This window comes from Actinosynnema pretiosum (assembly GCF_024171695.1).
GTDB lineage: Bacteria > Actinomycetota > Actinomycetes > Mycobacteriales > Pseudonocardiaceae > Actinosynnema > Actinosynnema pretiosum.
Window position 1 is genome coordinate 56,338 of sequence record NZ_JAMTCF010000028.1, and the last position, 46,641, is coordinate 102,978.

Consider the following 46,641-nt stretch of genomic DNA (forward strand, 5'->3'; position numbering starts at 1 on the left):
CCCGGCAGGCCTCTCGATCACCGCCACCGCGCCGGACGGCACTCCCGTCCAGGGCGCGGTGACCTGCGAAGCGGACCGGGTCTCGGCGAGGTGCGCCCCGACCGGGCGGCACGTCGCGGGCACGACGTACGAGGTCACCGCGTTGGTGAACGGCCCGGCTGGCAACCCGGCGCCCACGCGGACGTGGAGCTTCACCACCGGCCTGCCCCGGCCCGCCACCTGCCCCTGCACGCTGTGGGACGACTTCTCCCGACCGGCCGACACGGACTGGAGCGACGTCATCTACCGGCCGGGTTCCCCCGCCTCCGGGCATGTCTTCAAATGATCGTTGCTGGTGGATCATGGTGTTGTGATACGTCGCCATGAACTGTCGGACGCCGAGTGGGAGTTCGTCCGGCCTTTGCTGCCCGAGTCGTCGCGGGGACGTAGAAGGCTGGACGACCGCAGGGTCCTGAATGGCATCGTGTGGAAGTTCCGGACCGGGACGGCCTGGCGGGACGTGCCCGAGCGCTATGGCCCGTGGGCGACGCTGCACACCCGTTTCCGCAGGTGGGCGGCGGATGGCACGTTCGACCGGATGCTGCGGGCCGCCCAGGCGCAAGCGGACGCGGCGGGTGACGTCGACTGGCTGGTGTCCCTCGACTCCACCGTCGTCCGGGCCCACCAGCACGCGGCCGGGGCCCGAAAAGGGGGCTCCGCGACCCGGCCCTCGGCCGGTCCAGAGGTGGCCTGACCAGCAAAATCCATCTCGCCTGCGACGGCCGGGGCCGTCCGCTCGCGTTCGTCGTCACGGGCGGCAACATCAACGACTGCACCAGGTTCACCACCGTCATGGAAGCGATCCGGGTACCACGGACCGGCCGGGGGCGGCCCAGGGTCCGGCCCGATCACGTCCTGGGCGACAAGGGCTACAGCTCGAAGGCGATCCGCGCCTGGCTTCGCCGCCGAGGCATCGCCCACACGATTCCCGAGCGGGCCGACCAGGTCCGCAACCGGGCCCGGCGGGGCAGCCGCGGAGGCCGCCCGCCGGGCTTCGACCGCGAGATCTACAAGCAGCGCAACGTAGTGGAACGATGCTTCAACCGCCTCAAGCAGTGGCGCGGCATCGCCACCCGCTACGACAAGACCGCCGAGTCCTACACAGCAGCCGTCACCCTCGCGTCACTCCTGATGTGGGCGTGACATTTGACGACAGAACCCCGGGGCGCGGTAGCCGCGCCGCCGGTGGGCCCTAGTCGCTCTCGATGATCCGCCACTGCGGCTTGCCCACCCACATCGCCTCCAGCTTCGAGGTGTGCCCGTTGCCGGTGAACACCACGACCACCGCGTCGGCGGGCTGCTCCACGACCGCCGCGTAGCCCTGCCTCGGGGTCGCGGACACCGGCTGGATGTCGCGCTCGGCGAAGCTCACCGTGGCCACCCCGCCCTGCAGGCGGAAGCTCTTGATGAACACCTGCTTCCCGTCCCGCTCGACCCACGCGCCCTCCTCGGACGGCGCGGGCGGCTGGGAGGTGGGCTGCTGCGCGGGCGGCTCCTGCGCCGGGGCGGTGGTGGTCGTGGTGGGCGCGGCCGTCGGGGCGCTCGGCTCCGGCGACGAGGACGAGGACGGGGGCGGGCTCAGCGAGGTGGACGTAGGGGTCGGCTCCGCGAGCGTCGTCTCACCGGTCGGCCCGGCGACCACCCTCGGCCGCTCGGGCGCGCCGGCGTCCAGGACGAAGCGGATGCCGAGCCACGACACCCCGATCGCCGCCGCGGTGGTCAGCGTCCACACCGCGAAGTACTGCAAGCCCCGGATCACGGCGCGTCCTCCCGTAAGGGGCTCCCTCTGGAGCACGGTTCGGGAGTCTAGCCACCCGATAGGGTTAGGGGTTCGGGTTGGCCGCGGTTAGGGGGTCGTTGGTGGCCCCAACGCTGCGGGCGTCCGGGCGGTCACCCCGCGTGGTCGTGCCCGCCGCCGCCTGACCGCCCGTCACGACCGCGCCCGGCCGCCGCGCGCACGCCGGGAGCCCGCAGTGCCCGGCCGCGCGCCCGGAGCCGCTTTCCCGGCCGTCCGACAATCCGATTATCCCGTTCTTCGGGAAACGGATCTTTCCTGATCAACGAGGCATTGGCGGGGGTGCTCCTCAGGGGTGGGACGGCACCCGTCCGACCTCCCTTTCGCCCGATCGGGCAATGATCGTCCGGCCACTCACGGACGGGTGATACGGGTAGGTTGCAGAATGTGCACGGGCACGCGTTACCGTTCGCGCATGGTTTCGGTGTTGTTGGTGGAGGACGACCCGGTGGTGCGCTCGGCGGTCACGCGCGCGCTGACCGGTATGGGCCACGCCGTGCTGGCCGTCGGCGCCGCCCTCGAAGCGCTGCGCGAGATCGCCGACCACGACTTCGACCTCGTGGTGCTGGACCTCGGCCTCCCCGACATGGACGGCGGGGACGCGCTCAAGATGATGCGCGGGGTGTGCGACACACCCGTCATCGTCGCCACCGCCCGCGACGACGAGGCCGAGATCGTCCGCCTGCTCAACGCGGGCGCCGACGACTACCTGGTCAAACCGTTCTCCAGCGAGCACCTGGCCGCCCGGCTCTCCGCGGTGCTGCGGCGCACCCGCAAGGCCGCGCCCGAACCCGGCCCGATGCGCGTGGGCCCGCACCTGCTGATCGACCTGGACCGGCGCGAGGCGCGGCTGTCCGGCCGCGAGCTCAACCTCACCCGCAAGGAGTTCGACCTGCTCGCCTACCTCGCCGCCCGCGAGGGCAAGGTGGTGCCGCGCGCCGAGCTGCTGGCGAACCTGTGGAACCTGCCGGGCAGGCACGACGACCAGACGCTCGACGTGCACCTGTCCTGGCTGCGCCGCAAGCTCGGCGAGCGCGCCGCGCAGCCCCGCTACCTGCACACCGTGCGCGGCGTCGGCTTCAAGCTCACGGCCGTAGGGTGAGGCGGTCGCTGGCCGTCGTCGCGCTCGCCGTCACCTCGATGGTCGCGCTGGCCTTCCTCATCCCGCTCGGCCTGGTGGTGCGCCAGCTCGCCGAGGACAAGGCGCTCGCCGACGCCGAGCGGCAGGCCGTCGCGCTCACCCCGGTGCTCGCCATCACCGCCGACCCGGTCATGGTCGAACAGGCCCTGACCAGCGTGAACGGTCACGTCGCGGTGCACATGGCGGGCGGCGGGGTGATCGGCGAGGTCAAGGCCACCCCGAGTCAGCTGCGCACCGCGCAGCGCGAGGGCAGGGCGTTCACCGCGACCGTGCCGGACGGGCGCGTGCACCTGCAGCCGGTCGTGCTGGCCGACGGGGTCGCCGTGGTCGAGGCGTTCGTGCCGGAGGCGCAGCTCAGCCAGGGCGTCGGCCAGGCCTGGCTCGCGCTGTTCGGCGTCGCGGTCACCCTCGTGCTCGGGTCGGTGCTGGTCGCGGACCGGCTGGGCGCGCGCGTGGTCAAGGCCTCCCGCGAGCTGGCCGACGGCGCCAGACGCATGGGCCAGGGCGACCTGGAGGCCCGCGTCGAACCGTCCGGACCGCCCGAGCTGGTGGCCGCCGGCGGCGCGTTCAACCGCATGGCCGACCGCATCGGCAAGCTCGTGACCAGCGAGCGGGAGATCCTCGCCGACCTCTCGCACCGGCTGCGCACCCCGCTCACCGCGCTGCGCCTCGACTCCGAGACGCTCGGCCCCGACCCCGGCGCGAACCGGGTCAGGCAGGCCGTGCACGCGCTGGAGCGCGAGGTCAACGAGCTGATCAGGGCCGCCCGCAGGGAGCTGGACGACCCGGACGGCAAGCGCTGCGACGCCGCCCGCGTGGTGCACGACCGGCTGGTGTTCTGGTCCGCGCTGGCCGACGACCAGCAGCGGCTGTGGAACCTGCGCGGCACCGAGCGCACCGCGTTCGTGCCGATCAACCGCAGCGACCTGGCCGCCGCGATGGACGTGCTGCTCGGCAACATCTTCCGGCACACCCCGGAGGGCACCGGGTTCGTCGTGGCCCTGTTCCACCAGCGCGACCGCGTGGTCATCGTCATCGAGGACGCGGGACCGGGCGTCGACGACCCGGAGGCGGCGCTCAAGCGGGGCAGCAGCGGTGCCGGGTCGACCGGGCTCGGGCTGGACATCGCCCGCCGCGCCGCCGAGTCCGCGGGCGGGGAGCTGGTGCTCGACCGGGGGCCGCTGGGCGGACTGCGCGTCCAGCTGCGGATGCGCAGGCTGTCGGACGCGTCAGCCTGACCGACCGGTCCTTTCCGCTTCCTGATACCAACCTTAAAACTTCCATAAATAATTGCGAGTTGACAATTCGTTTTGACTCGTTAGAGTGATTACAGGAATTGCGGCGGGCCGCCAGCGTTCTCCCAAAACTCGACCGGCCCGCTTCGATTCCCCCTGCCGGTGCGGTGACCGCGCGCGCTTCCCTGCACAAGCGCTGCTGCGGTCACCGCGCCCGACAATGTCCCCGAGCAGATGAGGAATACCGTGCCGCGTCCCAGGACCGCACTGCCCGCAGCCGCTCTGGCCCTCGTCGCCCTCGCGGGCTGCGGTGGGCCCGCTGCGCCGGGGCCGGTCAACGCGGGGAACATCGCCAACGCGGCAGCCGCTTTCGGCGCCCCTGCGGCGACCAGCACCACGGCCGCCTCCGACCCCGCCTCCCCGTCGTCCGCGAGCGGGGCGGCCGACGCGACGACCACGACCGAGACGACGCCCTCCTCCCCGGCGCCGTCCTCCTCCGAGGCCCCCGCGACCACGACGACGACGCAACCCCCTGTCGCGCCGCCGTCCACCCCCGCGCAGCCCCCCAAGCAGGAGACCCCCGCGCAGCCGCCGAAGACGACGCAGGCCCCCGCGCCGCAGAAGTCGGACGTGGACATCGCGGAGGAGAAGGTCATCGCGCTGACCAACGAGCAGCGCAAGGCCAACAACTGCCCGGCCGTCACCGCCGACGCGCGGCTCGGCAAGGCGGCCAGGGCGCACAGCGCCGACATGGCCGCGCAGAACTACTTCTCGCACGTGTCCAAGGACGGGCGCAGCTTCGTCGACCGGATCAAGGCCGCCGGTCACCCCTCGCCGGGCGCGGAGAACATCGCCGCCGGGCAGCGCACGCCCGAGGACGTCATGAAGAGCTGGATGGACTCGGAGGGCCACCGGGCCAACATCCTCAACTGCGGCCTGAAGACGCTCGGCGTCGGCATGGCCAAGGGCGGCTCGTACGGGATCTACTGGACGCAGAACTTCGGCTGGTAGAGCACCGTCCCGGCCCCGCCACCCTGCGGCGGGGGGAGGGCTGCCAAAAGGGGGAGCAGCCCACACCCGCCGAGCCTCACCGGTGACCTGAGGTGCGGCGGGTGCGGGGTCTCGCACTGCTGCGCAGTGCGGGGATGGGTGACCCGCCGCGCGGAGACCGATCCGCGCCGTGCCGGAGAACCGGACCGCGACGACCCTGTCCCGCCGCGGCGCGGTTCCCGGCACGGCGCCCCGGTCCCGGCGCGGAGCCAATCCCTTAATCGGTGGTGTCCTCCGGCGCGACGACGCAGGATGGGGCGCCCGGCGGCAACCCTGAGCCGCTCGGGAACCCGTTCAAGCGCGTCCCGCGCCGGAGGGCCGAACCGTGAAGCACACCAACGCCGAGCACGCCGCGATCGCCGAGCGCGCGACCGTCCTGCGCACCCAGGTCGGCTCCGGGGTGCACGGCCTGGCCATCGAGGGAACCGACGACCGCGACGAGATGGGCCTGTGCGTCGAGCCGCCCGAGTCCGTGATCGGCTTGCGGCCCTTCGAGCAGTACGTCTTCCGCACCGCCGCCGAGCGCACCGGCGACCCCGACGCCCGCTCGCGTCCGGGCGACCTGGACCTCGTCGTCTACTCGCTGCGCAAGTGGATGCGGCTCGCCCTCCAGGGCAACCCCACGGTCATCACGCCGCTGTTCGCGCCCGACCACGACGTCGTCGTCAACACCGACCTCGGCCGCGAGCTGCGCGCCGACCCCGGGATGGTCATCTCCCGCGAGGCGGGCAAGCGGTTCATCGGCTACCTGCGCGGGCAGCGCGAGCGGATGGTCGGCGGCGCGGTCGGCAAGCGGGTCAACCGGCCGGAGCTGGTCGAGCGCCACGGGTTCGACGTCAAGTTCGCCGGGCACATGGTGCGGCTGGGCGTGCAGGGCGTGGAACTGCTGGAGACCGGCCGGATCACGCTGCCTATGCCCGACCCGTGGCGCACCTTCGTCCGCGACCTGCGGCAGGGGCGGCGCACCGCGCAGGAGGCGATCGACGCGGCGGCCGAGCTGGAGGCCCGGCTGCTCGCGCTGCTGGGCTCCTCCGACCTGCCGCCCCGGCCGGACACCGCCCGCGCGAACGCCTGGCTGGTGAACGCCTACGAGTCCACCTGGGCCGGTTGGCGGGACGCGGCCTGAGCCGGGGGACGGCCTGAGCCGGGGGCGTGGCGCGGCCCGGCTTCGCGCCACGGCCCCCGGCGCGTCACAGCTCCGGTTCGCGCCCCGGCGACGGCAGCTCGTCCAGGATCAGCACGGTGTGGCTGGACGTCACGTCCGGCATCGTCTGCAACCGGTTCAGCACCAGGTCCCGCAGGCTCTGCGCGTCCGGCGTGCGCACCAGCAGCACCAGGTCGTAGTCGCCGGACACCAGCGACCCCTGCCACACCTCCGGGATCTCCAGCACCCGCCGCCGCACCGCCTTCCACGAGTGCTGGCTGATCTTCAGGTACACGTACGCGGAGATCCCCATCCCGCACCGCTCCGGGTCCACCACCGCCGCGTAGCCGGTGATCACCCCGTCCCGGTGCAGCCGCTCCACCCGCGAGTACGCGCTCGCCCGCGAGATGTGCAGCCGCTCGGCCAGCGACCGCATCGACAGCCTGCCGTCCGCGCGCAGCTCGGCCACGATCCGGCGGTCCGTCGCGTCGAGCGGGGCCGTTCGTCCAGCGCTGGGCGTCATGCGGTCGAACATAACCCCGGCACGGGGCCGTTCGTCCAGATCGGGACCCGCGAGCTGGACGCCCGATCGGTGTGACCTGGACCATTCCCGGCATCCCCGCCGACGTCGCGCAGGAGGTGCCGAATGGCCACAGCCACCCCGGACCGGACCCTGCTCCCCACCGAGGAACCGCTGGCGCTGCTGCGCGCTGACGGGTCCCCGGTCGAGGGCTCACCGCTTCGGATGCCCGACGACGAGGTGCTGCTGGAGCTGCACCGCCGCATGGTCGTCGGCCGCCGCTTCGACACCCAGGCCACCGCCCTCACCCGCCAGGGCCGCCTCGCCGTCTACCCGTCCTCGCGAGGCCAGGAGGCGTGCCAGGTCGGCGCGGTGCTGGCGATGCGCGAGCGCGACTGGTTGTTCCCCACCTACCGCGACAGCGTCGCCCTGGTCACCAGGGGCGTGCCCGCAGCGGGCGCGCTGACCCTGCTGCGCGGCGACTGGCACCTCGGCTACGACCCGCGCGAGCACCGCGTCGGACCGCAGTGCACGCCGCTGGCGACCAACACCCCGCACGCCGTGGGCTTCGCGCACGCCGCCCGCTACAAGGGCGAGGACACCGCCGCGCTGGTGCTGCTCGGCGACGGCGCGACCAGCGAGGGCGACACGCACGAGGCGCTGAACTTCGCCGGGGTGTGGAAGGCGCCGGTGGTGTTCCTGGTGCAGAACAACGGCTACGCGATCAGCGTGCCGCTGAGCAAGCAGACCGCCGCGCCCACGTTGGCGCACAAGGGGATCGGGTACGGCATCCGGTCGGTCCTGGTGGACGGCAACGACGCGGCGGCGGTCTACGCGGTGGTGTCGGAGGCGCTGGCGTCGGGTGAGCCGGTGCTCGTGGAAGCGCTTACCTACCGGATCGAGGCGCACACCAACGCCGACGACGCGTCCCGCTACCGGGACTCCGCCGAGGTCGCGCACTGGTTGGCCCGCGACCCCGTCGACCGGCTCGCCTCGCACCTTGCCTCGCGCGGGCTGCTCGACCCGGCGCGCCGCGACTCGGTGGACGCCGAGGCGGAGGAGTTCGCGGCGGCGCTGCGGACCGAGCTGAACGCGGACGCGCGCGTGGACCCGGCGGACCTGTTCCGGCACGTGTACGCAGAGCCGACCGCGCAGCTGCGCGAGCAGGCCGCGATGCTGGCCCGCGAGCTGGACGCCGAGAAGCTGGGCGCGGAGAAGCTGGACGGGGGACGGGCATGACCGAGGTCGTTGCGGCGCAAGGGGGTCCGGCTGCCGCCGGGCTGCCGTCCGGTGAGGTGTCGATGGCCGCCGCGCTCAACCGGGCGCTGGCCGACGCGCTGTCCGCCGACGAGCGCGTGCTGGTGTTCGGCGAGGACGTCGGCCCGCTGGGCGGGGTGTTCCGGGTGACCGACGGGCTGGCCGAGCGGTTCGGCGAGCGCCGCGTGTTCGACACCCCGCTCGCCGAGGCGGGCATCCTCGGCACCGCCATCGGCATGGCCATGAACGGGCTGCGGCCGGTGGTGGAGATGCAGTTCGACGCGTTCGCCTACCCGGCGTTCGAGCAGATCACCAGCCACCTGGCGAAGCTGCGCAACCGCACGGCGGGCGCGCTGTCGCTGCCCGTGGTGGTGCGCATCCCGTACGGCGGCGGCATCGGCGGCGTCGAGCACCACTGCGACTCGTCCGAGGCCTACTACACGCACACGCCCGGACTGCGCGTGGTCACGCCGGGCACGCCCGACGACGCGTACCGGCTGCTGCGCGACGCGATCGACAGCCCGGACCCGGTGGTGTTCCTGGAGCCCAAGCGCCGCTACTGGGCCAAGGGCGAGCTGGCGGCGGGCGGGCCGGCGTTCGACCGGGCGCTCGTGCGGCGGTCCGGCCGGGACGTGACCCTGATCGCGTACGGTCCGATGGTGCTGACCGCGCTGGAGACCGCCGAGGCCGCCGAGGCCGAGGGCTGGGACGTGGAGGTCGTCGACCTGCGCACGCTGGCGCCGTTCGACGACGAGACGGTGTGCGCGTCGGTGCGCCGCACCGGGCGGGCCGTGGTGGTGCACGAGGCGGCCGGGTTCGGCGGGTACGGCGCGGAGGTCGTGGCGCGGGTGACCGAGCGGTGCTTCCACCACCTGCACGCGCCGGTGCTGCGGGTGACCGGCTTCGACATCCCGTACCCGCCGCCGATGCTGGAGGAGCACCACCTGCCCGGAGTGGACCGCATCCTGGACACCATCGGCGCGCTGCAGTGGGACGACCGGGTGGAGGTGCGCGGTGCCTGACTTCCGGCTGCCCGACCTGGGCGAGGGGCTCACGGACGGGGAGATCGTGTCCTGGCTGGTCGCGGTCGGCGACCCGGTCGTGGTGGACCAGCCCGTGGTGGAGGTGGAGACCGCCAAGGCCGTGGTGGAGGTGCCCTGCCCGTACGGGGGCGTGGTGACCGCGCGGCACGGCGAGCCGGGGCAGCGGCTGGCGGTCGGCTCGGTGCTGCTGAGCGTGGCCGGTGACGGGGCAGGAGGCGCTGCGGCGCAAGGGGAACCGGTCGCCGCCGAGGCCGCTGCGGCGCAGCCCGATTCTGCCGAGTACAGCGGGAACGTGCTCGTCGGTTACGGCACCTCGCAGCAGAACCGCCGCCGTCGCCGGGTGGCTCACGGAGCCGCGCCCGTCGCCCCCGTCGCCGAGAAGCCCTCTCCCGCAGCGGAGTCCGCCAAGCTCGCGCCCGCCGTGATCTCACCGCTGGTGCGCAGGTTGGCCCGCGACAACGGGGTGGCCCTGGACGCGGTCGAGGGCAGCGGTCCCGGCGGGGTGATCCGGCGCGCCGACGTGGAGCGCGAGATCGCCGCCCGCGCGCCCCGACCCGCGCGCGCCGCAGGCCCGTGGACCGATCCCGCCCACGCTTCCCCCGAGCGGGGCAAGCGCATTCCGCTCACCGGCGTCCGGGGCGTCGCGGCGCGCAAGTTCGCCACCTCCCGCAGGGAGATCCCCGAGGCGACGGTGTGGGTCGACGTGGACGCCACCGAGCTGGTGCGGGTGCGCGCCGCGCTGCCGACGGTGTCCCTGCTCGGCCTGCTGGCCAGGTTCACCGCGCTGGGCCTGCGCCGCTTCCCCGAGCTGAACTCGCGCGTCGAGGGCGACGAGGTCGTGCTGCTGGACGAGGTGAACCTCGGCTTCGCCGCCCAGACCGACCGGGGCCTGGTGGTCCCCGTGGTGCGCGGGGCGCACGCGCTGACCGCGACCGGGCTGACCGAGCGGCTGCGCGACCTGACCGCGTCCGCGCGCGAGGGCAGGCTGTCCGCGTCCGACCTGACCGGGGGCACCTTCACCCTCAACAACTACGGGGTGTTCGGCGTCGACGGCTCGGCCGCGATCATCAACCACCCGGAGGTCGCGATCCTGGGCATCGGCCGCATCGCCGACCGGCCGTGGGCGCACGAGGGGCAGCTCGCGCTGCGCGAGGTGGCGCAGCTGACGCTCAGCTTCGACCACCGGGTGTGCGACGGCGGGGTGGCGGGCGGGTTCCTGCGGTACGTCGCGGACCTGGTGGAGAACCCGGTGGGGCTGCTCGCCGACGTCTAACGTGGAGGACGTGAGACCCGACTACCCGATCAGGACCGAACGCCTGCTGCTGCGCCCGTTCACCGGCGCCGACCTGGACGCGCTGCACTCGTGGCAGTCGCGCGAGGACGTCGTGCGCTACCTGTACGGCGGGGTGCGCACGCTGGAGGAGAGCGCGGACCAGCTGATGAGCCGGGCCGCCGTGACGTGGCCGTCGAAGGCGGCCGAGGAGCTGTCGCTGGCGGTCGAGCTGGACGGCGAGGTCGTCGGCGAGGCGGTGCTCAAGTGGCTGAGCGAGGAGCACCGGCAGGGCGAGATCGGGTACGTCCTGCACCCCGACCACCACGGTCGGGGGATCGCCGTGGAGGCCTCGGAAGCGTTGCTGCGCCTGGCTTTCGAGGGGCTGGGGCTGCACCGGGTGATCGCGCAGTGCGACCCGAGGAACACGGCGTCGTGGCGGGTGATGGAGAAGCTCGGGATGCGGCGCGAGGCGCACCTGCGGCACTGCGAGGTGTTCAAGGGCGAGTGGGGCGACGTGTACACCTACGCGCTGCTGGAGGACGAGTGGTCGGCCTCGTCTGGTACGTGAGCTACGGGTCGAACCTGCACGCGGGCAGGTTCGACTGCTACCTGTCCGGCGGGACCCCGCCCGGCGCGACGCGCTGCTACCCCGGCTGCCGCGACAGGACACCCCCGCGCGCCGTCCGCCCGTGGGAGCTGCCGGGCGGGGTGTACTTCACCACCCACTCGCCGGTGTGGGACGGGGGGAGGGCCTTCTACGACCCGTCGCTGCCGGGCGTGGCGGTGGGCCGGGCGTACCTGGTGACGACGGGCCAGTTCTCGGACGTCGCGGCGCAGGAGATGTACCGCGCGCCGGGGGAGGACCTGGACCTGTCGGGCGTGCTGGCGACCGGGCGGGCGGAGCTGGGACCGGGCCGGTACGAGACCCTGGTGAAGGTCGGCGAGGCGGACGGTCGCCCGGCGCTGACGTTCACCGCGCCCTGGCGGGCCGACGAGGTCCGGCACACCAGGCCGAGCGCGGCGTACCTGCGGATGCTGGCGGGTGGTCTGCGGGAAACCCTTGCCTGGCAACCGGAGCAGGCAGCCGCGCACCTGGCGTCGACCACGCCGTTCTGGACGGCGGGGGAGATCCTGGGGTTGTTGTGACCCCCTAACCTGGTCCCCTCTGCGGCGATGGGGGAGCGGTGGGCCTGCGGTTCACGTGGTTGTGGGCCGCGTACGGGTCGAGCGTCGCCGGGACCTGGCTCGCGTTCGACGCGTTCCCGCTCATCGCCGTCCTCGTCCTCGGCGCCGGGCCCGCCCAGGTGTCGCTGCTCGCCGCCGCGGGCCTCGCCGTCGGCGCGCTCATCGCCGTGCCGCTCGGGCCCCGCGTCGAGTTCCGCCGCAAGCTGCCGGTCATGGTCGGCGCGGACCTGCTGCGGTTCGCGGCGCTGCTCACCATCCCCCTCGCGCACTGGCTCGGGGTGCTCGGCTTCTGGCACCTGCTCGCCGTCGCCGTCCTGGTCGCCACCGCCGACATCACCTTCCAGGCCGCGTCCGGCGCCTACCTCAAGGGCCTCCTGCCCGCCGCCGACCTGCTCCCCGCGTCCGCCCGCCTCGAATCCACGGCCTGGACCGCCACGATCGTCGGACCACCGGCGGGCGGCGCGCTCGTCGGCGTGTTCGGCCCCCTCGTCACCGTCCTGCTCAACGCGGCCAGCTTCCTCGCGTCCGCCCTGTGCCTGCGCGGCGCGCGCGGCCCGGAACCGGTGCCCGTCCGCGTCACCGCCCCGCGCGCGGCGGACCTGGTCGCCGGGTGGCGGCACCTCCTGGGCGACCCGGTGCTGCGCCCCCTCCTGCTCAACACCGCCCTGGTCAACGGCCTCGTCCTGGCCACCTCCCCGCTCATGGCCGTGCTCCTGCTCGGCGACCTCGGCTTCCCGGCCTGGCAGCACGGCCTCGTGTTCGGCCTGCCCTGCCTCGGCGGCCTGATCGGCTCGCGCTGCTCGGCGCCGCTGGCCGGGAGGTTCGGCGAGCGCCGGGTGCTGCGGGCGTCCGGCGCCGCGCGCGCCTGCTGGCCGGTGCTGCTCCCCCTCGTCCACCCCGGTCCGACCGGTCTGCTCCTGGTGCTGGTGGCGCAGTCCGGGCTGCTGCTGTCGATCGGCGTGTTCACCCCGCTCCTGGCCGCGCACCGGCTGCGCCTGATCCCCGCCGACCGCACCGCGCGCGCCCTGACCGCGTGGACGATCACCGTCCGCGCCACCACCGCCGCCGCGACCGCGCTGGGCGGGGTGCTGGCGGGGGTGGTCGGGACGCGGGCCGGGTTGCTGGTGATCGGCGGGGCGCTGCTGCTCACGCCGGTGCTGCTGCCCAGGCGGGAGGAGGGCTAGCCGGGGTTGGTCGGGTCGAACGGCACCTCCGGTTCGACGGGGATCTGGATGACGATCGGCGGCAGGCCCGCGTTCGGGTCGGGCGGCAGGGGCGCGGGGACCAGGTCGGGGCGAGGGACCGGGTTCATCGCGTTGCGCTCGGCGATCGAGTCGGACGACGCCCGGCCACCGGGGTTCGGCTGCGCCTGCTGGACGGGTGCCTGCTGCACCGGGGCCTGCTGCACGGGCGCCTGCTGAACCGGCGGCTGGACCGGCGGCTGGACCGGTTCGGGGGCCGGTTCCGGCGTGCTCTCCTCGGACGGCGCGGGCTTCACCACGATCGTCGCCTGCGCGGGAACGGCCGGTTCCTCGGGAGCGGCCTCGACCACCGACGTCGGGGCCGCGACCACCACCGCCGACGGGACCACCCCGACCAGCCCCACCAGCACCAACGCGCCCACGACCCGACCTGCCGCCACCCCAACACCCTCCCCCGAACGGACTAACGGGACGATCCTCCGCCACGCGGACATCAACAACAAGAGCTCCCTCCGCACCCCCCGGCGCGGAGGGAGCTCAGCGGCGGCACTCCGGCAGCCCGTCCAGGACGTCCACGATCCGCCGGAACTCCTCCTCGGTCGCCTGGTGCCCCGCCCGCACGGTCCGCACGTCGAACCGGTTGCGCGGGGTCAGCCGGTCGGCCTCGGCGATCATCCGGTCCTGCAGCGCGAGCGGGATCATCCGGTCCTCGGTGTGCCGGATGAACGTGCGCGGGACGCGCCCCCAGGTGTCCGCCCGCACCCGCGAGTCCTCCCGCCCCACCGTCAGCGACTCGTCGGGGTGCAGGTGCGCGAGCGCCCCGTGGAACTCCGCGTCGTCCGCGCCCGCCATCAGCAGCTCCTTCAGCCCGGCCAGCGCCTCGCGGTCGGCGGTGCGGTAGTTCACCCGCACCGCGCCGATCACCGCCGGGTCGGCTGCCACCAGGTCGGCCAGCGCGCCCGCCAGGCTCGTCGACCCCTCCGGGGTGGCCAGGTAGTCCTCCGGGCACGCCAGGTCCACGCAGCAGAACGCGGTGTCGTAGACCATCCGGTCGACCAGGTGCGGCACGGCGCCGCCGACCCGGTTCAGCACCGCGCCGCCCATGCTGCCGCCGTAGAGCACCACCGGGCCGAACCCCGCGACCGCGCGGACCACCCGGATCGCGGCCTCGGCGTAGTCGTCCAGCCCGATCCCGGCCAGCGGCGACGGCCGGGTCGCCAGCGACGCCGGGTCCTGCGGGCACTGGTAGTCGAGCGCGAACTGGGCGTCGGTGGCGCGGTGCCCCGGCAGCGGCACCCCGACCGTGCGGTGCCCGCGCAGCGACAGCGCGTCGATCCCGCCTGGCGCGCCGCTCGCGCCGGTGACCACCACGAACGTCGTCACCCCACCCCGACCCCGTCCGCCCCCGGCCGCCGCCACCCCGCTGCCCCCGGCCAGCGCCGCGCCACCCGCAGCCGCTCCCGCTCGCAACGCGGTCCTCCTGGAGATCCCCGTTCTCACCATGCCCCAAGTGCACCGCGCCGCGCACCGCCCGGTAAGCGGAGGAGGTGGACACCCCGATCCACCAAAGTTGCGCGCGACCCGGAACCGACCCGATCGGCTATACCGTGACCGGGGTGAGGGCGAACCGGAGCGACCTGCCGTGGCTGGTGCTCGCGGTCGTGCTCTTCGGAGCGATCGACTTGGCCGTCCACGGCGCGGGCCCGCCGACCACCGGGTGGGCCGGACCGCGCGCCGGGCTGCTCCTGCAGCTGTCGGTGGACGTGTCACTGCTGCTCCTGGCCCGCCACCCGGTGCCGGTCGCGTCCTGGGCGCTGACCGTCGCGGCGCTCACGCTCGGCTCGGCCGAGCTCGCCCCCGGCCTGCTCACCCCGGTGGACCCCGCGACGCACGCGGTGCTGCCGCACGCCACGCCCGCGATCGTGGTCAACCTGGTCCGGCTGACCGACCGGCGCCGCGCGTTCGCGCTGATCGGGGCGTTCGCCGTGCTCGGCGCCAAGCCGTGGGACCCGAGCTGGGAGAGCACCCCGCTCGGCGTCGTCAACACGGTGCTGCCCGCGCTGGCCGCGCTCTACCTGCGGGCCCGCCGGGAGCTGGTGGACTCGCTGCGGGAGCGGGCCGAGCGGGCCGAGCGCGAGCGGCTGCTGCTCGCCGAGCGGGCCGCGGCGCAGGAGCGGCGGCGGCTCGCCGAGGAGATGCACGACGTGGTCACCCACCGGCTCACGCTGATGGTGCTGCACGCGGGCGCGCTGGGCGTCGGGTCGTCCGACCCCGCCGCGCGCGCCGCCGCCGAGGACATCCGGGTCGAGGGCGTCGGCGCGCTGGCCGAGCTGCGGGACCTGCTCGGGGTGCTCCGGGGCGCGGACGGCCCGCCGGTGGGCGGCCCCGCGCGGCCCACCGGGACCGAGCGCCCGCCGGCGCCCGACCCGAGGCGGCTGGTCGCCGAGGCGCGCGCGGTCGGCGAGTCGGTCTCGTGCCAGGTCGACGGCGACCCCGACCGGATCGACCCGACCGTCCTGCGCACCGCGTACCGGGTGGTGCAGGAGTCGTTGACGAACGCGCGCAAGCACGCCCCCGGCGCCGAGGTGGCCGTGACCGTCTCCTACCGGCCCGACGGGGTCGACGTGCGCGTCGCCAACGGCGCGCCGGACCGGCCGCCCGACCGCGCGCTGGCGGGCAGCGGGTCGGGAACCGGGCTGCTCGGGCTCGCGCAGCGGGTCGAGCTGAGCGGCGGCGCCCTGCGCGCGGGACCGGAGCCCGGCGGCGGCTACCTGGTCGGTGCGACACTGCCCGCGCACGTGCCGACGCGGGGGGACGCCGGATGATCAGGGTGGTCGTCGTGGACGACGAGCCGATGGTGTGCGCGCACCTGCGGGTGATCCTCGGCGGCGCGGACGACGTCGAGGTGGTCGCCGAGGCGCAGGACGGCGCGGAGGCGGTGGAGGCGGTCGTCCGGCACCGCCCCGACCTCGTGCTGATGGACCTGCGGATGCCGGGGGTCGACGGGCTCGCCGCCACCGAGCGGATCGGCGCCCTGCCCGACCCGCCCCCGGTCGTCGTGCTCACCACCTTCGACACCGACGCCCACGTGCTCGCGGCGCTGCGCGCGGGCGCGGCGGGGTTCCTGCTCAAGACCACCGCGCCCCGCGACCTGGTCGAGCTGGTCAGGGTGGCGGCGGCCGGGCACACCGTGCTGTCCCCGGCGGCCACCGCCCGGCTGGTCGCCGCCTCCTCGGCGGGCAGGCGGCGCGACGAGGGCGCCAGGGCCAGGCTGAGCGCGTTGAGCGAGCGGGACCTGGAGGTGCTGACCTGCCTCGGCCGGGGGCTGTCCAACGCGGACATCGCGCGCGAGCTGTTCCTGTCCGAGGCGACGGTGAAGAGCTACGTGTCCCGGATGCTCGTGAAGATCGACTGCCGCAACCGCACCCAGGCCGGGGTGCTCGCCCACGAGGCAGGACTGGTCGACGGATCGGGGTGAGCCCCCCGGCGCGGTGTTCGGCGGGGGAACGGGATGATGGCTCGGTGGTGGCGCGCGTGTTCTCGGCCGGGCACCGGTGGCGGCTGGTCCTGATCGTGGTGGGTGCGGCCCTGGCGGTGCTCCCGTGGGACGGCCCGCCGGTCGGGCTGTTCGGCGTGGTGCCGCTGCTGCTGTGGTGCGGCTCGTGGACCGGGACCCGGCGCGTCGGGGTGGTCGTCGCACTGGTGCTGCTGGGGTTGCTGGTGTGGTTCGTGGTGGCGCCCGGCCTGGGGTTCTCCGGGCGCTGGGCGCCGTCGACGGCCGAGGTGCTCTGGCTCCACCCGCTGCTCGCGGGCGCGGTGTGCGCGGTCGGCGCGCGGGCGGGGCGGCTGCCTGTCCACGGGTGGCGGCTGACGGGCGTGGCGGCGCTCGGGTTCCTGCTCCTCGGGTTCCTGGGGCTCACCGGGCTGGAGGCACCGCCCGGCGACGAGGGCGTGGCGCCCGCACTGGCCGTGCTGCGGGTGGAGGAGGGGGAGCCGCTGTGCGGTTCCGGCGGCTGCGCCCGGCAAGCGCGGGCGACCGGCGACCGCGCCCCCGAGGTGGCCCGCGAACGCCTCGCGGCACGGGGCTTCGCGCACCGGGAGCCGCTCGACGCCGACGACCGGCTCTGCCGCGCGACCGGGCTCGTGGTGGAGCACGAGGTGTGCGCGGAACTGCGCGACGTCGCCCCGGACGCGGTCCGGGTCGTCTGGTACGCCAACTGACCGCCTGACTCGCCGTGTGCCGGTAGGCTGAACGGACCAGTGGAACGAGGAGGTGGCCGTGCTCCCCTACGCCTACCAGGTCACCAAGTACGACCCCGCCGACCGCAACGAGCACCGCCACTACCAGGGCGCCGTGGACAGCATCAGCGACCACGGCCCCCTGGAGGCCGCCTACCTCGAAGCCGTGGCCGCGTTCGCCGAGGACTCGGGCGTCACCGAGCTGGAGATCCGCGAACCCGGAGTCGCGGGAAGGATCACCTTCGGCCGGGAGGCGCCGATCGAGGGCGATGGTCTGATCGGCCTGTTCCCGGACCGCGCCGACTTCCACGACGGCGCGGTGGTCCCGGTTCCCGTCGGGGTCGCCCTCGTGCGCGCCATGCTCCGCGACCACGGCGCGTGGTGCAGGCTCGAGGTCGAGGGCAGGTTCTTCGCCCACGTCGGCTACGACCAGTACCTGTTCGTCGGCAGCACCACGCCCTGCGAGCGCGCCATCGCGCGCGTCACCGCGCTGGGCCTGTTCGTCGAGCCGATCGACCACTCCCCGTACGACATCGCCTTCGACGAGGTCGAACCGCAGCGCCCGGCCGACGACGCGTTCTGGGCGGAGGTCGCCGCGCTCTGCCCGGTGACGCTCGAGGAGGGCTACCTCACCAACGCCTCCCGTTGGCACCGCGTGGGTCCCGCCGACGTCGACGACGTGCGCGCCCGCCTCGCGCCCAGGTCGTGGCTGATGGTGTGGCCCGAGCTGGCGCCCGTGGACTCCGCGTTGGCATCCCTGCCCGAGGGCTGCGCTTTGGTCGTCCGTGAGGACGCTGACGGCTCGATCACCTGCGTCCCCGTCGAGGAGGAGGACTACGCCGAGCTGCCCGCCTACCTCTCCGGTGCTCGGGCGGCGCTCGTCCACTCCGGGTACGCGGAAGTGGAGGTCCCGCTGCTCACCGCGGTCCTGCCCGACGCCGATGGTGTGGTGCGCGCCCGCTGGGCCGCCTCTTTCTGAGCCCGCGCACGGTCCCGCTGACGCCATGCGCGCCCACCTGACGACAGCGGTCCTAGTCCTGCTCCAGCACCAGGTCCAGCCCGCCGTCGTCGTTCGGCTCGCACGCCCCGTACCGCGCGTTCGCGCCCAGGAACTCCGCCATGCACCCGCCGAACGCCGCGTGCCCACGAGCGTTGGGGTGGAACGACTCCTGCAGCGCGTGCCGCGCCCGCGCCTCGTCGCGCAGCCCGTCGAAGTCCACCACGAGCCGGGTGAACCACTCGTCGTCGCTGGAGTCGCCGCCCGAGCACGCCTCGTGACCGCGACCGGCCCGCGACAGGTCGAGGAAGCGCGCGCCCGACGACGTCGCCACCCTGCGCACCGCGTCCGACAGCTCGCCCACCGCCACGTCCCGCACCCACCGCATGTCACCGCTGCGCAGCGGGCAGCCGGACAGGTTCTGCAGCGACGGCGACATGTCCGGGGTCACCGGCGACGCGTAGGACTGCATCACCAGCGCGTACGACCCCACCGAGTACCCGGCCTCGTCCAGCACCCGGCGGACGTCCCGCACCGCCTTCTCGACCTTCGGCACCATCCGCTCCACGCGCCCCCGCCAGTCCTCGGTGAGCAGCCGCGAGCAGTCGTCGCGGCGCTCGAACCAGGCGCGCAGGCACTGGCCGAGCACGTCGGAGAAGCGCGGGTCGTCGTTCGCGCCCACGGCCAGCACGATCGTGGTCACCCGGTGCGTGCGGGCGATCCGGCTCAGCTGGAGCGCCTGCGAGCCCTCGGTGTTGCCGATCTGGTCGGTGATGCCCACGCGCGCGGCGTTCGCGCCCGAGCAGGCCAGGTTGAACACCTCGTCCACGGCCACCGACGGCATCTGGAACACCTCGGCGTGCTTCGAGCGGTGGCACCAGTTGTCGTTCTGGCCGTCGGTGTCGTCGACGTAGTCGCCCGCGCCCTCGCCGGACAGCGTGCTGTCACCGAGCGAGACCATCGCGGTGGGCGCGTCGGCGGGTGGCCCGAGCGGCGGGGCCTTGGGGCGGTCGCTGACGAAGACGACCAGCGGGAGCAGCAGGAAGGCCAGTGCGAGCGCGGCGAGGCGACGGCGTGTGGTGCGCATCGCCGCTCAGTTTACGGGCCGATGCGGCTCACGGAGAGTGATCGTGGTCCCAGAGTTCGGGGTCGCGCCACCGGCGTGTCCACTTCGGACCCGCGCGACCGCTGTGGCACGCGCGTCCGCCGCGCCCCGCACGTCTATCGCGCCCCTCACGTCCGCCGCGCCTTGCGCCGCCGCAGCCACACCACCGCGCCCGCCACCACCAGCACGCCCAGCACGATCTCGCTGGCCAGCCCGAGCCGGTGCTCGGCCAGCTGGAGGCTCGCGCCCGCCCCGTACCCGAGCAGCGCCACCCCGGACGCCCACAGCACCCCGCCCAGGGCGTTGAACAGCAGGAACGTCCGCAGCGGCACCCGGCTCATCCCGGCGAGCGCGGGCACCAGCGCCCGCAGCAGCGCCGTGAACCGCCCCACGAGCACCGCCACCCCGCCCCGCCGTCGCAGCAGCTCCTCGGCCTTGGCCAGGTGCTCGGGCTTGACCAGCCGCTCGGGCAGCAGCTGGATCATCCGGTGCCCGTACCGGCTGCCGACGAAGTACCCGGTGGCGTCCCCGATGACCGCCCCGCTGATCGCGGCCACCAGCACCGCCCACAGCGGCGCCCCGCCGGAGTGCGCGACCGCCCCGCCGACCAGCACGGCGACCTCGCCGGGGAAGACGACGCCGAGCATGGTCGACGCCTCCAGCGCGGGGAGCGCGAAGACGAGCGCCAGCACGAGGGCGGGCGGGAGGTCGCGGAGGAAGTCGAGCACCACGGGTCGATCCTGGTCGGGGGGTGCGGTTCGTGCCAGTCGGGGACGGGGCCTGCCGACGTGCGGGCGCGGGGTTCCCGCCGATGTGACCGCGCGCCGTCAGCGGTCCCACACGACGAGGCGGGCGGTGATCTCGGACGGGGTCAGGGCCAGCACCTCGATGCGGAACAGGCGGCCCTCCGGGGTCTTGCCGCACACCAGGCTGCCCACCCGGAGGTGCTCGGCGTCGCGCTTGGGCGAGTCGGCGACGGTCGCGGCGCACTCGGCCCGGCTCGGGACGGTGCTGCCGGGCCACGGCTGGAGCTGGTAGGTGTCGTCGCCGTACAGGCGGTTCTCGGTGATCCGCCAGACGTTGTGCTCGGGCACGTCCACCGGCGGCTTGCGGTCCAGGTGCAGGCTGCGGAACACCACGTCGCCGCTGTAGTAGACGCTCGCCGCGCTGAGCTCCGGCTCCGGGGCGGGCGCGCCGGTCGACGGGGGAGCGTCGACGCGCGGCGCGGTCGTGCCTGCGGGAGCGGGCGGGGTGGTCGCCGAGGGGCGCTCCACGGGCGCGCCCACGGGCTCCGCCCCGCTCGGCCCGACACCGGGGGAGTCGAGCGGCGCCGCGCCGGAGCCGTCCGCCGACGGCGCGGGGGAGGCGCTCGCGGAGTTGGTGACGGTGCTGGTCCGCGTCACGGTCGACCCGAACGTCTCGGTCACCGTCACGGGCGGCCCCGCGACGACCTCACCGGCCTGGAGCACGAACGGCAGCAGCGCGGCGATCCCCACGAGCATCCCGCTGATCCCGGTCAACCAGTCGGGGGTGATCCTCCGCAGCCGCCCGGCTAACCGGCTGCGCCACTTCTCCCCCGCCGAACCCTGCTCCGCCATCCGCGCTCCTCGACCGGGCCCCGGCGGCGCGGGCCGGTGGTCCGACCGGTCGCGGGGCGACCCGTCCGAGGATGATCGGCGGCACCCGGCTGCGACAACCGCCGGAGCCGGGAACGGGCCGTCCGGCCCTACTCGAACCGACTTGGGTCCCCAGCGCCCACCCGCAGCACCTCGGCCTCGCCGCTGGAGAAGTCCACCACCGTCGTCGGCTCGGTGCCGCAGTCGCCGGAGTCCAGGACGGCGTCCACCACGTGGTCCAGCCGCTCCTTGATCTCCCACCCCTGCACCAGCGGCTCCTCCTGGTCGGGCAGCAGGAGGGTGCTCGACAGCAGCGGCTCGCCAAGGGACTCCAGCAGGGCCTGCACCACCGCGTTGTCCGGGATGCGCACGCCGACCGTCTTCTTCTTCGGGTGCAGCAACCGCCTCGGCACCTCGCGGGTCGCCGACAGGATGAACGTGTAGCTGCCCGGCGTCGCGGCCTTGATCGCGCGGAACGCCGCGTTCTCCACGTACGCGAACTGGCCCAGCTGCGCGAAGTCCCGGCACACCAGGGTGAAGTGGTGCTTGTCGTCCAGGTGCCTGATCTGCCTGATCCGGTCCAGGCCCTCCTTGTTGCCCAGCTGGCAGCCGAGCGCGTAGCAGGAGTCCGTCGGATAGGCGATCAACCCGCCCGACCTCACCACCTCGACGGCTTGGTCGATGGCGCGCCGCTGGGGGTTCACCGGGTGGACGTCGAGGTACCTGGCCATGCCGGGAAGCCTAGTCCGCGCTGATCACGGGCGCTCACGGACCGCGCCGCTGTGCGGGTGATCACCCGGCGCGCCACACTGGGTGACGGGCGCGCCGCGCCCCGTGACCACCCCACCCCGGAGGACGAGACGATGCCCCTGTCCGGCGAGTACGACCCGAGCCCCGAGAAGTGGGTGCGCGACCAGGTCGAGCTGTACGAGAGCTCGGGCGGCACCGAGGGCACCACGCTGCGCGGGATGCCGGTGATCGTGCTGACCACCCTGGGCGCCAAGTCCGGCAAGATCCGCAAGTCGCCGCTGATGCGCGTCGAGCACGAGGGCCGGTACGCGATCGTCGCCTCGCTCGGCGGCGCGCCCAAGCACCCGGTCTGGTACCACAACGTGGTCGCGCACCCGCACGTCGAGCTGCAGGACGGGCCGGTCCGCAAGGAGTACGTGGCGCGCGAGGTGACCGGCGACGAGAAGGCTCGGTGGTGGGAGCGGGCCGTCGCCGCGTTCCCGGACTACGCCGACTACCAGCGCAAGACCGAGCGCGAGATCCCGGTGTTCGTCCTGGACCCGCTGCCCTGACCGCACCGCGCGGGTGACCGCCGTCCGGCGCGGCGGTCACCGCGGGTCACGACTCGAACAGCGCCACGAGCCGGGGCAGCCGCGCCCGGTTCTCGGCCTGGTCCTCCACGTCCCACCGCTCGCCGTCGGGCTCCCGCCGCGCCCTAGGTCCCCGCCGCTCGGCCAGCGCCGCGAGCAGCGAGTCGCTCTCCCCGCGCACCCGCTTGTACGCGTCGCGCACCAGGTGGCCCACCGACTCGTACCCGAGCCACCCGCCGCCCTCCAGCGCCATCCGCCGCACCACCGGAAGGTCCGCCAACGAGTCGGGGTCGGCCACCGCGGCCTCGAACACCGCCCGCCCCTGGAGCACCAGCCCGTCGCGGAAGTCGGTGAACCCGTCGTCCCCGCACCCGCCCTCGATCAGGTAGGCGGCGTTCCACAGCGGCCACCGGTAAGCGCTGTCCACGACCTCGCCGTGCCGCAGCGAGAACTCGACCAGGTCCTCGGCGGACAGCGCGGCGAGCTGGGCCACGACGGCGTCGGGCAGCGGGTCCTCGCGCAGGTCGCGGTCACCCGCGAGCGCCCCCACGGCCGTGCGCGCTCGTTCGACCAGGGCCCAGTACGCATCGCGGTCCATGACCGCCGATCCTAACCGGGACAGGTGTGGTGATCACCGCATCGGGACCCCGCAGGCCTTGTCCGGAATCGTCGCCGAAATGCGGCAACCCGGCCCATGGGCCGCTGCGTAGTAGTCAGCGGGAATTCCGCCAAACCGTCCCCAGCAGCGCGTTCACCCCGTCGAGCGAGAACGGGGAAGTTCTTCCCGACGGGGGACCGCGCCGCCGGGCGGGATCACCGGGAACACTGCCGCCGAATGCCTGGTGACCGATTCGGCGGACACGCAGCGCATTCCGGCACACCGCCGGAGGCGGAGCACACATGAGGTGCACTACCGGCTCAGAGCGATGCTGGCCGCGCTCGTCGCGACCACGGTCGTCACAGGAGCGCCCGCCGTCGCCGCGCCCCGCGACCGGCCCCGGCCAGGCTCGCCCAGTCCGACCCGGCGAGCACCGCGCAAGCCCTGGTCGCCGCTAGGCCCGAGCAGTTGCAGGCGGCGGCCGAGGACGGCTTCACCGCGCTCAAACCGAGCACCGTCGACGGCGTCGGGTACCCCCCGTACGAGCGCACCCACCGGGGCCTGCCGGTTGACGGCGGCGACTTCGTTGTGGTCGTCGCCCCGGACTGCCAGGTCACCACCTCGGACGCCCAGACCACCCCGATCATCGGCGTCCCCGCGCAGCCCACCGTGCCCCTCGCGCAGGTGCAGGCCACCGCCGAGGCGCTGCTCACGCGGGTCGACCGGAGCGTCGACGGCGGCCTGACGGTCGTCGCGGGTGAGTCGCGGGTGAGCGGTCCGCGCTGGCCTGGAAGTTCACCGTGCGCGGCGCGGACGCCGACGGCCCGGCCGGGCTCGACGTGTACGTCGACGCCACCACTGGCCAGGTCGCCCGCACCCGCGACCACGTCGTCGCGGGCACCGGGACCGGCGGCTACGCGCTGCGCGACCTGTCGACCAGCGCCCTGGAGTGCCGCGACTACACCACCGGCCAGGTGTTCACCGGCCCCGACGACGTGTGGGGCGACGGCGACCGCAAGTCCAAGGAGACCGGCTTCGTCGACGCGCTGTACGCGGCGCAGCCCCAGCAGAAAATGCTGGAGGACTGGCTGGGCCGCGACGGTTCCAACGGCGCGGGCGGCGCGTGGCCGATCGAGGTGGGGCTGCCCGACCAGAACGCCTACTACGAGCAGTTCCGGATCACGGTGGGCCACAACCAGGCGGGTAACTGGGCCACCTCGCTGGACCTGGTCGGCCACGAGCTGGGCCACGGCGTGGACGACACCACCCCCGGCGGCCTGTCGGGCGGCGGCACCTCGGAGTTCGTCGCGGACGTGTACGGCGCGCTGACCGAGCACTACGCCGCGCAGCCCGCCGAGTTCGACGAGCCGGGCTACAGCGTCGCGCGGAGATCGACCTGCTCGGCATGGGCCCCATCCGCCACAGGCACAACCCGTCGCTGGTGGGCCACTTCAACTGCTACAGCGCGGCCACTCCGAACCAGCCCGTGCACAGCGCCGCCGGACCTGGCAACCACTGGTTCTACCTGCTCGCCGAGGGCACCGACCCGACCAACGGCCAGCCGTACAGCCCCACGTGCGACGACCGGAAGATCACCGGCATCGGCGTGCGGGACGCCGGAAAGATCTTCTACGGCGCGATGATGATGAAGACCAGCGCCAGCTCATACCCGAAGTACCGCACGTGGACGCTGACCGCCGCGAAGAACCGGTCGACGGGGAGTTGCCCGGAGTTCGACGTGGTCAAGTCGGCGTGGGACGCGGTGAAGGTCCCGGCCGAGCCGAACGAGCCCACCTGCGTCCCCGACCCCGGCCTGGTGTGCGCGACCTAGCTGGTGGCGAACCCCGGCTTCGAGCTGGGCGCCACGGGCTGGACGGCGAGCCCCGACGTGGTGACCACGCCCCCACTGCGGCAGCCGTCGCGCAGCGGGGTGAACCTGGCCTGGCTGAGCGGCGCGGGCAGGGCGCAGGTGGACACCCTGGCGCAGTCGGTGACGCTCCCGGCGGGGTGCCGGGCGGAGCTGACGTTCTGGCTGCACGTGGACACGGCGGAGACCTGGAGCGCGGCGAAGGACGTGCTCAGGGTGACCGTGGACGACGTGGGGATGGCGCTGAGCTGAGCTGAGCGACGTTTGACCAGGTGGGGGGGCTGTCCGCTGTGGATCGGCCCCCACCCCTGTTACTTGGGAAAGGGGGGTGAGGGAAGGGACGGTTCCCTGTGAAATGAAAGCGATTGTCATTGAGAATAGCGTGGTGTAGATCACCCTAGGGTGTGTGACCCCTCTGGCGATACTCGCTAGTAACTCTCGGTTGCGTGTGTCGTTCTGCGGAATCCACCGGAAGGCCTTGCTGACCTGGATCGAGGGATCTTGCCTAGGGGGTGGGCGAAAAATTCTGTCACTTAAAGTGACGGTTTATGTCGTCATGGTCGCCCCTGTGGTGACCTTGATGCTCCTGAAGGCTATGAAATCCTAACAGGTTGCCAACTTGCATCATGGTATGACGTAACACGCACGTGGCTTAATGCGACTTATATGTTTGCCATGTGGCAACATGTCGAGTTGGTCGGAGGGGAGGCCATCGTGGCTCAACAGGAAACACCCATCGTTTATCAACTCAGACTTCGTGCAGAGCTGCGCAAGCTGCGCGACGCGGCGAACTTCACGCAGAAGCAGGCGGCCGAAAGGCTGGAGTGGTCCATCTCCAAGATGATCAGGATCGAAGGTGGGATGAGCAATGTGAGCTTTACTGATCTGAAAGCACTGCTTGCTCTCTATGGAGTGGATGACCCCGAACGGGTGGAAGACTTGGCGGTGCTGGCGCGCGAGGGTCGCAAGAGCGCCTGGTGGACCAAGTACCGAAAATCTCTGGACCCCCAACTCTTCATGCTCATCGGCTATGAGGCCTCCGCGACGCGGATTAGGCAGTTCCAGTCGCAGATGCTTCCGGGACTCCTGCAGACGTCCGGGTACGTCGAGGCGTTGGCGCGGCACATACGATTGTCGCAGGACGCGGTGGAACTCGGTGTGGTGATCCGCGAGCAGCGCAGGCGGATTATGGTCGAAGATGGTCCTGACATGCACTTCGTGCTCGACGAGGCCATCGTCCAGAGGTCCTTCGGTGATCTCGCCTCAACGCTCGGGCAACTGCGGCGATTGCGTGAGGTAGCACTCCTCCCGAACGTCGATCTGCGTATCCTGCCGTTCTCGTCCGGGCTCCATCCCGGTTTGCAGAAGTCCTTCACCGTGCTCGAGGTTCCTCCGGACGGTGACCACGTACTGGTGTTTGAGGAGGAGTTCAAGGATTTCGTCATCCGTGAGTCCGATGAGGAGTCTACCGAGTACCTGCAGAGGTTCGAGGAGATAGTCCAGTTGTCGCTCGATCCTGAGGAGAGCCTAGGCTTGTTGGATGAACTGATCGCCAAGTGTCCGGCTGACTGAACCTCTTCGAAAGCGTTGCCGTGCTGCGGTCCGGTGGGGCGTCGTCAGTGGCGACGTGCGTTTTCCGCAGGATTGCGTTGTAGTGTCCCCGTGTGCTTCGGGGGAGACTGATTTGGAGTGAGTTTTCCCTCAACCGGCGGTAGGGGTTGCCGGTTGTCGAGTGCTCTAATTCACAGCAGTGCCTGTGTCGGCAACTGCCCCTCCCCCGGACGCGTTCCGCCGCTCCTCGGCGTGGCCGCTCGCAACCGGGGCGGTGGCAGGACGGCTCGTGGAGGGGGCTGCTGTGGACCGAACGGGGAAACCGCACCTGGTCGAGGTGGACGACCGAGGACTGGTGTGGGCCAAGAGCACGGCGAGCGGACCGGACCCGACGAAGACGATGTGCGTCGAGGTCGCCCTGGGAGGTGAGCGGGTGCTCGTCCGGTGCTCGCGTAACAGGCGTGGGGAACGACTCAACTTCCCGGCGGATGCCTGGAACACCTTCAAGGCAGCGCGTGCCGCCGGTTCGTGAGCCGCGCGCCGGGTGATGGAACGGCTGGCCCCTGGGAGAGCCGCAACTCGATGAGCCGAGCCATCGTCGAGTCGGTGGCTCAGGTCGGGTACGTGGCGGGCGACATCAACTTCCACCGGGGTGTCAGGCGGTCGCTCGAACCGGTACGGCAACTGCCCGTGCCGCCGCGCTGGCTGGTCGGCCGCGAGTCCGCGCTGCAGGGGTTCGACGCCGCCGCGCGGCGGGCGGTTGAGGCGGGGGAAGTCGCCCTGCTGGTGGTCGAGGGCGGACCGGGTATCGGCAAGACTGCCCTCGCGCTGAACTGGGCGCACCGCAACGCGGAGACCTTCCCCGACGGACAGCTGTTCGCCGACCTCGGTGCTGGCGGCTCGCCGAACGCTCCCGTCCTGTCGGTGCTCCTCGGTTTTCTGGCAGCGCTCGGTGTCGATCCCGCCGTCGCGCACGGGGACCTCGCCTCGGCGGCCGCGCTCTACCGGAGCGCGATCGCCGAGCGCAGGATGGTCGTGGTGCTGGACAACGCGGGCAGTTCAGCCCAGGTCGAACCACTGCTGCCCGGCACGTCGTCCTGCGTCGCGGTGATCACCAGCCGCAGCAGGCTGTCCGGGCTGAGGGTGCTCGGCGCGACCGTCCACAGGCTTCACCCGCTTGGCAGAGCCGACTCACTCGCGCTGTTGGCGCGCTACCTCGGTGACCGGGCGGAGACCGATCCCGCATCGGCTGCGGTCTTCCTGGACTGCTGCGCTGGGCTGCCCCTCGCGCTGGCCATCGTGGCGGCACGCGCCGCCGAGCACCCAGAGTTCGCCCTGTCCGTGCTGGCCGACGAACTGGGCGACGTGCGGCGCAGGCTTGACGCGCTGGAAACGGGCGAGCCGGGTGGCGGTCTCAGGGCGGTGCTGTCCTGGTCGTACGAGGCGCTGGACGAGCAGGCGGCCCGCGCGTTCCGCGCTGTTGGGGCGATCCCTGGGGAGGAGACCACCGCTCCCGTGCTCGGTTGGGTGCTCGGCATCCTCCAGAGGGACGCGGAAACCCTGCTGCGCGTGCTTGAGGCGCGGAACCTGCTGTGGCAGCGCACTCCCGGCCGCTACACCGCGCACGCCCTGCTCAAGCTCTTCGGCTGCGAGCTGTCCGCGCGAGCCGCCGAGTCGGAGGACGTCGCGCGGGGATGCGTCGACCACTACGCGCGCACCGCCCGCCGGGCCGACCTCCTGCTGTACCCACACCGGGCCGTGACCGACTTGCAGGCCCCCGTAGAGGAGCCGGAGCCGGTGCCGTTGCCCGACGAGGAGGCCGCGCTGCGCTGGTTCACCGAGGAGCACTCGCAGCTCCTCGCTGCGTACGAGGCGGCGCTGGAGCGGCGCTGGGACGAGCACGCCTTCCAGCTCTCCCGCGTCCTCGACACCTACCAGCACCGCCGCTCCCTCCTGCGGGCGAACCTGGCCACCTCAGCCGGTGGCGCGGTGGCCGCCGACCGCCTCGGCCACCCCCGGTGGCGGGTGCTGGCGCACCGCCAGCTAGGTCGAGCCCTGACCAGGGTCGGATTGCTCGACGAGGCGCTGGCCGAGCTGGAGGAGACCACGGGGCTGGCCGACCTGCTTGCTGATGCCTTGGAGGCCGCGCACACCCATCACGACCTGGCCAGGGCACGCGCCCGCCTGGGGGACCAGGCGGGCGCCCTGCATGACGAGGTGCGGGCGCGGGAGCTGTATGCGGCCGCTGGGAACCGGGTGGGGGAGGGACACGCGCTAAACGGCATGGCCAGGTGTCACGCTGAGCTGGGGGAGTTGGGCGAGGCGAGGCGGTGCTGCGAGGACGCACTTCGTGCGCATCGACGCGAGGGCAACAAGAGCGGCAGCCTGGTTGCGTTGGACAACCTGGGGTTCATCGAGCAGCGGATGGGACGTGGTGACGCGGCCGTGCGCGCCTACCGGGACGCACTCGTGCTGTGTTCCGAGGGCGGGCACTCCTTCTACGAGGCGGTGATCCTCGAACACCTCGGTCTGGCGCTGGTGGAGCAGGGTGAAGGGGATGAAGCCCGTGCCACCCTGCTCCGCGCCGTCCGGCTCTACGAGGAGCAGCACCGACTCGTCGACGTGGACCGGCTCCGAGCCCGTGTGCTACCGGAGGTTGAAGTGGACTAGCCCAGGTCCTGGTTCCGCACCCGTGACACGATCGCCCGCCACCTCCGGCCGGTCGTCCAGCGCCGCCCCTTGATCTCGCGAGTGTGCTCCCAAGCCGCCACCACCTTCTCCCTCAGCGCCGGGTCGGGGCACCACCGCTCGACACTCCGCACCACCCGATGGGACAGCGACCGCTCCATCGCGTGCAGCAGCCACCGGCATTCTGCGGCAGGTTCCGCCAGCCCGAGTCCGGTGAACGACTCCAGCGTGGCCTGCAGCAGCACCCCGTCGCCGGGAAACCGGTTCGCCCTGTGACAGAGCACCGCACGGGTGAGCCGGACCCGAGCCAGCAGTTCCTCGTACGCGCACGAGGTGTTCGCCAGGGGAACCAGCTCGTCGTGCATCTTCGTCAGAATTTCTTGCGCCTCGTCGAACTTGTGCCGTTCGATGGCGATCTCGGCCCGGAGGATCGCCACGTCGTACTTGGCGCGCCTGGAGACGATGCCGAGCTCTCGCGCGGCCTTGGCCGCCTGACTCTCCGCTTGCCGGAGCAGCGCCCGCCGCCACCCGTGGCGGAAGCGGACGAACGAGATCTTGGCGAGCGTCGACCGGCACGCCGCCGCCTCGTTGCTGTACCGGTCGATCCGCATGAACACGGCCATCGAGTCGCGCGCCAACCGGACCGCCTCGTCCAGGTTCTCTCGACGCTGCGCTCCCCAGGCGCTTTCAGCCATCTTGCGGAGGATCTTCGCCTGGCAGCGCTTCCCTTTGGCAGCAATCTCCTCGGCGTCGCACTCCTCGGCCAGCTTGACGCCCTCCTGCGCGGCCCGCAGCGCTTGGTCGTGCGCGCCCCGCGCCCTGCGGCACCAGGCCCGGCCGGAGATCAGGATCTCCGCCTTCAGCCGCTTCTGATCGAGGTCCAGCTCCCCCGTCCCGATCAGCTCCAGGCACCGCTCGGTCACCTGTTCCATCAACTCCACGTCGCCGGACGCCCTGATGGCGGGAGTGATGACGGGAAAGCAGAACGGTTCTGCCTCGTGCTTCTGGTCGAGGCTCTTGTGCCACACACTGACCAGATCGTGCTCGGAGGAGGTAGTCGGATCTTCTCCGAAGGCGTCGTAGATCCGGTCCACCAACTTGTCCATGCCCTTGTCGCTGTTCGGTGAGTCGCAGGAGAGCTGAGTCACGTCCAGGCCCTTGATCACGAAGGGTCTGGTGTTCATGTCGAAGCCAGGCGCGCACACGGGGATAATCGGACACTTGTCCTTGTTGACGTGTTCGAAGAGCCTGCTTGAGATCAGCATTCCCTCAAACTGCACCCCCTTGCGCTCCTCGCTACCACTACCCTGGAAGTGCTTCGCGTAGTCCGGCGACAGGACCGTGATGATGATCGACTTTTCCAGGACGTTGGCCATCCACAGCGGCAGAGACCGGGGGGTCCTGAGATCCCTGTCCCACACGGCGCGCACTCCCCGCTCCGCCAGCCCACGCTTGACGTAGGCCGCCACCCGCTTGCCCTCGGCGTCATGGGCGTAGCTGATCGTCACGGCAGGGGATTCGGGTCCCGTCCTCCTCGGAGATGGGGTGAGCGGAAACGGTGACACTCTCGTTGACCTCATCGTGTCCTCTGTTGCGACAACTAGCGAAGTGCCACATGGCAACATGTTGCATATCGGCATGCTGCATGTCGATGTGCAACTACTCTAGTGGTACTTCATCTCGGGTGAGGCAGTCGGGTCGGCGCTAGCGTGTACCTGGCACTGGTGTGGTTCGGGACTGTCGGGAGTCGACATGGGACGGAGCGCGCGAGGGCATCGTGCGGTGCTGGTCAACGGTGTGGACGGTCTCATCCGGACTGGCCGCTCCCGGCCGGGCGAGGCGTCGTGCCCACCGCGCTGACCGCCCCCGCCGTGCTGCGGGCCGCCGTCGAGTGCGGGGCCGTCCCCTCCGACGCGGTGATCTCGCGGTCCGGGGACGCGCGGTGGGTGGCCAGGGGGTTGGCGCACCACGCGTGGATCACCCGCGCCGCCGGGGAGGTGCTGTCCTGGGGGATCAGCGTCGGGGACGCCGAGCACGCCGCAGTCATGGAGCCCTACGGGGGCATCGCCGTGCTGGTGCGCGGGGACGGGGGCGCGGTGGCGTGGCCCGGCGGGGTGGGGGCGGAGTTGGCGCTGGTCGTGCGGGGCACGCTCGGGCGGGCGGCCGGGCTGGTCGCGGACCGGGTCGAGCTGTGCGCGCTGCTCGCCTCGCTCGGGGACGTGCGGCGGGACGGGTTGCGGGTGTGGCTGCCCGCGTCCAACTACCCCGCGCGGCTGGTCAAGGCGCTCGTGCTCGCGCGTGCCGCCGGTGACCTGGGGATGGAGGAGCGGATCATCGCCTCGCTGCACCGGCCGCCGGTCGTGCTCGACCACGGGGGGACGCTGGACGTGCTGGAAGCGGCCCGGCACTGGGCGGTGCGGTTCGCCGCCGTGCTCGGTGCGCCCATCCCGCTCGACGAGGTCACCGGGCCCACCGCGCGGTGATCACGGGGTGAAGGTGGTGTGCTTCCCGGGGGTCCACAGGTCCACGGGCACGCCGAGCAGCGCCACCAGCCGTTCGGCCAGCGCCGCGCCGCGCTCCGCCCACGGGTCGTAGGCGCCCTCCGGGAACTCCGAGCTCGCCGGGTCGTCCGGCAGGTAGACGGCCTGGTACTCGTCGTCCCACGCCGCCACGGCCGCGACCAGGTCGGCGTCCGCGCCGAACTCCGCCAGCCACTCCGGCTGCTCGTTGCCGGGGAACTCCTCGTCCGACCAGCTCGGCCACAGCGGACCGGTGACCCACTCGGCGGACAGCCTCAGCCGGAGCAGCGTCCGCTCAGCCACGGCTCGTCCGCCGCAACCACAGCAGCCCCAGCACCGGCAGCACCAGGGGCACGTAGCCGTAACCGCCGCCGAAGTCCGACCACACCGTGGCCTCCGGGAACCACGACGGCTCCAGCACGCTCAGCGCGCCGATCACCAGCACGCCCACCAGCTCCACCGCGCACGACGCGAACGCCACCCGCCGCGACGCGCCGTCCCCGCGCACCAGCATCACCGTCGCCACCACGTACACCACCGCCGCGAACGCCGACAGCGAGTAGGCCAGCGGGGCGTGCGAGAACTTCGTCGTGATCTGGAGCGCGGACCTCGCCGTCGCGGCCAGCGCGAAGATCCCGTACACCGCGATCAGCAGGCTGCCCGGACCGCTCCTGGTGCGCTGCGCCAACGTCAGCGGCTCGCCGCCGGAAGCCCCGCCCCGGCCGGCCGACACCCGGTTCGCGAACCGGCTCGCCGCCGAACCCCCCGAGCCCGAAGACCCCGTCTCCGAAGATCCCTCAGCACCCACCGGACCCGACCGCCCTCTCCCGTCCGCACCCTCAGGCATGACCGGCCCAGATCTGGTTCAGCCGCACCACCATGACCGCCGTCGTCAGGCACCCGACCGCCAGCACCGAAGCCCCCCACCGCGACCGGTCCACGATCGACCAGAACCCCGCCAGCGGTAGCAGCAGCAGCGCGGTCAGCAGGTAGCCGAAGAACGTCGCCCCCGACACCGCCTCGTGCCCGTCGCCCGCCAGCAGCACCGCCCCGATCACCGTCTGCGCCAGCAGCGCCACTTCCTGCAACCCCACCAGCGCCGCGACGCCCAGCGTCGTCCAGTCCTGCAGGGTCAGCGGCCTGTTCAGCACCGCCAGCAGCACCGCCCACCCCGCCGCGAGCAGCGCGGCGGCGATGGTGGCCGTGGCCAGCCAGTCGATCATCAGGTGGGTTCCTCACCGGTACGGGGTATGCACTGAAGGCTAGAACACCCGCGTTGCGCGCTTCGGTGCTGGTCGCTGCGCGGTTCCGTGCGGATCGCTGGTCGGAGTGGGGTGGCGTGGACGGATATTGGTGGAACGTGGCGCTGGTCGCCGTGCTGGTCCTGGTGAACGCGGTGTTCGCCGGGAGCGAGATGGCGCTGGTCTCCCTGCGGGAGGGCCAGATCAGAGCGCTGGAGCGGGAAGGGGGACGTGGCGCGCGCACCCTCGTCAAGCTCGCCCGCGACCCGAACCGCTTCCTCGCGACGATCCAGATCGGCATCACCCTGGCGGGCTTCCTCGCCTCCGCGGCGGCGGCCGTGACGCTCGCCGCGCCGCTGGTGCCGCTGCTGGACTTCCTCGGCAGCGCGGCCGACCCGGTCGCCGTGGCGCTGGTCACGATCGTGCTCACGTTCTTCACGCTGGTGCTCGGCGAGCTCGCGCCCAAGCGCCTGGCGATGCAGAACGCGTTGCGGTGGGCCAGTTTCGTGGCCAAGCCGCTCGACGTGCTGTCGGCGGTCTCCCGCCCGGCGGTGTGGTTGCTGAGCAAGTCGACCAACGCGGTCGTGCGGCTGTTCGGCGGCAACCCGGACGCCGCCGAGGAGCAGCTCAGCCCCGAGGAGCTGAGCGACCTGGTGTCCGGGCAGCAGGGCCTGAACCCGGAGCAGCGCGAGATCATCACCGGCGCGCTGGAGATCCACGCCCGCCGGTTGCGCGAGGTGCTGGTGCCGCGCCGCGAGGTGGTCACGCTGCCGGTGGACATGGCCGTCCCGCAGGCGCGCGCCGAACTGGTCGCGTCCGGCCGCTCGCGCGCGCCCGTCGTGCGCACCGGCCACCTGGACGACGTCGTCGGCGTCGTGCACCTGCGGGACCTGCTCGACGACGGGGTGTCGCTGACGCAGGTCGCCAGGCAGGCCGTGGTGTTCCCGGACTCGCTGCGCGTCGTGGACGCCCTGCTGCGCTTCAAGTCCGAGCGCGAGCAGTTCGCGCTGGTGGTGGACGAGCACGGCGCGGTCGACGGGATCGTCACGCTGGAGGACCTGCTGGAGGAGGTCGTCGGCGAGATCTACGACGAGACCGACCGGGACGTCATCGAGGTGCGGCGCGAGGAGGACGGGGCGATGGTGCTGCCGGGCACGTTCCCGGTGCACGACCTGGTGGACATCGGCGTCGAGCTGCGCGACCCGCCCGAGGGCGACTACACGACCGTCGCCGGGCTGATCCTGGTCGAGCTGGGCCTGGTGCCCGAGGGACCGGGGAACCGGGCGGTGGTGGGGGGCTGGGACTTCGAGGTCCTCGCCGTCGAGCACCACGCGATCACGTCGGTTCGGCTGCGGCGGGCCGAACCGGCGGAGGTCGACGCGGAGCAGGACCCGGACGGGCAGGTGGTCGGCGCGGACTGAGCACCGGGAGGTTCCGGCCGGGAATTCCGACCGGGAAGTCCTTGCGCGGCAAGGGGAATCGGCACGTCGGTGGGCCGATTCCCCGAGGCGGTCAGATCAGCTCGGGCAGCCTGGCCGCCACCTCGTCCGGCGACGGCATCGCGGCGATCTCGGCCGCCACCGCCTTCGCCGCCACCGCGACCTCCTCGGAGGCCAGCAGCCCGCGCGCGGCCGACGCGACCGCCTCGGCGACCACCGCGTCGCCGAGCAGCCGCTCGCCCAGCCCGGCCGAGGCCACGGCCTCGGCGTTGGTGAACTGGTCCGCGCCCTGCGGCAGCACCAGCTGCGGCACTCCCGCGCCGAGCGCGCCCATGGTCGTGCCGCTGCCGCCGTGGTGCACCACCAGGTCCACGTGCGGCAGCAGGTCGGCCTGCGGCACCCACGCGTGCAGCGACACGTTGTCCGGCACCTCGCCGATCTCCGCCGCCGCCACCGTCGGACCGGCCGCCACCAGCACGTGCGCGTCCAGCGACGCCAGCCCGTCGATCGCCGCCCTGAACACCTCCGGGTGGCCGAACGCGGTGCCCAGGGTCAGGTAGACCAGCGGCTTGTCGCGGGGCGCGGTCGCGATCGCGGGCAGCTCGCCCGGCGTCGCGAACGGCACCGGCCGCAGCGGGATCGTCCTCGGGATGGTGAACGACGGGTCCCGCAGCGACGGCGGGCAGATGTCCAGGTACGGGTTGCCCAGCAGGAACACGCTGTCGTCGCCACCGCCGAGGTCGACCTCGCCGAGGTCGACGCCGTGCTCGGCCGCGACGCCGCGCAGGTGCCCGATCATCTGCTTCGGCATCTCGGAGCCGGTCGTCATGCGGCCGAACCCGTGGCACAGCACGGGAACGCCCGCCGCCCTGGCCGCGATGCCCGCGCCGGGGTTGGCCAGCTCCTGGACCACCAGGTCGGGCCGCTCGCGCTCGATGATCCCGGCGACGCCGGTGGCGAACGCGCGGGCGAGCAGGTCGCCGAACAGCCTGGCGATGATCGCCGTGCCCTCGGCGTCGCCCATGTCGCGCGGGGACCTGCCCGGCGGCAGCAGGTCGCTCGCGACGTCGCGCATCCCGGCGCCGGTGATCACCGGCTCGACGCCGATGCCGGAGAGGACGTCGTGGAAGCCGCCGGTGGTGGCGAACTTGACCCGGTGACCGGCGCGCACGGCGGCTTCGGCCAGCGGTAACAGGGGGAACAGGTGCCCGTGGGCCCCGAGGCTGGAGAAGAGGATCAGCACGAAACTCAGCGTACGCTGAATTAGCTTCCCGAAAGGGTTGTTCGCGCCGGGCTGACCGGGGTGGGGCTGACCGGGTGGGGCCGATCGCGTGGGGCGGGCGGCGGTCTCGGGCGTTGGGCCTGGACAGCGGCTCGGACAGCGGCCTCAAGCAGCGGCCTCGAAGAGCTGACCCGAGGGTTGTGCCCCGGACGGAGCGGCCCGGTGGTGGCCGGTGGCGGCCTGCGGGCGGGCGGAGCGGTTCCGGAGCGGGGTGGTTCGGGGGAGTCCCGCGTCAGGCGGTCCTGCGGGGGTCCGGCTCGGGGAGCGCCGGGCGCCGCACCGCGCGGCTCACACGTGCCGCTCCAGCGAGGCGACGACGTCCGCCGGGGACGGCATCGCGGCGATCTCGGCCGCCATCGCCTCCGCCGCCGCCCGGTGCGCCTGGTCCACGAGCAGCTCGCGCGCGGCCTCGGTGATCGCCTCGACCGTCGCGTCCGCGCCCACCAGCGCCCGGCCGAGGCCCGACCCGACGACCGCCTCGGCGTTGCCGAACTGGTCGGCGCCCTGCGGCAGCACCAGGTGCACCGCGCCGCCGACCGCGCTGCCGATCGTGGTGCCCATGCCGCCGTGGTGCACGGACAGGTCGGCGTGCCGCAGCAGCTCGCCCTGCGGCAGCCAGCGGTGCACGCTCACGTTGCCGGGCAGCTCGCCCAGCGCGTCCACGTCCACCAGCGGACCGGCCGACACGACCACGCGGGCGTCCAGCGCGGCCAGCCCGTCGATCGCCCCGCGCAGCACCGGCGCGTCGCTGAACACGGTGCCCAGCGACAGGTAGATGAGCTTGCCGTCGCGGCCCACCACGCCCTCGGGCATCGGCACGTCGTCGCTGTGCTGCACCGGCCGCAGCGGGACGCGCTCGGCGCCGCCGAGGTCGCGCTGCCACGCGGGCGGGCAGATGTCCAGCAGCGGGTTGCCCAGCAGCAGGCCCTCACCGGCGGGCTCGACGCCCAGCTCGGCCGCGACCTCGCGCACGTTCGCGTGCAGCGCGGGACCGAGGTCGACCGCGTCCATCCGGCCGAGGCCGTGGCACAGGGTCGGGACGCCCGCCCTGGCCGTGGCCAGCGCCGCGCCCAGGTTCAGCACCTCGCGGATCACCAGGTCCGGCTTGTGCCGCTCCAGCAGCGGGGCCAGGTCGGTGGCGAAGCGCTCGGGCAGCACCTTGCCGAACGAGATCGCCGAGACCCGCTCCTGCTCTTCCAGCGACAGGTCCTGCGGACGCATCGGGCGGCCGAACTGGTGCGCGACCGCCTGCCGCACGTCCCAACCGGCGGTGACCGGCTCCGCGCCCACGGCCGCGATGGCCGGGTGCACCCGTTCCGTCGTGGCGTAGACCACCTCGTGCCCGGCCTCCACCGCGGCCCGCACCAGCGGCAGCACGGGGTAGGTGTGGCCGAAGGTCCCCAGACTGGAGAAAAGGATCTTCACGCGGCTACGGTAACCCGCGCGGATCACTGCGGGACAGGGCGGAAGTCCCTGGTCACCCGTGATCTTCGTCCAGGCTGTCCCGAACCTCGGTGGTCGCCTCGATGCTGGCGCGCAGGAACCGCGCGACCACCGCCCGCTCGGCCTCGTCGAACCCGGCCCAGGCTCTGGTGAACGCCTCGTTCAGCGGCAGGAAGAACTCCCGGCCCAGCTCCAGCGCCCGCTGGTCCACCGCCAGGTCCACCCGCCGCCGGTCGCTCGCGCTGCGCTCGCGGCGCACGTGCCCGGAGGACTCCAGCCGGTCGAGCACGGACGTGGTCGCGGACGCGCTCAGCCGCATCACCTCGGCGAGCCGCCCCGGCGTCATCGGGTGCTCGGACCAGCGCGCTTCCATGATGTGGAGCAGTGCGTTCAGGTCCGTCCGGTGCATCCGGTGGCGCTCCCCGAAGCGCTCGGCGAAGCGGTCCGACTCGACCGTCAGCAGCTGCAACAGCCGAACGAGCAGGTCGTGATCTGCCACACCTGCGTCCTTCCTCTACTATTTCGATCGTCCGATAGTTCGATGGTCGAAGTTAATGGCTCCGGAGGACATTCTCCCGTGACATCCCGCGCACGTTGGCTGCTGCCCGCCCTGATCGCCGTGGCGTGGCTCGCGCTCGGCGGATTCGGCGGCCCCTACGCCGGAAAGCTCAGCGAGGTGTCGGTCAACGACAACACCGCCTTCCTCCCCTCCTCGGCCGAGGCCACCGAGGTCGCGAACCTGCTCAAGGCGTTCGAGACCTCCCGCCAGGTGCCCGCCATCGTCATCGCCGAGCGCGAGAGCGGCCTGACGGACGCGGACCGCGAGTACCTGAGCACCGCCGAGCTGCCCGGCGAGGCGTCCCCGCTCATCCCCTCGCAGCAGGACGACAAGGCCGCCCAGCGCATCGTCCCCCTGGACGGCGCCGAGCCCGCGCCCGGCGTCGAAGCCCTCCGGGAGACCTTCGCGTCCCCGCCGGAGGGCCTGACCGTGCTGGTCACCGGCCCGGCCGCGCAGATCGCCGACCTGAAGGAGGCCTTCGGCGGCATCGACGGCATCCTGCTGCTCGTCGCGGCGGCCGTGGTCGCGGTGATCCTCGTGCTGGTCTACCGCAGCCCGCTGCTGCCGGTGATCGTGCTGCTGTCCGGCGTGTTCGCCCTCGGCGTCGCCAGCCTCGCCGTCTACCTGCTCGCCGACGCGGGCGCGGTCGACCTCAACGGCCAGAGCCAGGGCATCCTGTTCATCCTGGTGTTCGGCGCGGCCACCGACTACGCCCTGCTCCTGGTGTCCCGCTACCGCGAGGAGCTGCGGGACGTCGAGGACAAGTACGCGGCCATGCGCACGGCGTGGAAGGCCACGATCGAACCGATCGCCGCGTCCGCCGGGACCGTGGTCCTGGGCGTGCTGTGCCTGCTGTTCAGCGACCTGAACAGCAACAAGGGCCTCGGCCCCGTGGCCGCCACCGGCATCGCCGCCGCGTTCCTGGCGTCGGTGACCTTCCTGCCCGCCGTGCTCGTCCTGTGCGGCCGGGCCGCGTTCTGGCCCCGCCGCCCCGCGCACGGCTCGCCGCACCCGGAGACCAGCGGCCTGTGGGGCAGGGTGGCCCGGCTGGTCGGCTCCAAGCCGCGCGCGACCTGGGTGATCACCGTGCTGGTCCTGCTGGCGGGTGTCGCGTTCGTCCCCCAGCTCAAGGCCTCGGGCACCGCCCAGTCCGACATCTTCCTCACCGAGGTCGACTCGGTCGCCGGCCAGGAGGTCCTGTCCAGGCACTTCCCCGGCGGCTCCGGCTCGCCCACCGTCGTGCTGGCCCGCGAGACCTCGGCCGACGCCGTCCTCGCCGCGACCTCCGACGTCGACGGCGTGTCGAGCGCCCAGGTCGCGGGCACCGCCCAGGGCCTGGTCCGGATCAACGCGACCCTGACCGACCCGGCCGACTCCGAGGCCGCCACCGCGACCGTGCAGCGCCTGCGCGACGCGGTGCACGCCGTGGACGGCGCGGAGGCCAAGGTCGGCGGCCCGACCGCGACCCAGCTCGACACCCAGAACACCTCGGCCCGCGACCGCCTGGTGATCATCCCGATCGTCCTGCTGGTGGTCTTCCTGGTCCTGGTGCTGCTGCTGCGCTCCCTGGTGGCGCCCCTGCTGCTCATGGCCACCGTCGTGCTCTCGTTCGGCGCGACCATGGGCGTCTCCGCGCTGCTGTTCAACCACGTGTTCGGCTTCCCCGGCGCGGACCCGGTGGTGCCGCTGTTCGGCTTCGTGTTCCTGGTGGCGCTGGGCATCGACTACAACATCTTCCTGATGACCAGGGTCCGCGAGGAGACCGCGCGCCTGGGCACCAGGGAGGGGATGCTCAAGGGCCTGACCATCACCGGCGGCGTGATCACGTCGGCGGGCGTGGTCCTGGCGGCGACCTTCTCGGCGCTGGCCGTGCTGCCGATCCTGTTCCTGGCCCAGCTGGCGTTCATCGTGGCGTTCGGCGTGCTGCTGGACACGCTGATCGTCCGGTCGCTGCTGGTCCCGGCGCTGGGGGTGGACATCGGGCGGAAGATCTGGTGGCCGTCGAAGCTGGCCAAGCCGCGCGCGGCGGAGGAGCCGGAGCGGGAGCTGGAGAACAGCGCTTCGTGAGGTGGCGCCCGGTGGTCGTGCCCAGCGCGGGCGCGACCACCGGGCGTTCGCGGGGAACCGCTACCCCGTCACCCGAGCGTCCCAGTCGATCTCGTGCCGGTGCCACGGGAACGCGCTCGGCCCGACCCGCCGGATCGCCACCGGCATCACCAGGTCCCGCACCGCCCGCCCCACCGGACCGGTCACCGCGTTCCGCACCGCCCGTCCCGCCATCTGCCCGATCCGCTCCACCCGCGCCCGCCGCAACCGCTCGAACGCCACCACCCCGCCCGCCGCGCCCAGGTCGCGCACGCACCGGGCCAGCTCCACCGCGTCCTCCACCGCCAGCGCCACGCCCTGCCCCGAGTTCGGGAACAGCGCGTGCGCCGCGTCCCCCACCAGCACCACGTTCCCCCGCGACCACCGGGGCAGCGGGTCCAGCTCCTCCAGCGCCCCGGACAGCACCAGCGCGTCCGGCGCGGTCCGCCCGATCAGCTCCACCGCGGGTCCCCGGTCCTCGCCGAACACCGAGGTCAGCTCCGCCATCCAGTCCTTCGGGTCGCGCTCCCGCACCTGCGCGATCGTCAGCGCCGAGGGGCTCGGCAGGTGCGCGAACCAGCCGCCCGAGCTGTCCTCCAGCACCTGGTACCCGAAGAACCCCCGCCGCCCGTGCACCAGCACCACCTTCCCGCCGGTGCTGTTCTGCCCGGTGAACGGGATGTTCCCGCTGAACCCGAGCACCCCCGTGTACCTCGGCCGTGCCTGCGGCACCACGTACCGCCGCACCGCCGACCGCACCCCGTCCGCCCCGACGAGCAGGTCGAACCGCTCCCTGCTGCCGTCCGCGAACACCGCCTCGCGCTCGTTCACGTGCAGCAACCGCCGCCCGTGCAGCACCCGCACCCCGCGCCGGGCGGCCTCGGCCCGCAGCACCTTGCGCAGCTCGCCGCGCCACACCAGCAGCATCGCCGGATCGCTGGTCAGCTCCCCGAGCACCCGCCCCGCGCCGTTGCGCACGACCAGCCCGGTGATGTCGTCCCCGAGGCCGCGCACCGCGTCGCCGAGCCCGAGCACGTCCAGCGCCCGCAACCCGTTGGGCGCCAGCGCCAGCCCGTCCCCGAGCCCCTCGGGCGGCGCGTCGCGGGCCTCCAGGACCACCGCGTCCCACCCGGCCTTGCGCAGCGCCATGCCCACGACGGGACCGCTGATCCCGCCACCCACCACCACTGCCCGCACGGCAGGTCCTCCACGTGTTCCCGGCTCCACCCGCGCTCCGGGGACCGCGAGAACGGGGTCGGGCCGCGCGGGTGGTTGACAGGGGGAGTATAGGTCGCGTTGATCATCGCCAAAGCCCTGGTCGACGGCCTGCGGGCCGGCAACGGTCCCGTGCTCGAGGTCCCGGGACCACCCCCGTTGCCGTTCCGGCAACAAAACTTGCCGCCCCGCCGGAACCGGCCGCACCATCGTCCCGTGGATCAGGAGTTCTGGGACGGCATGTACACCAACGTCGACTTCAGCTGGAGCGGGAACCCCAACGGGGCGCTCGTCGACGAGATCACCGGGCTGCCCGCCGGGCGCGCGCTGGACGTCGGCTGCGGCGACGGTTCCGACGCGCGCTGGCTCGCGGCGCAGGGGTGGCGGGTCACCGCCGTCGACATCTCGCAGGTCGCGCTCGACCGCGCCGCCGCCGTGCAGACCCCGCACGACATCACCTGGCAGCAGCTGGACCTGGCGAAGGAGGCGCCCAGCGAGACCTACGACCTGGTCTCCGCGCACTACCTGCCGATCCTCAAGTCGGCCCCCGACACCGTCAAGCACCTCGTCGAGGCCGTCGCGCCCGGCGGACGGCTGCTGCTCGTCGCCCACGACATGCCTGCCGAGGGCGCGTTCCACGGGCACGACGGCACCGAGTTCCCGTACGCCGACTTCGCCTCACCCGCCGACGTGCGCGCCCTGCTCGGCGACAGCTGGACCATCGAGACCGACGTCAAGCGCGACCGCGCGTTGAAGGCCAACAACCACCACGTTGACGTCATCCTGCGGGCTAAGCGGGAGGCCTAAGCGCCGTCCAGTCGCGCGGGGTCCTACAGCTTGGGGAAGACCCCGCGCGGCTGGGGCAGCACCTCGGCCAGTGACACGCACTGCTCGGCCACCCGCGCCGCCAGCCCCGGTGCGAAGGGCGTCAGCTCCACCGCCAGCACCCGGCACGCCGCCAGCAGCACCGCCAGCACCGAGTCCACCCTCGGGTCCGCCCCGCGCGAGAGCTCCCACGGCCTGCTGCCCTCCAGGTACCGGTTGGCCACCTCGACCACCCGCCACACCGCCGAGGCCGCGCCGCCGAAGTCGAACCGCCCCAGCGCCGCACGCACCCCCTCCCGCACCTCGCCGCACGCGCGGACCAGCTCCTCCGACCCGGCGGGCGGCCCCGCGTCCGGCGGCGTCCCGCCCCGGTACCGGTGCACCATCACCACCACCCGGTCGACCAGCCCGCCCAGCTCGCGCCCCAGCTCCCGCCGGGCGACCGCCGCGTCCACCCCGCGCACCAGCGACCAGCGCAGCACGTCCACCCCGTGCGCCCGCTCCCGCGCCCCCGGCAGCTCGACCGGCGCCTCCCGCGCCCCGACCACCGCCGCCACGACCGGCCCCTCCCAGGCCGCAGGCGCCACCACGGTCGTGCACCCCGGAGCCCCCGCCGCCGCCAGCACCGCGCGCCACCGCTCGGCCAGCGCGTCCGTCTCCACCACCCGCACCCGCTGGTCGGCCTCCAGCCACCACCTGCGGTAGTTCGACGCGTCCGACCCGAACCCCAGCGAGGTCACCGGCGCGCCCAGCTCGTCGTCGACCTCCAGGCCGGGGCACCGCGCCCGCAGCGCCGCCACCCCGGCGACGTGCCTGGCCGAACCGGGGTCGAACAGCTCGGTGGACACCAGCCCCAGCTCCGCGCGCGCCACCCCCGCGCCCGCCAGGAACCGCACCCGGTCCCCGACCATCCTCCGGTGCCGGGCCAGCACGTCCGCCAGCAGCGCCCCCGAGGCCGAACCCGTCGCCACCACGTAGAACCGGGCCATGGCCGGACGCTAGCAGCGCGCCCCCGCCCGGTTCGAGGTCTTTTCACCGGTTCCGAAGCCATCCGATCGGGGCCGTGCGGACAATTCCCACCGGGGTCGCAACGCCACGCCGCCGCGCCACGACCCGCGCCAGGCCGAGGAGCCCGCCCAGGACGTCCTGCCGCGCGCCCGGCAGCGGTGGCTCCTGATCACCGCCGACCCGGCCGACCGCCGCAGCGGGCGGTGGCCCCGACGGCGGAGCCGACGCCGGACCCGTGAGTCGACCCGCACCGGTGGCCGTGGCGGGATGGTCGCATTCCGCGCTAGCTAAAAGAATCGCCGTCTTTTAGCACCCTGCGCCCATTCCGGGAATTCGTCGTGCACCCGCGCGAAACATCGTCGATGCGCCTTGACCGGCCACTTCCCGTCCCGCACAGTTCTGGGCGAAAAGACCAGCGGCGCTCGCGGCAGCGGCGGTCCACTCCCACACCCGGTCCGGAAACGGGATCGCCGCGAGCACTTCACCGCCCGCGCGCCGTCCCCCCCTCGACGAAGAGGAGCACGACCATGCCCGGACCAGGACAGCGCCCGCCCACCACCGCCCCGCGCGCCCCCGCGCGCCGCCTGGCGGGCGTCCTCGCCGCCGTCGCCGCGCTGCTCGGCGGCGTGCTGGTCGCGATCGGCACGCCCCCCGCGTCGGCGGCGACCGTCGACCCGAGCGCGTGGTACGTGCTGGTCAACCGCAACAGCGGCAAGGCGCTGGACGTCTACAACCTGATCACCGACGACGGCGCCCGCATCACCCAGTGGGCCCGCAACGACGGCAACCAGCAGCAGTGGCAGTTCGTGGACTCCGGCGAGGGCTACTACCGGGTCAGGTCCCGGCTGTCCGGAAAGGTCCTGGACGTCCACAACTTCTCCACCGCCGACGGCGGCGCGATCGTCCAGTGGACCGACAACAACACCACCAACCAGCAGTTCCGCCTGGCCGACTCGGACGGCGGCCACGTGCGCCTGGTCAACCGCAACAGCGGCAAGGCCGTCGAGGTGCAGGGCGCGTCCACGGCCGACGGCGGCAACGTCGTGCAGTACTCGGACTGGAACGGCGCCAACCAGCAGTGGCAGTTGGTCCGGGTCGGCGGTGGCAGCGGTCCGACGACGACCACCACCACCCAGCCCGGCGGCGCCTGCTCGCTGCCGTCGAGCTACCGCTGGTCCTCCACCGGCTCGCTGGCGAATCCGAAGTCGGGCTGGTTGGCGCTCAAGGACTTCACCACCGTCGTGCACAACGGCAAGCACCTCGTCTACGGCACGATGGTCACCTCGTCCGCGACGTACGGCTCGATGAACTTCGGGTCCGTCACGAACTGGTCCGACCTGGCCTCGGCCCCGCAGAACACCATGAGCAGCGGGACCGTCGCGCCGACGCTGCTCTACTTCGCCCCCAAGAACGTCTGGGTGCTGGCCTACCAGTGGGGCCCGACCGCGTTCAGCTACCGGACGTCGAGCGACCCGACCAACGCCAACGGCTGGTCCTCGCCGCAGCCGCTGTTCACCGGCAGCATCCCCGACTCCACCACCGGGCCGATCGACCAGACGCTGATCGCCGACGGCACGACCATGTACCTGTTCTTCGCCGGTGACAACGGGAAGATCTACCGGGCCTCCATGCCGATCGGGAACTTCCCCGGCAACTTCGGCTCGTCCTGGACCCAGATCATGAGCGACACCAAGGAGAACCTCTTCGAGGGCGTCGAGGTGTACAAGGTCCAGGGCCAGAACCAGTACCTGATGATCGTGGAGGCGATGGGCGCCAACGGCCGCTACTTCCGGTCGTTCACCTCCAGCAGCCTCGGCGGCTCGTGGACCCCGCAGGCCGCGACCGAGGGCAACCCGTTCGCGGGCAGGGCGAACAGCGGGGCGGGCTGGACCAACGACATCAGCCACGGCGACCTGGTGCGCCAGAACCCCGACCAGACCAAGACCATCGACCCGTGCAACCTGCAGCTGCTCTACCAGGGCAAGGACCCCGGCGCGACCGGCCCGTACGACCGCCTGCCGTGGCGGCCGGGCGTGCTGACCCTGCGCCGATGACCCTGCGCCGATGATCCCGCGCCGCTGACACCGCGCCGCTGATCCGCTGACCGGACCGGCGCTCCCCGCACGGGAGCGCCGGTCCTCCCGTCACCGGAAGCTGTCCGCCGCCGCCTTCCACGCCTCGCTCATCGCCGCCGACCCGCCGTGCGCGGTCTCCCGCACCACCACCAGCTCGCCCGCGGCCCACGCCCGGTCCAGCAGCCACGGCGTCCCCACCAGGTTGATCAGGTCCAGCTCGCCCTGCACCACGACCCCCGGCACCCCGGCCAACCGGTCGCAGCCGTCCAGGACCTCGTTCTCCCGCAACCAGCTCCCGTGCGCCCAGTAGTGCGCCACCAGCCGCGCGAACGCCAGCCGGTCCCGCCCGACCTTGTCCGCCAGCGACCCCGGCGTCTGCGGCAGCATCGCCTCCTCCCAGGCGCACCAGGCGTCCGCCGCCGCCAGGTGCACCAGCGGGTCCGGGTCGACCAGCCGCTCCAGGTAGGCCGCCGCGAGATCGCCCTCCGGCGCGCCGACGAAGTCGCTGAACTCCCGCCACGCCTCGGGGAACACCTCGCCGAGCCCGCGCGTGAGCAGGTCCGTCTCCACCCGCCGCCCGGTCGCCACGCCCGCGAGCACCAGCCCGGTCACCCGCTCCGGACACCGCTGCGCGTAGACCAGCCCGAGCACCGCGCCCCAGGACCCGCCGAGCACCAGCCACTCCTCGACCTCGAAGGCGGCCCGCAGCAGTTCGAGGTCCGCCACCAGGTGGTCCGTGGTGTTGGTGGACAGGTCGACCTCCGGCTCGCCCGCGTGCGGGGTCGAGCGCCCGCACCCGCGCTGGTCGAAGAGCAGCACCCGGTACACCGCCGGGTCGAGCAGCCTGGTGACACCGGCGCGGCACCCCGAGCCCGGCCCGCCGTGCAGGACCACCACCGGTTTCCCGGTCGGGTTCCCGTGCGCCTGCCAGTGCAGCTCGTGGCCGTCGCCGACCGCCAGTCGGCCGGTCGCGTGTGGTTCGGTCACCGGGTACATGGGGGGCAGGCTAGTCGGAACGGGGACGCGCCCGCCCGTCGGGAAAGCGGTTGCCTGAACGCCGGTCGTCACCCACCGCGCTGTGAGGGTTTCGCATCGCGTCTCAACTCGTCGGAATGTGGAATATCCGCACGCTCCGTGCCCGAACGCCCGTCGAACGAATGCCGTCGAAGCGTTCGAAAACTCGGATGTCCGTCTTTCGGAGCGTCGGGAACCCTGGTTACAGTCGCATTCCGGGAGCGCTCCCAGGCCAGACCAATCCTCAACGAGGAGGAGATAGTGGCGCTCATTCCCAGAGCGGTTCTGGCGGTGGTTGCCCTGGCCGCCGGGCTCACCGCCCCGGTCGCGCAGGCCGCGACCCCGGCGTCCGGCAGCGCCTACACCCTCGCCGTCGCCAAGAGCGGCATGTGCCTGGACGTCGTGAGCGGGTCCACGGCGGACGGCGCGCTCCTGCAGCAGTGGGGCTGCACGTCCGACCGCTGGCAGCAGTTCACCTGGACCTCGTCCGGAACCCTGGTCAACGCCAACAGCGGCAAGTGCGTCGAACCGGTCAACGGCAACACCGCCTCGGGCGCCGCGCTCCAGCAGCGCGCCTGCGGCTCGGCCGCCAACCAGCAGTGGCGCGTCACCGCGTCCGGCGCCGGCACCTACCAGGTGGTCAACGCCGCCAACGGAAAGTGCCTGACCACCAAGGGCGGCTCGACGACCGCCGGTGCGGCGGTGATCCAGGAGAACTGCTCGGAGAACTCGAACAAGCAGTGGTTGTTCAGCCCGGTCGGTTCGGCGGAGAAGCCGACGGTGGCGGCGGATGGTTCGGGGACGTATCGGAAGGTGCAGGACGCGGTGAACGCGGCGCCGACCAACAGCTCGGCGCGGACGGTGATCACGGTGAAGGCGGGGACCTATCGCGAGGTGGTGACCGTTCCGGCGAACAAGCCGAACATCACGTTGCGGGGGTTGGGGTCGGGTCCGTCGAACACGGTGATCGTCTACAACAACAGCGCGTACACGCACGGGACGTCGAACAGCGCGTCGTTCTTCGCGCGGGGTGCGGGTTTCGTGGCGGAGAACCTGACGATCTCGAACGATC

The 46,641-nt window shown here is 72.9% G+C and carries 46 protein-coding genes and 3 pseudogenes (1 of these 49 only partly in view); 30 read left to right on the forward strand and 19 right to left on the reverse strand.

All coding sequences use genetic code 11. The annotated features are described in order from the left end of the window. Both LV78_RS37510 and LV78_RS37515 read left to right on the forward strand, forming a co-directional pair. Window positions 1–325: the 3' portion of an Ig-like domain-containing domain gene (locus LV78_RS37510; protein ID WP_253850957.1), read on the forward strand. The gene continues 203 nt to the left of window position 1, outside the view; the window shows 325 of its 528 coding nt (coding positions 204–528); its start codon lies beyond the left edge, outside the window; it ends in the stop codon at window positions 323–325. A 24-nt stretch (window positions 326–349) separates the two neighbouring features. Beyond that, window positions 350–1,182: pseudogene (locus LV78_RS37515) on the forward strand (IS5 family transposase). Window positions 1,183–1,231: 49 nt separating this feature from the next. Here the strand turns inward: LV78_RS37515 and LV78_RS37520 are convergent. Further along, window positions 1,232–1,798: a hypothetical protein gene (locus LV78_RS37520; RefSeq protein WP_253850958.1), complete on the reverse strand. Its 567-nt coding sequence runs from the start codon at window positions 1,796–1,798 to the stop codon at window positions 1,232–1,234. Window positions 1,799–2,249: 451 nt separating this feature from the next. On the opposite strand from LV78_RS37520, the gene LV78_RS37525 reads away from it, so the two are divergent. From LV78_RS37525 to LV78_RS37540, 4 genes are all read left to right on the forward strand, one after another. Next, window positions 2,250–2,936: a response regulator transcription factor gene (locus LV78_RS37525; protein WP_118947478.1), complete on the forward strand. Its 687-nt coding sequence runs from the start codon at window positions 2,250–2,252 to the stop codon at window positions 2,934–2,936. After that, on the forward strand, window positions 2,933–4,213 hold the full coding sequence (locus tag LV78_RS37530) for a HAMP domain-containing sensor histidine kinase (protein ID WP_253850959.1): 1,281 nt from the start codon (window positions 2,933–2,935) through the stop codon (window positions 4,211–4,213). The genes LV78_RS37525 and LV78_RS37530 overlap by 4 nt, the downstream gene beginning before the upstream one ends. Window positions 4,214–4,456: 243 nt before the next feature. Beyond that, window positions 4,457–5,221, forward strand: a complete 765-nt coding sequence (locus LV78_RS37535; protein WP_253850960.1) for a CAP domain-containing protein — start codon at window positions 4,457–4,459, stop codon at window positions 5,219–5,221. A 364-nt stretch (window positions 5,222–5,585) separates the two neighbouring features. Further along, window positions 5,586–6,386 carry a nucleotidyltransferase domain-containing protein gene (locus tag LV78_RS37540; protein WP_253850961.1) on the forward strand — a complete coding sequence of 267 codons (801 nt, stop codon included), beginning with the start codon at window positions 5,586–5,588 and terminating at the stop codon, window positions 6,384–6,386. 64 nt (window positions 6,387–6,450) lie between these two features. Here the strand turns inward: LV78_RS37540 and LV78_RS37545 are convergent, their stop codons facing one another. Continuing rightward, a complete protein-coding gene (locus LV78_RS37545) occupies window positions 6,451–6,927 on the reverse strand; it encodes an Lrp/AsnC family transcriptional regulator (RefSeq protein WP_041838314.1) in 477 nt (158 codons plus the stop codon). A 123-nt stretch (window positions 6,928–7,050) separates the two neighbouring features. Between LV78_RS37545 and LV78_RS37550 the strand changes: the two genes are divergently transcribed. From LV78_RS37550 to LV78_RS37575, 6 genes are all read left to right on the forward strand, one after another. Continuing rightward, window positions 7,051–8,163 (forward strand): thiamine pyrophosphate-dependent dehydrogenase E1 component subunit alpha, encoded by a 1,113-nt coding sequence (locus tag LV78_RS37550; protein WP_253850962.1) that lies wholly within the window; start codon window positions 7,051–7,053, stop codon window positions 8,161–8,163. Window positions 8,164–8,225: 62 nt separating this feature from the next. Beyond that, a complete protein-coding gene (locus LV78_RS37555) occupies window positions 8,226–9,203 on the forward strand; it encodes an alpha-ketoacid dehydrogenase subunit beta (RefSeq protein WP_253851002.1) in 978 nt (325 codons plus the stop codon). Then, window positions 9,196–10,497, forward strand: a complete 1,302-nt coding sequence (locus LV78_RS37560; protein WP_253850963.1) for a dihydrolipoamide acetyltransferase family protein — start codon at window positions 9,196–9,198, stop codon at window positions 10,495–10,497. Before LV78_RS37555 ends, LV78_RS37560 begins: the two co-directional genes overlap by 8 nt. Before the next feature lie 10 nt (window positions 10,498–10,507). Further along, on the forward strand, window positions 10,508–11,065 hold the full coding sequence (locus LV78_RS37565) for a GNAT family N-acetyltransferase (protein ID WP_253850964.1): 558 nt from the start codon (window positions 10,508–10,510) through the stop codon (window positions 11,063–11,065). Beyond that, window positions 11,041–11,643, forward strand: coding sequence for a histone deacetylase (locus LV78_RS37570; RefSeq protein WP_253850965.1), 603 nt, complete (start codon window positions 11,041–11,043; stop codon window positions 11,641–11,643). The genes LV78_RS37565 and LV78_RS37570 overlap by 25 nt, the downstream gene beginning before the upstream one ends. A gap of 38 nt (window positions 11,644–11,681) precedes the next feature. Further along, window positions 11,682–12,866 carry an MFS transporter gene (locus LV78_RS37575; RefSeq protein ID WP_253850966.1) on the forward strand — a complete coding sequence of 395 codons (1,185 nt, stop codon included), beginning with the start codon at window positions 11,682–11,684 and terminating at the stop codon, window positions 12,864–12,866. On the opposite strand, the gene LV78_RS37580 is transcribed toward LV78_RS37575, so the two are convergent. Then, window positions 12,863–13,324: a hypothetical protein gene (locus tag LV78_RS37580; protein WP_253850967.1), complete on the reverse strand. Its 462-nt coding sequence runs from the start codon at window positions 13,322–13,324 to the stop codon at window positions 12,863–12,865. The genes LV78_RS37575 and LV78_RS37580 overlap by 4 nt on opposite strands. 97 nt (window positions 13,325–13,421) lie before the next feature. Next, window positions 13,422–14,387, reverse strand: a complete 966-nt coding sequence (locus LV78_RS37585; RefSeq protein WP_253850968.1) for an alpha/beta fold hydrolase — start codon at window positions 14,385–14,387, stop codon at window positions 13,422–13,424. A 104-nt stretch (window positions 14,388–14,491) separates the two neighbouring features. On the opposite strand from LV78_RS37585, the gene LV78_RS37590 reads away from it, so the two are divergent. Genes LV78_RS37590 through LV78_RS37605 form a run of 4 tightly spaced genes read left to right on the forward strand, consistent with a single transcriptional unit; the run spans window position 14,492 to window position 18,102 of the window. Then, entirely contained in the window at window positions 14,492–15,709 is a 1,218-nt protein-coding gene (locus tag LV78_RS37590; protein ID WP_253850969.1) for a sensor histidine kinase, read from the forward strand. After that, window positions 15,706–16,362 (forward strand): response regulator, encoded by a 657-nt coding sequence (locus LV78_RS37595; protein WP_253850970.1) that lies wholly within the window; start codon window positions 15,706–15,708, stop codon window positions 16,360–16,362. Before LV78_RS37590 ends, LV78_RS37595 begins: the two co-directional genes overlap by 4 nt. Before the next feature lie 44 nt (window positions 16,363–16,406). Beyond that, window positions 16,407–17,105 (forward strand): hypothetical protein, encoded by a 699-nt coding sequence (locus tag LV78_RS37600; protein WP_253850971.1) that lies wholly within the window; start codon window positions 16,407–16,409, stop codon window positions 17,103–17,105. A gap of 52 nt (window positions 17,106–17,157) precedes the next feature. Next, entirely contained in the window at window positions 17,158–18,102 is a 945-nt protein-coding gene (locus LV78_RS37605; protein ID WP_253850972.1) for an RNA-binding protein, read from the forward strand. A 52-nt stretch (window positions 18,103–18,154) separates the two neighbouring features. Here LV78_RS37605 and LV78_RS37610 read toward each other — a convergent pair whose 3' ends face one another. The 4 genes from LV78_RS37610 to LV78_RS37625 all read right to left on the reverse strand — a co-directional run bounded on the left by LV78_RS37610 (window position 18,155) and on the right by LV78_RS37625 (window position 21,572). Further along, entirely contained in the window at window positions 18,155–19,207 is a 1,053-nt protein-coding gene (locus LV78_RS37610) for a GDSL-type esterase/lipase family protein (protein WP_253850973.1), read from the reverse strand. Between the two features lie 146 nt (window positions 19,208–19,353). Further along, complete coding sequence (locus tag LV78_RS37615) at window positions 19,354–19,956, reverse strand: DedA family protein (protein WP_253850974.1); 603 nt, start codon at window positions 19,954–19,956, stop codon at window positions 19,354–19,356. Window positions 19,957–20,052: 96 nt separating this feature from the next. After that, window positions 20,053–20,823, reverse strand: coding sequence for a hypothetical protein (locus LV78_RS37620; RefSeq protein ID WP_253850975.1), 771 nt, complete (start codon window positions 20,821–20,823; stop codon window positions 20,053–20,055). A gap of 128 nt (window positions 20,824–20,951) precedes the next feature. Continuing rightward, window positions 20,952–21,572, reverse strand: a complete 621-nt coding sequence (locus tag LV78_RS37625) for an L-threonylcarbamoyladenylate synthase (RefSeq protein WP_253850976.1) — start codon at window positions 21,570–21,572, stop codon at window positions 20,952–20,954. A gap of 132 nt (window positions 21,573–21,704) precedes the next feature. Between LV78_RS37625 and LV78_RS37630 the strand changes: the two genes are divergently transcribed. Further along, a complete protein-coding gene (locus LV78_RS37630) occupies window positions 21,705–22,142 on the forward strand; it encodes a nitroreductase family deazaflavin-dependent oxidoreductase (RefSeq protein WP_253851003.1) in 438 nt (145 codons plus the stop codon). Window positions 22,143–22,188: 46 nt separating this feature from the next. On the opposite strand, the gene LV78_RS37635 is transcribed toward LV78_RS37630, so the two are convergent. Then, a complete protein-coding gene (locus LV78_RS37635) occupies window positions 22,189–22,758 on the reverse strand; it encodes a DUF4240 domain-containing protein (RefSeq protein ID WP_253850977.1) in 570 nt (189 codons plus the stop codon). A gap of 468 nt (window positions 22,759–23,226) precedes the next feature. Here LV78_RS37635 and LV78_RS42130 point away from each other — a divergent pair. The 7 genes and pseudogenes from LV78_RS42130 to LV78_RS37670 form a co-directional block, all read left to right on the forward strand. Next, window positions 23,227–23,331: pseudogene (locus LV78_RS42130) on the forward strand (hypothetical protein); the annotation flags it as partial. 266 nt (window positions 23,332–23,597) lie between these two features. Next, window positions 23,598–23,954: pseudogene (locus LV78_RS37645) on the forward strand (M4 family metallopeptidase); the annotation flags it as partial. Between the two features lie 209 nt (window positions 23,955–24,163). Next, window positions 24,164–24,589, forward strand: a complete 426-nt coding sequence (locus LV78_RS37650; RefSeq protein ID WP_253850979.1) for a M4 family metallopeptidase — start codon at window positions 24,164–24,166, stop codon at window positions 24,587–24,589. Between the two features lie 3 nt (window positions 24,590–24,592). Then, on the forward strand, window positions 24,593–24,877 hold the full coding sequence (locus tag LV78_RS37655) for a hypothetical protein (RefSeq protein WP_253850980.1): 285 nt from the start codon (window positions 24,593–24,595) through the stop codon (window positions 24,875–24,877). A gap of 462 nt (window positions 24,878–25,339) precedes the next feature. Continuing rightward, on the forward strand, window positions 25,340–26,197 hold the full coding sequence (locus LV78_RS37660; RefSeq protein WP_253850981.1) for a helix-turn-helix domain-containing protein: 858 nt from the start codon (window positions 25,340–25,342) through the stop codon (window positions 26,195–26,197). Between the two features lie 334 nt (window positions 26,198–26,531). Further along, complete coding sequence (locus LV78_RS37665; protein WP_308208800.1) at window positions 26,532–26,708, forward strand: DUF397 domain-containing protein; 177 nt, start codon at window positions 26,532–26,534, stop codon at window positions 26,706–26,708. Window positions 26,709–26,758: 50 nt separating this feature from the next. Continuing rightward, the gene (locus LV78_RS37670; protein WP_253850982.1) at window positions 26,759–28,846 is read left to right on the forward strand and encodes a tetratricopeptide repeat protein; all 2,088 of its coding nucleotides are present in this window, start codon (window positions 26,759–26,761) and stop codon (window positions 28,844–28,846) included. Here the strand turns inward: LV78_RS37670 and LV78_RS37675 are convergent. Beyond that, entirely contained in the window at window positions 28,843–30,372 is a 1,530-nt protein-coding gene (locus LV78_RS37675; protein WP_253850983.1) for a hypothetical protein, read from the reverse strand. The two genes, LV78_RS37670 and LV78_RS37675, sit on opposite strands and share 4 nt — an antisense overlap. A 336-nt stretch (window positions 30,373–30,708) precedes the next feature. Here LV78_RS37675 and LV78_RS37680 point away from each other — a divergent pair, with 336 nt between their 5' ends. Then, window positions 30,709–31,347, forward strand: a complete 639-nt coding sequence (locus LV78_RS37680; RefSeq protein ID WP_253850984.1) for a hypothetical protein — start codon at window positions 30,709–30,711, stop codon at window positions 31,345–31,347. Here LV78_RS37680 and LV78_RS37685 read toward each other — a convergent pair whose 3' ends face one another. The 3 genes from LV78_RS37685 to LV78_RS37695 form a co-directional block, all read right to left on the reverse strand. After that, complete coding sequence (locus tag LV78_RS37685) at window positions 31,348–31,686, reverse strand: immunity protein CdiI family protein (protein WP_253850985.1); 339 nt, start codon at window positions 31,684–31,686, stop codon at window positions 31,348–31,350. It abuts the gene before it with no gap. Beyond that, the gene (locus tag LV78_RS37690; RefSeq protein ID WP_253850986.1) at window positions 31,679–32,116 is read right to left on the reverse strand and encodes a hypothetical protein; all 438 of its coding nucleotides are present in this window, start codon (window positions 32,114–32,116) and stop codon (window positions 31,679–31,681) included. Before LV78_RS37690 ends, LV78_RS37685 begins: the two co-directional genes overlap by 8 nt. A gap of 106 nt (window positions 32,117–32,222) precedes the next feature. Beyond that, window positions 32,223–32,606, reverse strand: coding sequence for a hypothetical protein (locus LV78_RS37695; protein ID WP_253850987.1), 384 nt, complete (start codon window positions 32,604–32,606; stop codon window positions 32,223–32,225). Window positions 32,607–32,722: 116 nt separating this feature from the next. Between LV78_RS37695 and LV78_RS37700 the strand changes: the two genes are divergently transcribed. After that, window positions 32,723–34,045: a hemolysin family protein gene (locus LV78_RS37700; RefSeq protein ID WP_253850988.1), complete on the forward strand. Its 1,323-nt coding sequence runs from the start codon at window positions 32,723–32,725 to the stop codon at window positions 34,043–34,045. Window positions 34,046–34,136: 91 nt separating this feature from the next. On the opposite strand, the gene LV78_RS37705 is transcribed toward LV78_RS37700, so the two are convergent. The 3 genes from LV78_RS37705 to LV78_RS37715 all read right to left on the reverse strand — a co-directional run bounded on the left by LV78_RS37705 (window position 34,137) and on the right by LV78_RS37715 (window position 37,287). Beyond that, on the reverse strand, window positions 34,137–35,306 hold the full coding sequence (locus LV78_RS37705; RefSeq protein ID WP_253850989.1) for a glycosyltransferase: 1,170 nt from the start codon (window positions 35,304–35,306) through the stop codon (window positions 34,137–34,139). A 327-nt stretch (window positions 35,307–35,633) separates the two neighbouring features. Next, window positions 35,634–36,770, reverse strand: coding sequence for a glycosyltransferase (locus LV78_RS37710; RefSeq protein ID WP_253850990.1), 1,137 nt, complete (start codon window positions 36,768–36,770; stop codon window positions 35,634–35,636). Between the two features lie 52 nt (window positions 36,771–36,822). Then, entirely contained in the window at window positions 36,823–37,287 is a 465-nt protein-coding gene (locus LV78_RS37715; RefSeq protein WP_253850991.1) for a MarR family winged helix-turn-helix transcriptional regulator, read from the reverse strand. A 42-nt stretch (window positions 37,288–37,329) separates the two neighbouring features. Here LV78_RS37715 and LV78_RS37720 point away from each other — a divergent pair, with 42 nt between their 5' ends. After that, a complete protein-coding gene (locus LV78_RS37720) occupies window positions 37,330–39,414 on the forward strand; it encodes an MMPL family transporter (RefSeq protein ID WP_253850992.1) in 2,085 nt (694 codons plus the stop codon). 60 nt (window positions 39,415–39,474) lie between these two features. Here LV78_RS37720 and LV78_RS37725 read toward each other — a convergent pair whose 3' ends face one another. Beyond that, on the reverse strand, window positions 39,475–40,629 hold the full coding sequence (locus LV78_RS37725) for an FAD-dependent oxidoreductase (RefSeq protein ID WP_253850993.1): 1,155 nt from the start codon (window positions 40,627–40,629) through the stop codon (window positions 39,475–39,477). Window positions 40,630–40,863: 234 nt separating this feature from the next. Between LV78_RS37725 and LV78_RS37730 the strand changes: the two genes are divergently transcribed. Further along, window positions 40,864–41,454 (forward strand): class I SAM-dependent methyltransferase, encoded by a 591-nt coding sequence (locus LV78_RS37730; protein ID WP_253850994.1) that lies wholly within the window; start codon window positions 40,864–40,866, stop codon window positions 41,452–41,454. 23 nt (window positions 41,455–41,477) lie between these two features. On the opposite strand, the gene LV78_RS37735 is transcribed toward LV78_RS37730, so the two are convergent. Further along, window positions 41,478–42,461: a methionine--tRNA ligase gene (locus tag LV78_RS37735; RefSeq protein WP_253850995.1), complete on the reverse strand. Its 984-nt coding sequence runs from the start codon at window positions 42,459–42,461 to the stop codon at window positions 41,478–41,480. A gap of 546 nt (window positions 42,462–43,007) precedes the next feature. On the opposite strand from LV78_RS37735, the gene LV78_RS37740 reads away from it, so the two are divergent. Then, window positions 43,008–44,534 (forward strand): non-reducing end alpha-L-arabinofuranosidase family hydrolase, encoded by a 1,527-nt coding sequence (locus LV78_RS37740; protein WP_253850996.1) that lies wholly within the window; start codon window positions 43,008–43,010, stop codon window positions 44,532–44,534. A 90-nt stretch (window positions 44,535–44,624) separates the two neighbouring features. On the opposite strand, the gene pip is transcribed toward LV78_RS37740, so the two are convergent. Further along, a complete protein-coding gene (gene pip / locus LV78_RS37745) occupies window positions 44,625–45,551 on the reverse strand; it encodes a prolyl aminopeptidase (protein WP_253850997.1) in 927 nt (308 codons plus the stop codon). 309 nt (window positions 45,552–45,860) lie between these two features. On the opposite strand from pip, the gene LV78_RS37750 reads away from it, so the two are divergent. After that, window positions 45,861–46,641 (forward strand): pectinesterase family protein (locus tag LV78_RS37750; RefSeq protein ID WP_253850998.1); only part of this gene is annotated, 781 nt, incomplete at its 3' end.

Bases quoted from the DNA above. Each gene is read 5' to 3' on its own strand.
- LV78_RS37525 (WP_118947478.1), top strand. From the start codon at position 2,250: ATGGTTTCGGTGTTGTTGGTGGAGGACGACCCGGTGGTGCGCTCGGCG.
- LV78_RS37545 (WP_041838314.1), bottom strand. From the start codon at position 6,927: ATGACGCCCAGCGCTGGACGAACGGCCCCGCTCGACGCGACGGACCGC.
- LV78_RS37550 (WP_253850962.1), top strand. From the start codon at position 7,051: ATGGCCACAGCCACCCCGGACCGGACCCTGCTCCCCACCGAGGAACCG.
- LV78_RS37555 (WP_253851002.1), top strand. From the start codon at position 8,226: ATGGCCGCCGCGCTCAACCGGGCGCTGGCCGACGCGCTGTCCGCCGAC.
- LV78_RS37585 (WP_253850968.1), bottom strand. From the start codon at position 14,387: ATGGTGAGAACGGGGATCTCCAGGAGGACCGCGTTGCGAGCGGGAGCG.
- LV78_RS37595 (WP_253850970.1), top strand. From the start codon at position 15,706: ATGATCAGGGTGGTCGTCGTGGACGACGAGCCGATGGTGTGCGCGCAC.
- LV78_RS37610 (WP_253850973.1), bottom strand. From the start codon at position 19,207: ATGCGCACCACACGCCGTCGCCTCGCCGCGCTCGCACTGGCCTTCCTG.
- LV78_RS37620 (WP_253850975.1), bottom strand. From the start codon at position 20,823: ATGGCGGAGCAGGGTTCGGCGGGGGAGAAGTGGCGCAGCCGGTTAGCC.
- LV78_RS37625 (WP_253850976.1), bottom strand. From the start codon at position 21,572: ATGGCCAGGTACCTCGACGTCCACCCGGTGAACCCCCAGCGGCGCGCC.
- LV78_RS37630 (WP_253851003.1), top strand. From the start codon at position 21,705: ATGCCCCTGTCCGGCGAGTACGACCCGAGCCCCGAGAAGTGGGTGCGC.
- LV78_RS37635 (WP_253850977.1), bottom strand. From the start codon at position 22,758: ATGGACCGCGATGCGTACTGGGCCCTGGTCGAACGAGCGCGCACGGCC.
- LV78_RS37650 (WP_253850979.1), top strand. From the start codon at position 24,164: ATGGGCCCCATCCGCCACAGGCACAACCCGTCGCTGGTGGGCCACTTC.
- LV78_RS37670 (WP_253850982.1), top strand. From the start codon at position 26,759: ATGAGCCGAGCCATCGTCGAGTCGGTGGCTCAGGTCGGGTACGTGGCG.
- LV78_RS37695 (WP_253850987.1), bottom strand. From the start codon at position 32,606: ATGATCGACTGGCTGGCCACGGCCACCATCGCCGCCGCGCTGCTCGCG.
- LV78_RS37720 (WP_253850992.1), top strand. From the start codon at position 37,330: ATGGTCGAAGTTAATGGCTCCGGAGGACATTCTCCCGTGACATCCCGC.
- LV78_RS37735 (WP_253850995.1), bottom strand. From the start codon at position 42,461: ATGGCCCGGTTCTACGTGGTGGCGACGGGTTCGGCCTCGGGGGCGCTG.
- LV78_RS37740 (WP_253850996.1), top strand. From the start codon at position 43,008: ATGCCCGGACCAGGACAGCGCCCGCCCACCACCGCCCCGCGCGCCCCC.
- pip (WP_253850997.1), bottom strand. From the start codon at position 45,551: ATGTACCCGGTGACCGAACCACACGCGACCGGCCGACTGGCGGTCGGC.